At 70.5% G+C, this 56,791-nt stretch carries 52 protein-coding genes (1 of these 52 cut by a window edge); 24 read left to right on the top strand and 28 right to left on the bottom strand.

Features of this window, described 5'->3' with window-relative positions; translation table 11 throughout:
* Positions 1–428 (top strand): malic enzyme-like NAD(P)-binding protein (locus tag ACV530_RS22270; protein WP_494334355.1); only part of this gene is annotated, 428 nt, incomplete at its 5' end.
* A gap of 827 nt (positions 429–1,255) precedes the next feature.
* Here ACV530_RS22270 and ACV530_RS22275 read toward each other — a convergent pair.
* The 9 genes from ACV530_RS22275 to ACV530_RS22315 all read right to left on the bottom strand — a co-directional run bounded on the left by ACV530_RS22275 (position 1,256) and on the right by ACV530_RS22315 (position 10,506).
* Positions 1,256–2,446, bottom strand: a complete 1,191-nt coding sequence (locus tag ACV530_RS22275; protein ID WP_494334356.1) for a glycosyltransferase — start codon at positions 2,444–2,446, stop codon at positions 1,256–1,258.
* Positions 2,443–3,228, bottom strand: a complete 786-nt coding sequence (locus ACV530_RS22280) for a DUF6065 family protein (RefSeq protein WP_494334357.1) — start codon at positions 3,226–3,228, stop codon at positions 2,443–2,445. Before ACV530_RS22280 ends, ACV530_RS22275 begins: the two co-directional genes overlap by 4 nt.
* An 88-nt stretch (positions 3,229–3,316) precedes the next feature.
* A complete protein-coding gene (locus ACV530_RS22285; protein ID WP_494334358.1) occupies positions 3,317–3,751 on the bottom strand; it encodes a hypothetical protein in 435 nt (144 codons plus the stop codon).
* A 302-nt stretch (positions 3,752–4,053) separates the two neighbouring features.
* On the bottom strand, positions 4,054–4,320 hold the full coding sequence (locus ACV530_RS22290; protein ID WP_494334359.1) for a hypothetical protein: 267 nt from the start codon (positions 4,318–4,320) through the stop codon (positions 4,054–4,056).
* Positions 4,317–5,426, bottom strand: a complete 1,110-nt coding sequence (locus ACV530_RS22295) for a glycosyltransferase family 2 protein (protein WP_494334360.1) — start codon at positions 5,424–5,426, stop codon at positions 4,317–4,319. The genes ACV530_RS22290 and ACV530_RS22295 overlap by 4 nt, the downstream gene beginning before the upstream one ends.
* Positions 5,427–5,518: 92 nt before the next feature.
* Positions 5,519–6,874: a hypothetical protein gene (locus ACV530_RS22300; protein ID WP_494334361.1), complete on the bottom strand. Its 1,356-nt coding sequence runs from the start codon at positions 6,872–6,874 to the stop codon at positions 5,519–5,521.
* A gap of 825 nt (positions 6,875–7,699) precedes the next feature.
* A complete protein-coding gene (locus tag ACV530_RS22305; RefSeq protein ID WP_494334362.1) occupies positions 7,700–8,335 on the bottom strand; it encodes a hypothetical protein in 636 nt (211 codons plus the stop codon).
* Entirely contained in the window at positions 8,332–9,786 is a 1,455-nt protein-coding gene (locus tag ACV530_RS22310) for an alkaline phosphatase family protein (RefSeq protein WP_494334363.1), read from the bottom strand. The genes ACV530_RS22305 and ACV530_RS22310 overlap by 4 nt, the downstream gene beginning before the upstream one ends.
* Before the next feature lie 210 nt (positions 9,787–9,996).
* Positions 9,997–10,506, bottom strand: a complete 510-nt coding sequence (locus ACV530_RS22315; RefSeq protein WP_494334364.1) for an SRPBCC family protein — start codon at positions 10,504–10,506, stop codon at positions 9,997–9,999.
* A 165-nt stretch (positions 10,507–10,671) separates the two neighbouring features.
* Between ACV530_RS22315 and ACV530_RS22320 the strand changes: the two genes are divergently transcribed.
* The gene (locus ACV530_RS22320; protein ID WP_494334365.1) at positions 10,672–11,637 is read left to right on the top strand and encodes a DUF1259 domain-containing protein; all 966 of its coding nucleotides are present in this window, start codon (positions 10,672–10,674) and stop codon (positions 11,635–11,637) included.
* Positions 11,638–11,639: 2 nt separating this feature from the next.
* Here the strand turns inward: ACV530_RS22320 and ACV530_RS22325 are convergent, their stop codons facing one another.
* From ACV530_RS22325 to ACV530_RS22335, 3 genes are read right to left on the bottom strand one after another with little or no spacing between them, the layout of a single operon-like run.
* Positions 11,640–13,142 carry a CoA transferase gene (locus tag ACV530_RS22325; RefSeq protein WP_494334366.1) on the bottom strand — a complete coding sequence of 501 codons (1,503 nt, stop codon included), beginning with the start codon at positions 13,140–13,142 and terminating at the stop codon, positions 11,640–11,642.
* Positions 13,139–14,095 (bottom strand): 3-hydroxyacyl-CoA dehydrogenase family protein, encoded by a 957-nt coding sequence (locus ACV530_RS22330; protein ID WP_494334367.1) that lies wholly within the window; start codon positions 14,093–14,095, stop codon positions 13,139–13,141. The genes ACV530_RS22325 and ACV530_RS22330 overlap by 4 nt, the downstream gene beginning before the upstream one ends.
* 10 nt (positions 14,096–14,105) lie before the next feature.
* Positions 14,106–14,843, bottom strand: a complete 738-nt coding sequence (locus ACV530_RS22335) for an acetoacetate decarboxylase (RefSeq protein ID WP_494334368.1) — start codon at positions 14,841–14,843, stop codon at positions 14,106–14,108.
* A 138-nt stretch (positions 14,844–14,981) separates the two neighbouring features.
* Between ACV530_RS22335 and ACV530_RS22340 the strand changes: the two genes are divergently transcribed.
* Positions 14,982–15,878, top strand: coding sequence for a LysR family transcriptional regulator (locus ACV530_RS22340; protein WP_494334369.1), 897 nt, complete (start codon positions 14,982–14,984; stop codon positions 15,876–15,878).
* Here the strand turns inward: ACV530_RS22340 and ACV530_RS22345 are convergent.
* A complete protein-coding gene (locus ACV530_RS22345) occupies positions 15,856–17,202 on the bottom strand; it encodes a tetratricopeptide repeat protein (RefSeq protein ID WP_494334370.1) in 1,347 nt (448 codons plus the stop codon). The two genes, ACV530_RS22340 and ACV530_RS22345, sit on opposite strands and share 23 nt — an antisense overlap.
* Positions 17,203–17,291: 89 nt before the next feature.
* On the opposite strand from ACV530_RS22345, the gene ACV530_RS22350 reads away from it, so the two are divergent.
* Both ACV530_RS22350 and pth read left to right on the top strand, forming a co-directional pair.
* Entirely contained in the window at positions 17,292–17,921 is a 630-nt protein-coding gene (locus tag ACV530_RS22350; RefSeq protein ID WP_494334371.1) for a CGNR zinc finger domain-containing protein, read from the top strand.
* The gene (pth, locus tag ACV530_RS22355; RefSeq protein WP_494334372.1) at positions 17,908–18,492 is read left to right on the top strand and encodes an aminoacyl-tRNA hydrolase; all 585 of its coding nucleotides are present in this window, start codon (positions 17,908–17,910) and stop codon (positions 18,490–18,492) included. Before ACV530_RS22350 ends, pth begins: the two co-directional genes overlap by 14 nt.
* Before the next feature lies 1 nt (position 18,493).
* Here the strand turns inward: pth and ACV530_RS22360 are convergent, their stop codons facing one another.
* Positions 18,494–18,943, bottom strand: a complete 450-nt coding sequence (locus tag ACV530_RS22360; RefSeq protein WP_494334373.1) for an SRPBCC family protein — start codon at positions 18,941–18,943, stop codon at positions 18,494–18,496.
* A gap of 75 nt (positions 18,944–19,018) precedes the next feature.
* Here ACV530_RS22360 and ACV530_RS22365 point away from each other — a divergent pair, with 75 nt between their 5' ends.
* The 4 genes from ACV530_RS22365 to ACV530_RS22380 all read left to right on the top strand — a co-directional run bounded on the left by ACV530_RS22365 (position 19,019) and on the right by ACV530_RS22380 (position 23,624).
* Positions 19,019–20,083, top strand: a complete 1,065-nt coding sequence (locus ACV530_RS22365; RefSeq protein ID WP_494334464.1) for a M20 family metallopeptidase — start codon at positions 19,019–19,021, stop codon at positions 20,081–20,083.
* Positions 20,083–20,937, top strand: coding sequence for a helix-turn-helix domain-containing protein (locus tag ACV530_RS22370; RefSeq protein ID WP_494334374.1), 855 nt, complete (start codon positions 20,083–20,085; stop codon positions 20,935–20,937). The genes ACV530_RS22365 and ACV530_RS22370 overlap by 1 nt, the downstream gene beginning before the upstream one ends.
* 43 nt (positions 20,938–20,980) lie before the next feature.
* Complete coding sequence (locus ACV530_RS22375; RefSeq protein WP_494334375.1) at positions 20,981–21,772, top strand: SDR family NAD(P)-dependent oxidoreductase; 792 nt, start codon at positions 20,981–20,983, stop codon at positions 21,770–21,772.
* Between the two features lie 88 nt (positions 21,773–21,860).
* Positions 21,861–23,624, top strand: a complete 1,764-nt coding sequence (locus ACV530_RS22380; protein WP_494334376.1) for a hydroxysqualene dehydroxylase — start codon at positions 21,861–21,863, stop codon at positions 23,622–23,624.
* Here the strand turns inward: ACV530_RS22380 and ACV530_RS22385 are convergent.
* Positions 23,621–24,724 carry an alpha-hydroxy acid oxidase gene (locus tag ACV530_RS22385; RefSeq protein ID WP_494334377.1) on the bottom strand — a complete coding sequence of 368 codons (1,104 nt, stop codon included), beginning with the start codon at positions 24,722–24,724 and terminating at the stop codon, positions 23,621–23,623. The genes ACV530_RS22380 and ACV530_RS22385 overlap by 4 nt on opposite strands.
* A gap of 295 nt (positions 24,725–25,019) precedes the next feature.
* Here ACV530_RS22385 and ACV530_RS22390 point away from each other — a divergent pair, with 295 nt between their 5' ends.
* Both ACV530_RS22390 and ACV530_RS22395 read left to right on the top strand, forming a co-directional pair.
* Positions 25,020–26,450, top strand: coding sequence for a family 2B encapsulin nanocompartment shell protein (locus ACV530_RS22390; protein WP_494334378.1), 1,431 nt, complete (start codon positions 25,020–25,022; stop codon positions 26,448–26,450).
* A 40-nt stretch (positions 26,451–26,490) separates the two neighbouring features.
* Entirely contained in the window at positions 26,491–27,348 is an 858-nt protein-coding gene (locus ACV530_RS22395) for a geranyl diphosphate 2-C-methyltransferase (RefSeq protein ID WP_494334379.1), read from the top strand.
* Here the strand turns inward: ACV530_RS22395 and ACV530_RS22400 are convergent.
* Complete coding sequence (locus ACV530_RS22400; protein WP_494334380.1) at positions 27,326–27,961, bottom strand: 2'-5' RNA ligase family protein; 636 nt, start codon at positions 27,959–27,961, stop codon at positions 27,326–27,328. The two genes, ACV530_RS22395 and ACV530_RS22400, sit on opposite strands and share 23 nt — an antisense overlap.
* On the opposite strand from ACV530_RS22400, the gene ACV530_RS22405 reads away from it, so the two are divergent.
* The 7 genes from ACV530_RS22405 to glsA all read left to right on the top strand — a co-directional run bounded on the left by ACV530_RS22405 (position 27,960) and on the right by glsA (position 35,091).
* Entirely contained in the window at positions 27,960–28,850 is an 891-nt protein-coding gene (locus tag ACV530_RS22405) for an aminoglycoside phosphotransferase family protein (RefSeq protein ID WP_494334381.1), read from the top strand. The two genes, ACV530_RS22400 and ACV530_RS22405, sit on opposite strands and share 2 nt — an antisense overlap.
* 88 nt (positions 28,851–28,938) lie before the next feature.
* Positions 28,939–29,379: a hypothetical protein gene (locus tag ACV530_RS22410; RefSeq protein ID WP_494334382.1), complete on the top strand. Its 441-nt coding sequence runs from the start codon at positions 28,939–28,941 to the stop codon at positions 29,377–29,379.
* A complete protein-coding gene (locus tag ACV530_RS22415) occupies positions 29,376–30,020 on the top strand; it encodes a hypothetical protein (RefSeq protein WP_494334383.1) in 645 nt (214 codons plus the stop codon). Before ACV530_RS22410 ends, ACV530_RS22415 begins: the two co-directional genes overlap by 4 nt.
* Complete coding sequence (locus ACV530_RS22420; RefSeq protein ID WP_494334384.1) at positions 30,020–31,738, top strand: putative T7SS-secreted protein; 1,719 nt, start codon at positions 30,020–30,022, stop codon at positions 31,736–31,738. The genes ACV530_RS22415 and ACV530_RS22420 overlap by 1 nt, the downstream gene beginning before the upstream one ends.
* Positions 31,739–32,035 (top strand): YrhB domain-containing protein, encoded by a 297-nt coding sequence (locus ACV530_RS22425; protein WP_494334385.1) that lies wholly within the window; start codon positions 31,739–31,741, stop codon positions 32,033–32,035.
* A gap of 2 nt (positions 32,036–32,037) precedes the next feature.
* Entirely contained in the window at positions 32,038–33,318 is a 1,281-nt protein-coding gene (locus tag ACV530_RS22430; protein WP_494334386.1) for a YrhB domain-containing protein, read from the top strand.
* A gap of 195 nt (positions 33,319–33,513) precedes the next feature.
* On the top strand, positions 33,514–35,091 hold the full coding sequence (glsA, locus tag ACV530_RS22435; protein WP_494334387.1) for a glutaminase A: 1,578 nt from the start codon (positions 33,514–33,516) through the stop codon (positions 35,089–35,091).
* Here the strand turns inward: glsA and ACV530_RS22440 are convergent.
* Genes ACV530_RS22440 through ACV530_RS22455 form a run of 4 tightly spaced genes read right to left on the bottom strand, consistent with a single transcriptional unit; the run spans position 35,086 to position 39,875 of the window.
* Entirely contained in the window at positions 35,086–36,204 is a 1,119-nt protein-coding gene (locus tag ACV530_RS22440) for an XdhC family protein (protein WP_494334388.1), read from the bottom strand. The genes glsA and ACV530_RS22440 overlap by 6 nt on opposite strands.
* 4 nt (positions 36,205–36,208) lie before the next feature.
* Complete coding sequence (locus ACV530_RS22445) at positions 36,209–38,350, bottom strand: xanthine dehydrogenase family protein molybdopterin-binding subunit (RefSeq protein WP_494334389.1); 2,142 nt, start codon at positions 38,348–38,350, stop codon at positions 36,209–36,211.
* Positions 38,347–39,339 carry an FAD binding domain-containing protein gene (locus tag ACV530_RS22450; protein ID WP_494334390.1) on the bottom strand — a complete coding sequence of 331 codons (993 nt, stop codon included), beginning with the start codon at positions 39,337–39,339 and terminating at the stop codon, positions 38,347–38,349. Before ACV530_RS22450 ends, ACV530_RS22445 begins: the two co-directional genes overlap by 4 nt.
* Positions 39,336–39,875 (bottom strand): (2Fe-2S)-binding protein, encoded by a 540-nt coding sequence (locus ACV530_RS22455; protein ID WP_494334391.1) that lies wholly within the window; start codon positions 39,873–39,875, stop codon positions 39,336–39,338. Before ACV530_RS22455 ends, ACV530_RS22450 begins: the two co-directional genes overlap by 4 nt.
* A gap of 157 nt (positions 39,876–40,032) precedes the next feature.
* Here ACV530_RS22455 and ACV530_RS22460 point away from each other — a divergent pair, with 157 nt between their 5' ends.
* Together ACV530_RS22460 and ACV530_RS22465 are read left to right on the top strand one after the other, a co-directional pair.
* On the top strand, positions 40,033–40,650 hold the full coding sequence (locus ACV530_RS22460) for a TetR/AcrR family transcriptional regulator (RefSeq protein ID WP_494334392.1): 618 nt from the start codon (positions 40,033–40,035) through the stop codon (positions 40,648–40,650).
* Positions 40,651–40,767: 117 nt separating this feature from the next.
* Positions 40,768–41,286 (top strand): secondary thiamine-phosphate synthase enzyme YjbQ, encoded by a 519-nt coding sequence (locus ACV530_RS22465; RefSeq protein ID WP_494334393.1) that lies wholly within the window; start codon positions 40,768–40,770, stop codon positions 41,284–41,286.
* Positions 41,287–41,298: 12 nt separating this feature from the next.
* Here the strand turns inward: ACV530_RS22465 and ACV530_RS22470 are convergent, their stop codons facing one another.
* The 8 genes from ACV530_RS22470 to ACV530_RS22505 form a co-directional block, all read right to left on the bottom strand.
* A complete protein-coding gene (locus tag ACV530_RS22470; RefSeq protein ID WP_494334394.1) occupies positions 41,299–42,483 on the bottom strand; it encodes an acyl-CoA dehydrogenase family protein in 1,185 nt (394 codons plus the stop codon).
* Positions 42,484–42,525: 42 nt separating this feature from the next.
* The gene (locus ACV530_RS22475) at positions 42,526–43,455 is read right to left on the bottom strand and encodes a 3-hydroxyacyl-CoA dehydrogenase NAD-binding domain-containing protein (RefSeq protein ID WP_494334395.1); all 930 of its coding nucleotides are present in this window, start codon (positions 43,453–43,455) and stop codon (positions 42,526–42,528) included.
* On the bottom strand, positions 43,452–44,207 hold the full coding sequence (locus tag ACV530_RS22480; RefSeq protein ID WP_494334396.1) for an acetoacetate decarboxylase: 756 nt from the start codon (positions 44,205–44,207) through the stop codon (positions 43,452–43,454). Before ACV530_RS22480 ends, ACV530_RS22475 begins: the two co-directional genes overlap by 4 nt.
* The gene (locus ACV530_RS22485) at positions 44,204–44,968 is read right to left on the bottom strand and encodes a crotonase/enoyl-CoA hydratase family protein (RefSeq protein WP_494334397.1); all 765 of its coding nucleotides are present in this window, start codon (positions 44,966–44,968) and stop codon (positions 44,204–44,206) included. The genes ACV530_RS22480 and ACV530_RS22485 overlap by 4 nt, the downstream gene beginning before the upstream one ends.
* Positions 44,965–46,158 (bottom strand): CaiB/BaiF CoA transferase family protein, encoded by a 1,194-nt coding sequence (locus tag ACV530_RS22490; protein WP_494334398.1) that lies wholly within the window; start codon positions 46,156–46,158, stop codon positions 44,965–44,967. Before ACV530_RS22490 ends, ACV530_RS22485 begins: the two co-directional genes overlap by 4 nt.
* A gap of 149 nt (positions 46,159–46,307) precedes the next feature.
* Positions 46,308–47,204, bottom strand: coding sequence for a LysR family transcriptional regulator (locus tag ACV530_RS22495; protein WP_494334399.1), 897 nt, complete (start codon positions 47,202–47,204; stop codon positions 46,308–46,310).
* A 22-nt stretch (positions 47,205–47,226) separates the two neighbouring features.
* Positions 47,227–48,366, bottom strand: coding sequence for an ABC transporter substrate-binding protein (locus tag ACV530_RS22500; protein ID WP_494334400.1), 1,140 nt, complete (start codon positions 48,364–48,366; stop codon positions 47,227–47,229).
* Between the two features lie 106 nt (positions 48,367–48,472).
* Positions 48,473–48,676, bottom strand: a complete 204-nt coding sequence (locus tag ACV530_RS22505; RefSeq protein WP_494334401.1) for a cold-shock protein — start codon at positions 48,674–48,676, stop codon at positions 48,473–48,475.
* A 144-nt stretch (positions 48,677–48,820) separates the two neighbouring features.
* On the opposite strand from ACV530_RS22505, the gene ACV530_RS22510 reads away from it, so the two are divergent.
* From ACV530_RS22510 to ACV530_RS22525, 4 genes are all read left to right on the top strand, one after another.
* Positions 48,821–50,212 (top strand): pyridoxal phosphate-dependent aminotransferase, encoded by a 1,392-nt coding sequence (locus ACV530_RS22510; protein WP_494334402.1) that lies wholly within the window; start codon positions 48,821–48,823, stop codon positions 50,210–50,212.
* Between the two features lie 19 nt (positions 50,213–50,231).
* Positions 50,232–54,359, top strand: a complete 4,128-nt coding sequence (locus ACV530_RS22515; protein ID WP_494334403.1) for a hypothetical protein — start codon at positions 50,232–50,234, stop codon at positions 54,357–54,359.
* A 78-nt stretch (positions 54,360–54,437) separates the two neighbouring features.
* Positions 54,438–55,937, top strand: coding sequence for an MFS transporter (locus tag ACV530_RS22520; protein ID WP_494334404.1), 1,500 nt, complete (start codon positions 54,438–54,440; stop codon positions 55,935–55,937).
* 117 nt (positions 55,938–56,054) lie between these two features.
* On the top strand, positions 56,055–56,791 hold the 5' portion of the coding sequence (locus ACV530_RS22525; protein WP_494334405.1) for a cytochrome P450 family protein. Its footprint extends 475 nt past the window's final position; the window shows 737 of its 1,212 coding nt (coding positions 1–737); its start codon is at positions 56,055–56,057; its stop codon lies beyond the right edge, outside the window.

Here is a 56,791-nt window from a genome sequence, read left to right on the forward strand (position 1 = left end):
CGCTGAAGGAGGCCGTGCGCGGCGCGGACGTCTTCATCGGCGTCTCGGCCCCGAACGTGCTGGGCGCCGAGGACGTGGCCGCGATGGCCGACGGTGCGATCGTCTTCGCGCTGGCCAACCCGGACCCCGAGGTGGACCCGGCGATCGCCCGCCAGACGGCCGCGGTGGTGGCCACGGGCCGCTCCGACTTCCCGAACCAGATCAACAACGTGCTGGTCTTCCCGGGCGTCTTCCGCGGCCTGCTGGACGCCCAGTCCCGTACCGTGAACACCGAGATGATGCTGGCCGCGGCCAGCGCCCTCGCCGACGTGGTCACCGACGACGAGCTCAACGCGAACTACATCATCCCCAGCGTCTTCAACGCGAAGGCCACGGAAGCCGTGGCCTCGGCGGTGAAGCGGGCCGCGCTGGCACTGCGCGAGGCGTAACGCCCGCTGTCCGCCCGCCCATTGGGCGGGCGGACACCGCCCCAGACGGCCGCAAGCGCCTTCTTCACCGCTCGATGAGCCTGTCCGCCACCAGCCCGGCGAACACCGCTTCGCCAATCCGACTGTCCAGCGGGCGTGCGCGCAGGTGCTTGGTGGGGCGGCATGGCGCTCGGGCGGATGCGGGTCTCGTCTCGCGCCTCCGGCGCACAGCGGCGGGCTACGGGCGAGGAGGGGGGCCTGGCCGGTGCACGTTGCCGAGTGCCGGCAGTTGTGGGGTGCGCTGTGCGGGGTGGGCCTGGCCTCGCAGGTCTCATGCGCCACAGCCCGGATGCTGAACGGCGAGTCGGGTACCGGTTTCCGCACGTCTGGGGGCACTTCTCGGGGGGAAACCGGTACCCGACTCGTCAGTCACCCTCACGCTCGCACATGAGGCGGCAACGGTGGGCGGTTTGCGGTGCGAGTGAGGCGGGCGTGATGTGACGGGGCATCAGCGGTGAGTTGGTTACGTTCCATACCGGACATACGTAGCGCGGGAACGTAACCAACTCACCGCTGACGTACCTCAGGCTTCCCGGCCCGCCCCCGCACCCGGCGACGAGGGCCCGGCCCGGACCCCATCCGCCCCGTAACCAGCCGCTTTTCACATGCACAACGACGAAACGGGCAGACGGCCAAACACCCGCCACGTAAACCGCCCACCGCTGCCGCCCCACCCACCGGCGGACGCCTGGCGAACGACGCACCGCTACCAAGCGCCCGTGCCCGCTTGCCGCTTGCCGCTTGCGAGGGCGCGATAGCTGCTCACCGAACAGCCGGGGGCAAGGCCCTCATCCGGCGACGGCCGCACGGCCATACGCCCCCGCCTGCTGTCCGTGCACACACCATGCCCCCTGGAATGCTCGGGGGTTCCGGCACAGCCGTTCCGTGACCCCCGGTGCGCAGAGGGAGGCGGCATCGAGGACGAGGACGTGGTCGAGTCCTCTGGCGGCGGCGTCCGTTGTGATCTGCCGGAGGGCCGCCTCCCGGTCGGGCGGGGCGGCACTCGCCGGATCGGGTACGAGCCATTCCGCGAGCCAGTCGATGTCGAGGGCGTCGAGGGTCAGTCGAGCTCGCTCCCAGGTCTCCGGAGAACCGTCGCCGAGCAGGCAGACCACGGCGTCGAAGCCGGCGAGGGGGCTGTCGAGCTGTCTCCGGGCGCGGTCGAGTACGTCCTGAGCCTGTTGTTCGCCCACCAGGTCGCGGAGGTGCTCCGTCAAGCCGTCCTCGGCGAGGCCGAGTTCGCGGTGGCCGATGAGGTAGTTGCGCACCCGGTCGAGCAGGTCGACGGGGAAGGACGGACCCTGCGGCCGGGTGAAGCGGTGCAGCCAGCGGACGCCCGGGTGGCAGAGCACGCGCCCGCCGCCGCGTCGGAACTTCTCGTGGAGATACCCCTCCTCGCCACCGTGGGCGCGGAAGCGCGGGTTGATGCCGGGCCAGGCGTCGGTGCGGCAGGCGAAGAGGCCGAGGCCCTGCATGTCCACCTCGAACGGCTCCCCGTGAGGGTCGGCACCCCGGGGGTCGGACCGCCACACACCGAACATCGCTTCACCCCACTCGGGGGCCAGGTGAGTGGAGGGCGGTTCACGGCCGTCGTCCAACGGATCGGCGATCATGGGCCCTTGGAGCAGGTCTCGGCATCCCGGCCGCTGCTCGAGGTGGTCGAGCACGGCACGCACGGCCCCCGGGGCGAGCAGGACGTGGGAGTCCAGGCACAGAGTGACGGGCGATTCCGCCGCCCGGAAGACGAGGTCACGGACAGCGGTGCTCGCGTACTGGCCGAAGGGCAGATAGCGGCAGCCCGGGATGCGGTCCGCGAGAGAGCGCAGCGAGGACGCGACCGGGCCGGAGGGGTTGTTGTCGACGACGACGAACTCCGCGTCGGACAGCTCGGCGGCATGGGTGAGCCGGAGTGCCTGGAGCGTGAAGTACACGCCGTCGTAGTCGTCGTAGGTCGCCATGCCGACCGTGAGCCGACTCATCGCGGGTTCCCTTCGATGTCGGTGAACTCCTCGAATCCGCGCAGGCGCAGGGTCCGCTGGTGTTCGGGGAAGGGTTGTGGGTCGGCCGGGTGCGTGCCCTTCATGTAGTGCTGCTGCCAGCCGTCCGCCGCGGAGGGGTCGCCCGCCATGACCGCCTGGGCGTACTCGATGCGGCTCCGGCTCCAGGTCCGGTGGTCGTCGGCGTCCGGCATGCGGTCGAGCGGGGCGCACCGGGGGCGGAAACGCTCCAGCTCCCCACGCCGCTGGGGAACCAGCATGAGGACGGGCTCGCCCGCCGCGAAGGCGATGTCGGTACCGGCCCTGGTTATCTTCCAGTTCATGCTGAACGTGGCCACGGCCCAGTCGGCCTCTACAAGCCCTTCGAGCGCATGTGCCCCGTCCTTGGGGAGGTTGGCGGGGCCGCGTACGAGGAGGTTCCAGCCGGGCGGTGTCCGGATCAGATAGGGGATGTGGAAGGTGAGGATGCCGTAGCCGAAGTGGCTCATGGCCTGGCCGGCGGTGTCACCGTCCTCGTAGCGAACGTGCAGGTCCTCCAGTGCGTCCCCACCGTTCCAGCGCACAGTGAACGTACGGTCGTTGAGGACCCACCAGCCGTTCTGACCGGCGATGCGCAGGGGAAGGCACCGGTAGGTGTGGCGGAGGGCCTCGCGGTCCAGCCAGTCCCGCCGTGCGGGTGCGGGCGCGATGGGCATGTCCGGGGTGTCGGGCAGGCGATATGCCATCAAGGCGGGTTCGGGGTCGTGGTGCTCTGCAGAGCTCAACTGGCCGTCTCCAGTAGGTGGATGTCCTGACGGGCGGGGTGGTCCGCCGGTGTGCCGGCAGCACGGTGCGCCGGCACACCGGCGGCGTTCAGACGAGACTCCCCGTGCCGTTGGCGAAGGCGGGGGAACCCAGGGCGAAGGTGACGTGCGTGGGGCTGGGTGTGACACCCGCGGGGATACGGACGCCGACGTAGAGGACGATCCGCTGGCCGGGGTCGAAGTCCACCGGGACCTGGATGGTCGAGGTGGTCCCGTCCGGTGAGAGGGTGCCCCCGTGGGGGGTCTCATCGCCGGTGGCCTCGCGCCACATCCCCAGGAACTCGTTGACGAGCCGTGTCCCCGCCGGAGCGGTGATCGTCACGGTCTGCGTGCCGATCCGGCCGCTACTGGTGTTCTGCACCAGGACCGACACGTACACGAGCTCCGGATCGGCGGCGTCCTGCCTGGGGGGCCGTCCCGTGACGTCGGCGGTGAGAGGCGGCGGAGGCGGTGTCGTGGTGACGGGAGGGAGTGTCGTCGTCACCGGAGGGCGCGTGGTAGTGACTGGCGGCCGCGTCGTCGTCACCGGGGGCCGCGTCGTGGTGACGGGCGGCCGCGTCGTCGTCACCGGAGGACGCGTCGTCGTGACGGGCCGCCGCGTCGTCGTCGGAGGCCTGGGTATGGGGAGCGGGAGCGGAATCCACGGCCCCGGCCGGAAGAACCTGGCCTCCGGATTGATCGCCTGGTGCTCGCCCTCGTCGCCTTCACCAGGCGGCTGGGCCGCGCCGCTCGTTTCTTCGGTCACTGTTCGTCATCTCCTTCTCGTGGTGACGGTGTCGGTCAGGGTCAGGGCACCGCGATCCAGGCGGTGCCGTCCCGTCCGCTCCGGTCGTGGGCGCCCGTCCGCCGGGGCGTGTGCCAGGTGACGGCGGTCTCGGTGAACCGGCGTCTGGGCGGCAGGAGTTTGCAGAGCGAGGTGCCTGCCATGATCAGAGTGGTCGCGGCCACCACGGTGGCCAGCGCCTGGAAACCGGAGCCGGGCCTGCGGGCCGAGAGAGCCGAGGCGCCTCCGGCTCCGAGCGCGCCGAGCGGCGGGAGGAGTCCGTACGTCATGTCGCACGCCAGCGTTCCTCGCGGCGGCGGGCCATGTCCCACAACGACCGTAGGTAGACGGCGTGTTGGAACATGTCGTACGCGAGCTCGACGGCGAGTGTGCCCGCCAGCAGCTGGGACTTCCAGCCCGCTCCCCGCGCGGTGACGACCTTCTCGGCGACGAACACCAGCCCCACGGCCATCCAGAACGGGGTGAACTCCGGCCGGCCCCGGGCCAGCATCCAGCCGGTGAAGACGAGGTAGAGGGCGAGGAAGACGACGGACAGGCCCATGAAGCCCTGGCGGACGATGTACGGGGCGGTGACCCGGGTCCAGCCGTAGTCACGGAGGTTCTCCAGGGCGCCGCGCTGCCAGCGCAGCCGCTGGTGCCAGAGTTTGGGCAGGCTCGTCATCACCTCGGTCTCGACCGCGCAGCCCGGCGGGGAGACGGTGCGGTAGCCGAGCGTCCGTACCGCTTTGGTGATCTCGTCGTCCTCGGTAAGGGAGGCGAGGGAGTAGTAGGAGGAGCCGCCGCCGAGGCGGCCGGTGCGGCGGGCGGTCCTGACCTCGCGCAGCGTACGGACGCGGAAGAGGGTGGCGGTCCCGGTGAGGACGTCGGCGCGGTAGTCGCGGCGAGCGATCTCGCGGGCGTAGCGGTGGAATTCGATGCGCTGGAGGGCGCCGAGGAGGCCGCCGCCGCCTTCGCCGTAGAAGATGCCGCCGACGGCGCCGACGGAGCGGCCCATGGCCGCGATGGCGCTGGTGAGGAACGAGGGTGCGAGGACGGTGTCGGCGTCCTGGACGAGCACGAAGTCCGCGCTCTCGAGTTCGTGGAGGACGCGGTCCAGCGCCTGGTTGAGGGCGCCGGCCTTCTTGTTCCGGTTGTGCTGCGACTCGACGACGGTCGCGCCGTTGGCCCGGGCGACGGCCACGGTGTCGTCGGTGCAGTTGTCGGCCACGACGACGATGCGGTACGGCGGCCGTTCCTGGCGGTACAGGGCCGCGATGGCCGCGGCGATGCGCTGCTCTTCGTTGTGGGCGGGGATCAGCGCCACGATGCGGGGTTCGTTCTGCCCTTCGCGGAAGGGAGGTCGGGACGTTCTGCGGGTGATGCGCGGCCTTCGCATGAGGGTGCACTCCTGGAACCGTTGTCGCGGCGTTGCCGTTCATGGCGGGGGTGCGGCGCGCGGGGCACCGCACCCCCTGTCACCTCCGTCGGTCAGCTCGCGGGCGTGACGACGATCGTGTCGTGGGCCGTGGCGAAGACCGGTTCCCCGAGCTGGATGCCGACCTGTAACTGGCCCTGGGCCGTGCCCTCGACGGCCATGGCCGGGTAGAGGGAGACCCAGGCGTCCTTGCCGGGTCCGCTCGGCTCCAGGTTCAGCGCGACGGCCGGGCAGGTCAGGGTGCGGCGGTCGGCGGACAACACACCCTGGGCGACGACCTCGTGGCTCTCGTCCGCCCAGTGCGTGAAGGCCACGTGGTCCTCGGTGAAGTGCGTGCCCTCGGGGGCGGTGAAGACGACCTTGACCGTGCCGATGACGCGTTGGCCGGTGTTGCGGACGACGAACGGCGGGTAGACCCAGCGGTCCTGCCCGGCGGTCGCCGTGAGCTCCTGCGTCTTGACGACGGCGCGCAGCCCGGGGTCGATGGTGCGGGGCGCGGTGTAGCGGTAGTAGACACTGCCGAGCTGGAAGGCGTCCTCCGGCTTGGCCGGGTCCCAGCTCAGGCTGCTGACCGAACCGTCGGGGTTCTGGGACTGCGGCCAGACCAGGAAGCGGTAGTAGCCCGGCTTGTCACCCAGCTGCCGCAGGTCGAGGTCGGGCAGGGTCACCTTACGGCCCGTGCCACTGTCCTTGTGGCCCTCGACCTTCTGCAGCTGCGGGGTCGGGGTGTAGTGGGACGGTGTGCCGTCCTCGTGCACGAGCTGGTAGTACACGTGGTCGCTGTTGTTGCTCGCCACGCCCTGCTCGCCCTGGCGCAGGTTGACCAGGTCGATGATGAACTTGTCCCCGGGAATCCGGCCATTGTCCGACACGTAGCCGAATCCGGCCTGGCTGTTCGGGAATCCGCCCCAGGCGCCGCCATAAGGCAAGCGGACAAAGGGGCGGCCCACCATCTCGGGGTTGCTCCTGTCCCAGGCCGATGCGAGAACCTCGATCTCCGGACTGACCGTGCGGACATCGCCGTTGTCGAGGATGGCGTCCACGCGGATCTGGTACTTGCGGCTGTAGGCGGGGCGGGGGTCGGCGTCGACGTTGAGGTCTCCGCGGAGGGCGAAGGTGATCAGGTCGGAGTCGTCGAGGAAGGTGAGGTCGATGACCTCGTACTGCTGGTCCCCGTAGCCGCTTTTGCCGCCGCGCGGGAACTCGCTGGTGCTGCCGTCGAGTTGGCCGTTGCCGTAGAAGGAGTATTTGAGCTGCTTGATCTTCACGCCCATCGGGACGCGGATCCGGCCGTCGTAGCGGAACTCACTGTCCCAGACGGCGAATCGGTTGGCGTAGCCGAGGGTCCGGATGCCGGTCCATTCCGGGTCCAGGATCAGGAGTTCAGGGGACGTGGCAGGCGTGCTCATACAATTCCTCTTCTCTGCACTGAGAGTTGCCGGACGGGTTCGGCGCACGTTCGACGTTCCGCGCTTCCGGACTGCCGCACCGGGGAGACGAGCGGCAAGTCAATACGGCCCCGGATGGGGCGTCAATTGCACGGAATTTGTTATCGGACAGGACGGAGCGGAAGCCGGGCACCCACTTCCCAGCAGCCCAGCCGCCCCTCACATCTCACCAGTGATCGCGTTCACCACTGGCATCGAACTGACAATCGCCGTGGGGCATCTGGGGCGACAGAGGCACGTGAATCACCCAGGGCGGCCGGGCAGCAGAAGTATTGCCCCACCCCGGAGCGCGTCCGGTTCTTTTCAGTCGGCGGCGCCGCGCGAGACCGGCAGATACGTTTCGCGCCGTTTACCGTTCACTGGCCGGATGCGTACCCTTGACACTGCCCGGCTGCCGCTGCCCGGCGACAAGTTCCCTGGAAACATGGACCGCTCCAGCACATCGCACCCTCCGCAAGCGGCATTCGCGTACCTGCCGGATTGCCGAGAAGTGCGTTCATCCTCCGTGCCCGCCCACACCTCGGGTCCTGATCCCGCCGTGAGGGCCGCCACACCGCGGATTCCCTTCCGGGCGAGTTGTCCGGTATCGCCGCCACCGCATGTGTTTTCATGCCGAATTGCTGTACAGGCTTTACCGCACGGAGGTCGGCCGGAATCTCCTGCCGGCCCGGCGGCACAGAAATCGTTGAGCAAACGTTTATCACCGTCGTCCGACTTCCCGAAAAGCAAAAGGCGAAGCCGCTGTCGCAACAGCAGGCTTCGCCGGGGAACGATACGGGCGAGGGGTCAGTCGAGTTCGATGTTGAAGTCCCAGACGGCGACGGGCTTCTGACCGTGCTGCCAGGTCAGCTGGGCGGCGCCCGCTTCGAAGGTGCCGGTGAGGGTGAGGGTAGCCGGGTGCCCGGGGCTCGCGGTCACGGTCGACTCGCCGGCGGGCTTCAGCGCGATGTCCTTGCCCTGTTCGTCGCGGGAGCTGAAGTCCTCGGCGTGCAGGGTGAGCGGTGCGGTGGCCTGGTCGAGGGTGATGGTGAAGGTGCCGGTGGTGCGCTCGGGGGGCTTGCTGCCGGGGGTGGGGGTGGGCAGGTCCTCGGTGGGGCCGGACGCCCGGATCAGGGCGGTGGCCTCGGGGAGTTGGGCGCGTACGGCCGAGCCCACGGCGACCAGTTGCAGGTGCTTCCCGTCGGCGGTGGGGGTGGCCTGGCCGGCGGGGGCCGAGGGGATCGGGACGGCGCCCAGGCTCTGGACGGTCTTTTGGGCCGCGTCGTCGGCGGACCGGGCGGACGACGACGATGCGTGGCTGCCTCCGCAGCCCGCGAGGACGGCGGCCGCCAGGGCGAGGGAGCAGGCGGTGAGGGAGCGGCGGCGGAGGCCGGGCAGGCCGAAGCCCGCCCGGCTCGGCGCCGTGTGGCGCGGGGTGTTCATCGGTGCTGCGCGCTCCCGTTGACGACGGGGTGCTGCGGTTCGCCGGCCCGCGCGGTGGCGGGGTAGACGACGCTGCCCGAGTCGGCGGGCGGCAGGGCGCGGCCAGAGGGGTTGTTGTAGACGTCGGCGCCGAAGGGGCGCAGGCCGTCGGCAGCGGCGTACCCGAGGTGCCCGTGCCCGTCGGTGCCGCCGCGGTTGACGCCGAACAGGTCCTCCATGCTGCGCAGCCAGCTGTAGTGATTGTACGGCTGGTCGCTGATGGAACCCGGCTTGATGAAGCGGGAGATGACCACCGAGCCGGTGATGCCGCCGCCGGGCGTGGTGTCCTGGCCGAACGCCTGGAAGCCGGGCTGGGTGGTGTTGGGGCCGGGCAGCTCGTTGCAGCAGGCCACCACCGACTGGGCGGTGTCGGTCGGGGTGTTGAGGCTCTTGTCCTTGTTGCCGGTGTAGTCGGCGATCGAGTTGCCGTACATCTTGTACGGCGGGAAGGCCTCGTCGAACAGGATCTGGATCATGCCGTCGTGCTGGAACGCGGGCGAGGCCATGATCTGCGGGACGACCTTCTCGAGGAACTTGTCAGTGGCGTACAGGCCGCCCTGGTGGTCCTTCGGGTCGCCGGAGAGGTTGTCGCCCTTGCAGGTCGCGTCATGGGCGTCGGAGCAGTTGTTCGGGGTGATCCAGTTGAAGCGCGGAGTCGTCGACTCCTTCTTCAGGTCCTGGGCCAGCCCGGTCAGCGCCTTGTGCCCGGCCTGCTTCGGCCTGCCGTTCAGCGGGACGACCCGGGCGCAGTCCTTCGGGTTGTCGATGACGGAGTGGAACCAGGCGGCCGGGTTGTGCTTGGCCACGTACTGGTCCTTGGCCGTGGCACCGCCCGGGTCCGGCACGCCGTTGCCGGCCGGGTTGCCGGGTATGCCGCAGTTGTAGACGTTCTCCCGCTTGTCGTCGTTGCCCATGTCCTGGGCGTAGACCTTCCACGGGACGTGCTTGGCGTCGAGCTGGTTGAACAGCGTCTTGACCCGCGACGGGTACACACAGCCGGACGAGGCCAGCGTCTGGCCGTCGGCGGCCGGGGTGCCGGGCTTGACGTCCTTGTACTGCGGGCAGTCGTCCTGGTTGTCCGGGGCGGGCGACTGGCCGGAGACCAGGCTGATGTAGTTGTCCAGGCTGTAGTGACCGGTGCCGTAGTACTGCCGCAGAAGCTCGCCGTAGCGCGGCAGGGTCTTCCACAGGTAGCTGTTCTGGTTCAGCCCGGTGAAGGTGGCCTCGTACGACTTGTTCTCGAGGATGATCGTCCACACATGGCCCGGCTTCTTCGGGACCCCATGGGTGCCGTTCGCGGAGGCCGGCGGCGCTCCGACCCCGGCGAACACCAACGCCGCTCCGGCGGCGGCCGCCGCGGTCGCTCTGAACGCTCCGGGTGTCCGCCAGCGGCGGCGTGGGGAACCTGACATAGTGCTTTCTCCGTCTCTTCCGGCGGGAGAGTGACGCACTCCCCGCTGTCGGCCGGACTCTCCTACGCCGAGCCGCGCGCCGAGAAGAGCGCGGGTGACGCACGGATGGCCGCAACGTGAACGTTGCATGACAAGGCCAGGGGTGTCCACCAACCCCGGGGAATATCCGCCCGTGCGCCCCGCCCGGTCCGGAAGAGCTTCCGGAAGAGCTCAGGATTCCGCGGCGAGCCCGGCGATACCCTCGAGGGTCGACCGGATGCCCTGTTCCAGCATGCCCAGCCGGAAGGACGTGAGTTCCTCCTCGCGCTCGGGCTCGGCCTCGATCGCCCGGCTCAGGTACGAGCCGCCCGGCCCGAGGGCGACCGACTGGCGCAGCCGGGTGCCGTCGCCCTCCGGCTCCAGCTCGAACCGCCACCGGGCGACGGGACGCTCGAAGTCGCCCTGCGCCCCGCGAACCTCCCAGCCGAACGCCCGCTCCGGCCGGCAGTCGTAGATCCGCGAGGTGGTCTCCCAACTGCCCAGCAGCTCGTTCCGGTTGCGGCCGACGAAGGTCGCACCGACGGCGGGCCCGGTGGCACCGTCCAGCCACTCGGCCTCGTACAGTTCCCCGCCGAACCTCGTCGGCGTGGTGATGTCGCTGACCAGGGCCCAGACCCGGTCCGGCGGCGCGGCCACGTACACGTCCATCTCGGCCTTCGGGCCGTCCGTCAACCGCACCATCGCCGTCCTCCTTCAACGCCGTTCCGATACCCGCCGGTAACTAAAGCCCCGCCCACGGCTCGGCGTCAATAGCGGAAAGTCCGGCGCGCGGCCCCGTACCGGTGCACCACCCGAAAGCCCTACGCGCGGGTGCGCGGCCCTGCCACCGCGATTACGTTGACAGCTATGCGCGCCCGAACACGGCTCTCCGTCCTGCTGGCCTTCTCCGCCACTTCCTCGCTCGTCCTGTTCGGATGCAGCGCCGACAACAACGGGCCCGTCGCCGTGGCGACGCAGCCCAGCGGCGGTGCCGCCGCCCCCATGTCCACCACGGAGAAGGACTGGAAGCCGGTCTCCGACGCGCTGAACCGCACCGGGACGCTGATGGACAAGACCTTCTACCGGGTACCGCTGCCGCGCAAGGACCTGAAGATCACCACCCATGGAGTGGCGGTCAAGCCGGGCCTGGTGGGCGGTTACGCGGTGTTCGCCAAGTACGGCGACGGCACGATGCTGATGGGCGACCTGCTGGTCACCGAGGACGAACTGCCCAAGGTCACCGACGCCCTGCAGAAGGCGGGCATCCAGCAGACCGCTGTGCACAAGCATCTCCCGGAGCAGTCCCCCGCCATGGTGTGGACGCACATCCACGGCATGGGCGATCCCTCGACCCTCGCCAGGGGTGTCAGGACGGCACTCGACGCCACCGCCATCCCGGCCGCCTCGCCCCCGCCGTCGAGCCCGCCGCCCGTCGACCTGGACACCGCCGCCATCGACTCCGCCCTCGGGCGCAAGGGAACCAACGACGGCGGGATCTACAAGTTCTCGATGGGACGCAAGGATCCCGTCACCGACGGCCGTCACCTGCTGCCCGCCGGACTGGGCGTCTCCACGGCCGTCAACTTCCAGCCCACGGGTGGCCGGAAGGCGGCAGTCAACGGTGACTTCGTGATGTCCTCGGACGAGGTCCAGAACGTCATCCGTGCTCTGCGCAAGGGGAACATCGACATCGTCGAGCTGCACCACCACCTGCTGGACGACCAACCCCGGCTGTTCTTCATGCACTTCTGGGCCACCGGGGACGGCACCGCGCTCGCCAAGGCACTGCGCCCGGCCGTCGATGCCGCCCACCCTGCCCCGCCCAAGCCCTAGGCTCAGCGCACCCCGAGCCACTCGGGCCGGCCCGAGCCGCGCGGCACGAGGACCGTACGGAACGCGCCGGGCGTCTCGGACATGACGACCTGGTCGGTGACGCCCTGGTACCGGCCGCACGGGGTGTCGGCGGTGAAGGTGTCCGGGTCGAGGTAGGCGTGCCGTTCGCCGGTGCCGGCGAGTTCGCGGGCGTAGTCCTTGTCGAGGATGCCGAGGCTCAGGATCCACAGGGCGACCCGGGTGAGGGAGACGTGCACGCGGTAGCTGCCGCCCTCGGTGGCGCGCCGCATGAGGGCGGCGATGATGCCGGTGGTGGCGAGCCAGGGCACGAGGTAGTCGTTGACGACCTTGATCGGGGGCAACGCCGGGTTGTCGTCGGTGCCTTCGAGGTTCATCATGCCCGCCACGCAGCCGGCGGTCTGGTCGAAGCCGACGCGGTTCGCCCACGGGCCGTGCTGTCCGTGCAGGCTGACGGTGGTGTGGATGATGCCGGGCCGGATCGCGGCGGCCTCCTGCGCGGTCAGGCCCATGCGCTCCAGGTAGCCGGCACGGTGGTTGGCGTAGAACACGTCGGCGCCGCGCAGCAGTTCACGGAGGACCGCTGCGGCCTGCGGGTCGCGGGCGTAGTCGAGCGTAGTCGAGCGCACGCCGACCTGGGCGGTGTAGTAGAGGATGTCGTTCTCGAACTGGCCCGGCCGCCAGATGTTGAGGGCGTCGGCGCCGTGCTGGGCCATGGTCCGGCCGATGGCGGCACCGGCGATGACGTGGCCGAGGCCCAGGGCGCGTACGCCGTCGAGCGGTTGGGTGGCGCCGGGCGGGAGCGGCTCGGGGTCGCTGTCGCCGATCTTCTCGATCTCGATCAGGGGCATGTCGGCCAGGACGTCGCGGTACTGGCGGGTGCCGAGGAACTCGCGCGTGCCGCGCAGCATCGGCATGACGACACCGGCGTCCGCGCCGGCCTGCTCCAGTTCCGCGCCGGACCAGCCGGCGACGGCGTTGGCGACGGCCAGGGCGTCGTCAGGGGTGCCGAGCAGCTTCAGGGTGCGGGACTTCAGCGCCGGGTAGACGTTCAGCGGCATCACCCAACGCCCGTCGCCCGCACGGTAGAAGGAGAGGGAGAAGGGGTCGTCCGGGGCGACGATCGGATAGCCGTTGAGCTTCTCCCACTTGGCGTCGTAGAAGGGGCACAGCCGGTGCGGGGCCTTGCGCAGGTCCATGCCGATGTCCTGGCCGGGCCCGCCGCGGTGCTGCCACAGCTTCGCCAGGGCCACGGACTTGGCGGTCAGGCCGAGGGCGGGTGCGGAGGCCAGGCGCAGGGCGGAGGGGACGACGGGGTCGGCGCCGGTGAAGGTGACGGTGCCGCCGGCGTCCTGTGCGCTCATGCCGACGCCGCCGAGGACGTCGTCGAGTGCGGCGTGGATGTCGAAGCGGTCGCCGGCCTCGTCGGTGACCGGCTTGGCGAGCGCGGTCTCGATCTTCTCGGTGAGCGGTGAGGTGGGTGTCATGACGCTGCCTGTTCGTGAGAGGTGTCGGCGAGGGCGCGCATGAGGGCGATCTGCGCGCGGTCGCGGCGGGCGGCGAGTTCGCCGACCGGTTCGCCGGCGAACGCTTCCCGTGCCTGCGCGGTCAGCCGGGCGACGGTGGGCTCGTCGAAGGAGGGGGTGCCGAGCCCCGGCCAGGTCGCTTCCATCGCACGGCCGAGGTGCTGGAGGAAGTGGGGCAGGCCGCCGGGTCCGCCGCCGAGGTGGAAGGTACGGAAGGGGCCCGCGACGGCCCAGCGCAGGCCGATGGAGTCGGTGACGATGTCGTCGAGTTCGGCCTCGGTCACCACGCCCTCGGCCACCAGGTGCACGCACTCGCGGAAGAGCGCGGATTGCAGGCGGTTGGCGACGAACCCGGGGATCTCCTTGCGCAGGATCTGCGGCTTCTTGCCGAGGGATGCGTAGAAGTCGCGGGCCTGGCGCAGGGTCTGTGCGGAGGTCTTCTCGCCGGGGACGATCTCCACCAGCGGCACGAGGTGCGGCGGGTTGAAGGGGTGGCCCACGACGAGGCGTTCGGGCCGGCGCATCGCCTCGGCGATCGCGGTGGCGGGGATGCCGGAGGTCGAGGTGGCCAGCAGCGCGTGGGCGGGGGCGGCGTCCTCGACGGCGCGCCAGATCTCCTGCTTCACCGCCAGCCGTTCGGGGCCGTTCTCCTGCACGACGTCGGCGTCCGCGACCGCCTTGGCGAGATCCGGCTCGAAGCGGAGCCGGTCCGCCAGGTGTGCGGTGGGCAGCCCGAGTTCGGCGAGGGCCGGGGTGATCTCGTCCAGTCCGGCCAGGACCTGGTCCCGTACGTCGGGGCGCGGGTCGCTGACGACGACGTCCAGGCCGTGGGCGAGGAACAGTCCGGTCCAGGAGATCCCGATCACGCCGCCGCCGATGACGGCCGCGCGCCGGTGGGGAGTTGAAGCACTCATGATGCGCCTCTCAGTCGGCGAGGTAGTCGTGGACGACCTCGGCGGGGCTCAGGGTGAGGTCGGTGAGGATGTGGCTGGCGGAGACGACCTCGAGGACCGGCAGGTCCGCGAGCGGTGCCAGCGCGTGGGCGAAGAGCTCCAGGCGGGCCGGGCCGCGGAAGGCGCTCTTGACCGTGATGTCGGTGATCTGGGTGCGGACCAGCTCGCAGATGCGCGGGCGGCCGTCGTAACCGGGCACCGCCTTGACCATGAACGTGGGCGCGCAGATCTCGGCGCGGGCCTCGTCGAGGTCCATCGGGTGGTGCTTGTAGCCCATGGTGGCGGTGGCCACGCGCAGCGAGCCGTAGTCGAGGGTGCCGACCAGGGTGTCGGAGTCGACGTAGAGGCGGGGCTTGCCGGCCTTCTTCGGGTAGGCGCTCAGCTCCCGGCCGCTGGAGATCGCCGGGACGCTGTCGAGATACATCGCCAGGTTGTACTCGCCGCGCTCGCCCGCGTACTCGACGGGGACGACCTGGCCCGCCTCCGTGTAGTCGCCCAGCCCCGTCACATCGGGCATCCGCATGATCTCGAACCGCACCAGCGGCTCGGGCACCGACAGGGGCTCGGGAACGACCCGCCGCAGGGCCGCGGGGTCGGTGCGGTACGTGATGTTGAGGTACTCGCGGTCGGTGAACCGGTACCGGGTGGGGGCGAAAGCGGGTGCGTCCAGCGGCGTGGTGAACAGCCGGGCGACGTCGTGCATGTCCATGAGTGGCTTCCTCGTAAGACGTCTGTGTCCGTCAGGACGGGGAGCGGATCTCTCCGCTCGGCGCCTGGATCCACTTCACGCCACGGTCACCATGTCTGTCCAATATATGATGACCTAGGATTCGATATCCTTTGCCCTATGGAGTTCACGAAACGCCTGCTCGAGCAGTTCCTGGTCCTGGCCGAGGAGAAGCACTTCGGCCGGGCCGCGGAGCGCCTCTCGATGAGCCAGCCCCCGCTCAGCCAGTCGATGCAGCGCCTGGAGCGCGGCCTCGGGGTGACGCTCCTGAACCGCGGACCGGGCGGCGTACGCCTGACCCCCGCGGGCGCCGCCTTCGCCGTGGAGGCGCGACGGCTGCTCGACGCGCATTCCGCCGCGGTCGAACGCGTACGGCGCGTGGCGCAGGGCCTGGAGGGCGACGTACGCGTGGGGTACGTGAGCATCCTGAGCCACCGTCATCTGCCCCGGCTGCTGCGCGCGGCCGCCAGTGAACTCCCCGGCCTGCGAGTCCACTTGCACCAGGACTCCTCGGCCACGCTCGTCGATATGATCCGCTCCGGTGCCCTGGACATCGCGTTCATCCGGGATCCCTCACCGGTGACGGAGGACCTGGCCGTCCACGACTTCGCCGTCGAGCGCATCGTCGCGGCCCTCCCCCGCGAGCACCGCCTGGCAAAAGCCGACGCCATCGCCCTCGCCGACCTCCGCGACGACGACTTCGCGCTCCCCAGCACCGCTGCCCTTCCGGGGCTGGCCGCGCAGGGCCAACTCGCCTGCCGGGAGGCGGGGTTCACGCCGCGCTGCCGGGCCGAGGCCGACGACCTCAGCGGCCTGCTCGGCTACATCGCCGCCGGGCTGTGTGTCGGCCTCCTGCCGGAGGACCTGCGGCACTTCCCCATCCCGGACATCGCCTTCGTGCCGCTCCGCGACGCGTCACCGCATCTGCGGACGACCGTCGCCGCCGTGCACCACCCCGACGCGGACGCGGCCGTGCACCGCCTCCTGGACGTGATCACCCGGCACGTGGACTGGTGAGACGGGCCCAGGCGCCCTGGTCGTACGGGCAGCGGGGGCGCAGATTGAGGCGTTCGCTCAGCAGCGTACGAGCCAGGTCGTGGTGCCCGGCGCGCAGGGCCGCCTCGACGAGCGTCCTCTGCAGGGCGTCGCGCTGCGCGTGGCTGCCGCCGAAGACGTGGAAGCGGCGCCGCAGGGGCAGCAACAGGCCGATGGCATCGGCGTAGCGCCGCCGCCCGTACGCCACGAGCGCCCGGCACACCGGCAGCCCGATCTCGGCGGTCATCGCGACGTTGGAGAGGCCGGGACCGGCCTCCCGGAGCCACAACTCCCTGTCACGTACGACCCGTTCTGCGTCGGCGATGCGACCGGCCCCGACGTACGCCATCACGGCGTGGGCGTCGTTGAAGGCGTAGTGGGCGCCGTCGTCCCGCCGTGCCCAGGCGTCGGCCAGTGCGGGCCAGCGGTCGCCGGTGTCGGTGCCCGCCAGGTACAGCCGCCACAGCAGCGAGGCGGCGTCCAGGAGTTCCATCGCCGCCCCGGCCGAGCCGTCGTGGTGGACGGCGGCGTCGTAGACGGCCAGGACCTCGTCCGTGCGGCCCGTTTCCAGGACGTACAGGGCGTAGTGCCACCAGTTGTGCACGTTCAGGTAGTTGCCGGTGGACCAGTCGTCCCTGCGGGCGTCGAGGTAGCGGATGCCGTCCTCGTGGCGGCCCTGCATCTCGTAGGCGTGCACGACGGCATGGATGCCCCACACGTCGCGCGCGTTGCGCTCCACGGCCTCCAGGCCCACGCGCTCGGCCCGGGTGTGGTGCCCGGCCTCCTCCAGGCCGAACGCGTACATGCCCTGGAGCAGGCCATAGTGCGGATCGTCCTCATCCCAGGCGGACAGCGCGCCGCCGATGCGGTCGCGCAGGAGCACGGCGTCGCCGGTGAAGAAGTCGATCTGGTGGCCGACCGCGAGGGCGAGGGCGTCCTTCGGGTGCCGCACGACGAGTTCGGCGAGGACGCGGCCCGCCTGGTGCATGTCGCCGTCCAGCCAGCACGAGGCCGCCTCGACGTGCATGCGCTCGCGCGTGCTCAGGCCGTCCACGGGCACGTCCTTGCGGTACGCCTCGAAGGCCGCGGCCGCCTCGGCGGCGTCCTTCTCCTCCGTGCCCAGCAGCCCGAGGTACGCCCGGAAGACATGGCCCATGGCGGACCGGGGCGAGGCGTCGAGCACCGCCCCGACTTCGGTGGACACTTCTTCGCGGAAGAAGAGCAGATGGTCGAGCGCCTTCTCGTAGTGCCGCGCGGCATCGGCATCGGTGTGCGTCAGCGCGTGGGCGTGCCGGTCCGTAACCACTCTGTCCTCCTGCCGGGTTGTGCGGAGCCGGGGAGATCCTTGCCCCGTAGCGGAGGGATGAACACCGGGTAACTCGTTATATTGGTTACATGGACTCCGCCCCGCCCCGAGGACTCGTCCTCCACTCCCACACCGGCGTTGCCTACCGCTTCGACCCCGGCGCCCTGTGCCTGGAGCTGATCCCCACCGGCGGCCCCGGCCCCTACCGCAAGTGGGAGGTCCTGCACCGGCCCGCCGACCTGGCCTCCTGGGCGGCGAGTTCACGGCTGACGCCGACACCGGACCTGGACATCTCCGACACCGAGGTGGCCGACGCGCGCCGGCTGCGCGACGCGATGTTCCGGGCGGCCGTCGCCCGTATCCGCGAAGAGCCGCCCGCACACGGTGATGTGGAGACCATCAACCGGGCCGCCGCCCACCCGCCCCTGGCACCCGCCATCGGGCCGGACGGACACCGGCATTGGGCCGAAGCCGCCACCGGCACGCACCTCCTCGCCACTGTCGCGCACGATGCCGTCGACCTCTTCACCGGCCCCTTCGCCCACCGCATCCGGGAGTGCGCCGCCGACGACTGCCACCTGATCTACGTCGACACCTCCCGCCCGGGCCGTCGCCGCTGGTGCTCCATGGAGCACTGCGGCAACCGGCACAAAGTACGATCGCTGCGCAGCCGCCGCTCGGAAGAAGGACTCGAAGAAGGACTCCATGACAGCCGATGAACGCTGGGTGATAGCCGGACTCGGCAATCCGGGGCCGTGGTTCAAGGGCACCCGGCACAACGCCGGTTTCCTGGCGGTCGACCGTCTTGCCGAGCGGCATGGCGCGGCGTTCCGCCGGCACAGGGCCCGGTGCCGCGTGACGGAGATCGACATCGCCGGCAGGCGCGTGATCCTGGCGAAGCCGCAGTGGTTCATCAACAAGTCCGGCGATCCCGTCGCCTCCGTCCTGCGGGCTTACGACGTTCCGGTGGAGCGGCTCCTCGTGGTGTACGACGACATGGCGTTCCGGTTCGGTGCGGTACGGCTGAAGCGCGGAGGCGGTGCGGGCGGGCACAACGGGATGCGTTCGGTGAGCGAGGCCCTGGGGACGGTGGATTCCGCCCGGCTCCGCTTCGGCATCGGACGTCCGCCGCAGGGGCGGAAGCCGGGGCAGTTCGTCCTGAAGAAGTTCTCGGAGTCCGAGCGGGCGGCCCTGCCGGAGCTCCTGGACCGCTGCGCGGACACCGTCGAGGCGCTTGTCGTGCACGGCCTGGACAGGGCGCAGACTGAACTGCACACAGCGCAGGCGTAGTTCATCGGCCCCTGCCGGTCAGCGCCGCGTCCGCAGCCTCGAGGATCTTGCCGAAGACGTGGGTGATGACGGGCTTGCCCACCACGCGGGTGAGGACCGGGCCGAAGGGGCCGGGCACTTGGAAGGCGGTCGTCCAGACGACGAGCGTGCCCTCGGGGACTTCGGTGAAGGTCATCCGTCCGAGCTCGTGCCGGGCCGGCGGGAAGCTGCGGTCGACGGTGTAGTCGAAGCCGTACGGCGCGTTGTAGGCGGTGATCCGTTCGCGGAACCAGCCGATCAGCCAGGTGTGCAGCCGCACGGCACCCACTCCGTAGGGCGCACCCGCGCCGGGCCGGGCCAGGCGGGCCTTGAGGACGTATAGGGTGCGCGTGTAATTGGTGCTCGTGGCGCACCAGTCGAATACGTCGGTGATCGGCGCTGCGATGACGCGTTGCACTGTCAGGGTCTCCATGCCTGGTAGACAGGGCACAGCCCCGACATGTGACACGGCTACCCTTGCGTCGTGGATGTTGTGGATGTTGACGCGATGCTCGAGGACCTCAGGACGCTCGTCGAGGTCGAGTCCCCCTCTCATGACCTCAACGCCTTGGCGGCATCGGCCGAAGCCGTCGCCGCCGTCATCGAGAGCCGCCTCGGCGGGCGGGCCGTCCTCGTCGAGAGCGAGGCCGGGCCGCACGTCCACTGGTCGGGCGGCGGTGATCCGGCCGTACTGGTCCTCGGCCACCACGACACGGTGTTCCCGCTCGGCACGCTTGAACGCCGCCCGTTCACGGTCGGGAACGGGCATGCGACCGGCCCCGGGGTCTTCGACATGCTGGGCGGTCTGGTGCAGGCCGTTCACGGTCTGGCGGCGCTCGACGACCGGTCCGGCGTCGAGATCCTGGTGACCGCCGACGAAGAGGTCGGCTCCGCCTCCTCCCGTGCGCTCCTCGAGGAACGGGCCCTCGCCTGCGGCGCCGTCCTCGTGCTCGAGGGCGCCGCCGACGGCGGAGGCCTCAAGACCGGCCGCAAGGGCTGCGGCACGTTCGAGGTCTCGATCACGGGCCGGGCGTCGCACGCGGGCCTCGAGCCGGCGGCCGGGGTCAACGCCCTGGTCGAGGCCTCGCACCAGGTGCTGGACATCGCGGCACTGAGCCGCCCCGGCATCGGCACGACGGTCACCCCGACCGTCGCGTCCGCGGGAACCCAGAGCAACGTCGTACCCGCGGAGGCGACCGTCGTCGTCGACGTCCGGGTCGAGTCGGCCGCCGAGAAGGACCGCGTCGAGTCCGCGTTCGCGGCCCTGGCACCGTATCTCGAGGGTGCGCGGATCGCGGTCGAGGGGTCCGTCGGCCGGCCCCCGATGCCCGAGTCGGCGGCGGCCGAACTCTTCGCCATCGCACAGCAATTGCTTCCCGGCATCGAGGGCAAGGCGGTCGGCGGCGGAAGCGACGGCAACTTCACGGCCGCGCTGGGGGTTCCGACGCTCGACGGCCTCGGAGCGGTCGGGGGCGGCGCCCACGCCGACCACGAGTACGTGGTGATCGGGGCCATGGCCGAGCGGGCGATCCTTGTGGCCGGGCTGGTGAACGCGATACGGGCGACCCGGTGATGCCGCCCACTCCCCCCGCCTGGGATGTCGCGCGACCGTCGCGGTCCAGCCGGGTGGCCGGTGTCGGCATGGCCGGGTTCCGCAACCGGAGCTCCGGCCCGTTCGACCTGCCGGTGATCCCGCACCCGGCCGTCACCCTGATCGTCGAGTTCGGTGACGGCCCGTTCGTCGTGGACGACCCCAACGGGCGGCAACAGCGCGGAAGTCTCGTCGCCGGGCTCGCACCCGGCGCAGTCCGCATGCGGGGCGAGAACGTCACATGCGTGGAGGTACGCCTGTCCCCGGTGGTCACGCAGGCCGTGCTGGGAGTCCGCCCGGGGGAGCTGGACCGCGCGGCGGTCTCCCTCGACGACCTGTGGGGCCGGGACGTGTCACGACTCCGGGAGCAGTTGGCCGAAGCCCCGTCGTGGGAGGACCGTTTCGCGCTGACGGACGCCTTGCTCGCCCGACAGTGCGGGCCGGGACCGGCGGTGGACCCGGAGGTGGCCCGGGCCTGGTACCGGATCGTCGTCAGCCGGGGCGGGGTCCGGATCGAGGACCTGGCGGCCGAGGTCGGCTGGAGCCGCGGCCATCTGTGGTCCCGGTTCCGGTCGCAGATCGGCCTGTCCCCCAAACGCGCCGCGACGATGGTCCGCTTCGGCCAAGCGGCCCACCGCCTGGCCGCGGGGGACAGCGCGGCCCGGGTCGCGGCGGAGTTCGGTTACTTCGACCAGGCCCATCTCCACCGGGAAGTCGTGGCGTTCAGCGGCATGACTCCGGCGACGCTGGCCGGTGACCCGGGGCTGGAAGCGGACGGCATCGCGTGGGCGGGCCACGCGACGTTTGTACAAGACCCGCGTCCGTACAACACGTGAGGATCGCTCCCAAGGGCCTGACACGTCGACGGGAGTACGCGACATGCAACTGCGCGGCGCGAAAGTATTGTTGACAGGAGCCACCGGCGGGATCGGGCAGGCGCTGGCGGTGCACCTGGCGGCCTGCGGCGGCGAGGTGGTGCTCACCGGGCGCCGTACGGACGTGCTCGAGCCGCTGGCCGCGAGGCTGGGGGGCCGGGCCGTCCCCGCCGACCTGGCCGACCGGGACGCGGTCGAGGGCCTTCTCGAGGCGACCGGCGAGATCGACGTGCTCGTGGCCAATGCCGCGCTGCCGTCGACGGGCCTGCTGGCCGACTCCTCCGTCGACGAGATCGATCACATGCTGGACGTGAACCTCCGCGCGCCCATCGTGATGGCGAAGCTGGCCGGGGAACGCATGGCCACGCGGCGCCGCGGCCACCTGGTCTTCATCTCCTCCCTGAACGGAAAGACGGCGTCCGCGCGGTCATCGCTCTACAGCGCCACCAAGTTCGGGATACGCGGCTTCGCCCTCGCGCTCCGCGAGGACATGCGTCCTTACAACGTCGGTGTCTCGACGGTGTTCCCCGGGATCATCAGGGACGCGGGCATGTTCGCCGACTCCGGCGCGACCCTGCCCCGAGGCGTCGGCACCCGCTCGCCGGAGGACGTGGCGCGCGCGACCGTACGGGCCATCGAGAAGAACCTGGCCGAGGTGGACGTGGCCCCTCCGCTCATGAGCCTGCTCGCCCTGCTGGGCGGTGCCGCCCCCGGCCTGTCCGCCGCCGCCCAACGCCGCGCCGGCAGCGCCGAGATCGCCGAACAGGTCGCCAGGGGTCAGCGGCACAAGCGCTGAACGCACTCTTCCGGGGCACGTGTGCCGCCCCTATGCTCCACCGCACCACGCACAACACGGATCCATTCCCAAGGGAGTTGATGGAGCGGTGGAGCGTACGGGCAGCAGCCGAAGAGGGTTCCTCGGCGGTGCGACGGTGGTGGCCGCCACGGCGGCGCTGGGCGGGACGGCGCGGGCCTCGTCCCGTTCCTCCGGAGGGCGGTCCGTGGTCGTGCTCGGCGGCGGTGTCGCCGGGCTGACCGCGGCGCACGAACTCGCCGAGCGCGGCTTCAAGGTGACGGTGTACGAGCGCAAGGACATCCTGGGCGGCAAGGCGCGCAGCATGGACGTACCCGGCACCGGGAGAGGCGGCCGCAGACCACTGCCCGGTGAGCACGGCTTCCGCTTCATACCGGGCATCTATCACAACCTGCCGGATACGCTGCGCCGTATCCCGTTCCCCGGCAACAGCAACGGCTGCTGGGACAACCTGGTCGCACCGAGCGAGATGATGTTCGCCCGTACCGGGCTCGAGGACATCCGCCTGCCCCTCCCCGGCGGCGGCCCCAGGCCGTCCCTGCCCACCCCGGACGAGATACGGCGGATGCTCACGGCCTTCTTCGAGACGTCGCTCCGCCTGCCCGCGTACGAAGTCGCGTATTTCGCGGAGCGGTTCCTGGTCTGGCTCACCAGCTGTGAGAAGCGCCGGACGATGGACTGGGAGAACGTGCCGTGGTTCGAGTTCACCCGGGCCAAAAGCATGTCGCCCGACTACCAGCGGCTGCTGTGCACCGGCATCACCCGTAACATCGTGGCGACCAAGGCCGAGGTGGCGAGCACCCGGACGGTGGCGGCCCTCCTCGAGGCATTCTTCTTCAACGCGCTGGGCCTGGGCGCCGACGGCCCCCTCGACCGGATCCTCAACGGGCCCACCAACGAAAAGTGGATCGACCCGTGGACGAAGCATCTCCGGTCCCTGGGCGTGGAGTTCCACACCGGATGGGCGGCGAAGGATCTGCGGCTCGAGGGCGGACGGATCACCGGTGCGGTCCTCGAGGAGGCGAACGGCGCCCGGCAGACCGTCGAGGCCGACTGGTTCGTGTCCGCGATGCCCGTCGAGCACGCCCGTACCACCTGGAACGCGGACGTACGGGCGGCGGATCCGCAGCTGGCCCGGTGCGACAACCTGCGCACGGACTGGATGACGGGCATCCAGTTCTACCTCACCGAGCCCACACCGATCATCCATGGCCACATCAACCACATCGATTCGCCATGGTCGATCACCTCCATCGCCCAGGCCCAGTTCTGGAAGAGCCATGACTTCCGGCGTGACTTCGGTGACGGCGCGGTCGCCGACTGCCTCTCCTGCGACGTCTCCGAGTGGGACAAGCCGGGCATCCTCTACGGCAAGACGGCCAAGCAGTGCACCCGCGAGGAGGTCGCCAAGGAGGTGTGGGCCCAGCTGAAGGCGGCCCTCAACGACACGGGCCGTACGGTCCTCAAGGACGCGACCCTGCACTCCTGGTTCCTGGACCCCGCCGTCCGGCTCGGCGGCTCCCAACCCACCAACGACGAACAGCTGCTCATCCACCCCGTGGGCACCTGGCCCAACCGTCCGACGTCCCGTACCTCCATCCCCAACTTCTTCCTCTCCGGCGACTACGTCACCGTCGACATCGACCTGGCGACGATGGAGGGCGCCAACGCCTCCGCCCGGCAGGCGGTCAACGCCCTGCTGGACGAGGCGGGTTCGAAGGCGGAACGGTGCACGGTGACACCGCTGCACCGGCCCAAGGAGCTGGAGGGGTTCAAGCGCCGGGACGAGATCCGGTGGCGGCTGGGCCTGCCCAACGCCTTCGACGTGATCTAGCCCGCGGGGCGCAGCAGGCTCGCGTCCACGGAGGCGAGGTCCGTACGGCCGCAGAGCGCCATCGCGGTCTCCAGCTCCGCGCCCAGGATCGACAGCACGTCCCGCGCGCCTTCGGCGCCCGCCACGGCCATGCCCCACAGCACGGGCCGTCCCACCAGCACCGCGCGGGCGCCGAGGGCGAGGGCGATCAGTACGTCCGTACCACGGCGGATGCCTCCGTCGACGAGCACCTCGCAGCGTCCCGCGACGGCGGAGACCACTTCGGGGAGCGCTTCGAGCGCGGTGACCGCGCCGTCCAGCTGGCGGCCGCCATGGTTGGACACCACGATCGCGTCCACTCCCAATTCGGCGGCGCGGGCGGCGTCTTCGGCGGTGAGCACGCCCTTGAGGACGATCGGGAGCCGGGTCAACGAGCGCAGCCAGGCCAGGTCGCCCCAGGTGAGGGCGGGGTCGATGCGCCGGGATATCCGCGCGGACAGTTCGGCCGGAGAATCGCCGGCCGAAGGCCTGTCGGCGGGAGCGGCGGGGAAGTTCGGATACGCCATGTCCAAAGGCGCGGTGAAGACGTTGCGCCGGTCCCGCAGCCGGTTTCCCCGGACCGGGGCGTCCACGGTGACGACGAGCGCCCGGTAGCCCGCCGCCTCCGCCCTCTTGACCAGGTCCTCGCTGACCGCACGGTCCCGGAAGACGTACAGCTGCATCCACAGCGGGCCTTGCGCCACCTGCGCGACATCTTCGAGCCGCGTCGTGGCGAACGTACTGACCATCATCAGCGCGCCCGCCTCTCCCGCACCACGGGCACAGGCGAGTTCGGCCTCGGGCGTGACCAGCCGGTGGTGGCCGGTGGGGGCGACCGCGATGGGCATGGCGACGGGGGAACCGAGCAGCGTGGTGCGCATGTCGCAGCGGGACACGTCGACCAGGACGCGCGGGCGCAGCCGGTAGCGGCGGTAACCGGCCACGTTCTCGCGCAGGGTCGTCTCGTCGCCGCTGCCGCCGTCGACGTAGTCCCACGCGGAGGGTTCGACGAGCGGCCGGGCCGCGGCGTGGTAGTCGTCCACCGTGACCAATTTGCCTGGGTCGTTCTTGTCCGCTGTCACGACGACACCTCACCAGGCACGCCTACAGGAGACAAGCAGGGTTCCGGACAGGGCAGCGTACGGGTGCCGAAGCGGAAGCCGTAGTTTTCGCGCCGTCTCGGTGCGCGAGCGGGCGAGGCCCGGACCTGCGGCGGATAACTCCCCGTGAGAGCGGAACAGTTGAAGCCGACGAGTCATGTTGGCGTGATTACGATGTGCGCTCGCGTCATCACCCTCGACCAACATCGTTACGCGCTGATTCACTTGCGCGGCGGATCTCCGAAGCCGTGCATGTGCCCTGACGGAAAGGATCAGCATGACGACCGCAGTGCCCCCGCAGGATCCGGAGCAGAGCGAAGAGAGCGCCGGGCGGGCGCAGTTGAGCCTCGGGGTCGAGGCCGCCCGGAATCTGGCGACCACGACCAAGTCCGTTCCGCAGATGCAGGGCATCAGTTCGCGGTGGCTGCTGCGGATGCTGCCGTGGGTGGAGGTCAAGGGCGGTACGTACCGGGTCAACCGGCGCCTGGTGTACGAGGTCGGTGACGGCCGGGTGACGTTCGTCCAGGAAGGGGCCGTGGTCCGGGTCGTCCCGGAGGAGCTGGGTGAACTGCCGCTGCTGCGCGGCTTCGACGACGCCGAGGTGTTGCGGGCGCTGGCCGGACGGTTCCAGCAGCGGGAGTACGAGCCGGGGCAGGTGATCACGGAGGAGGGCCAGGCGGCCGACCACGTCTACCTGGTCGCGCACGGCAAGGTGGAGCGGGTCGCCACCGGCAAGTACGGCGAGGAGGCCCGGCGCGGCGTGGTGGCCGACGGCGGACACTTCGGCGGGCAGGTGGTGGCCGAGGAGCCGGGCACGTGGGAGTTCACGGCGCGGGCGGTGACGACGTGTACGGTGCTGGCGCTGCCCCGGGCCGCGTACGAGGAGGTGTCGCGGCAGAACGAGCGGCTGCGGGCCCATGTCGCACGGCGTCAGGCCGAAGGGGACCGCCCGCAGAACAGGAGGGGCGAGGCGGACATCGCCCTCTCCGCCGGCCACGCGGGCGAGCCCGTCCTGCCGGGCACGTTCGTCGACTACGAACTCAGGCCGCGCGAGTACGAGTTGAACGTCGCCCAGACCGTCCTTCGGGTGCACAGCCGGGTCGCGGACCTCTACAACGACCCGATGAACCAGATCGAGCAGCAGCTCCGCCTGACCATCGAGGCGCTGCGTGAGCGCCAGGAGTTCGAGCTGGTCAACAACCCCGGGTTCGGGCTGCTCCACAACGCCGATTACGGCCAGCGCATCTCCACCCACTCCGGTCCGCCCACCCCGGACGACATGGACGAGCTGCTGAGCATGCGGCGCCAGACCAAGGCGTTCTTCGCGCACCCGAAGGCGATCGCCGCCTTCGGCCGCGAGTGCAACAAGCGCGGCATCTACTTCGGCGATGTCGATGTGAACGGCCACCGCCTTCCCGCCTGGCGCGGAGTGCCGATCTTCTCCTGCGGCAAGCTCGGCGTCTCGGAGCGCGGCACGACCTCGATCCTGGCGATGCGCCTGGGCGAGGACAACCAGGGCGTGGTCGGACTGCGGCAGACCGGCATCCCGGACGAGTACGAACCGGGCCTCAACGTCCGCTTCATGGGCATCAACGAGCAGGCGATCATCTCCTACCTGGTCAGCACCTACCACTCGGCGGCCGTCCTCGTGCCCGACGCGCTGGGCGTCCTCGAGAACGTCGAGGTCTTCCGCACGCCTGCTGCCTGACCCCGTCTCACGCCCACCCGACAGCACAAGGAGTCACCGCATGACCGCGCCTGCCATGACCGCCCCTGTCCTGCGCACCGCTTACCAGAAGTCCGTGGCGGAGTACTGGAACAACGAGAAGGACCCGGTCAACCTGCGCCTGGGCGACGTCGACGGCCTCTACCACCACCACTACGGCCTCGGCGACTACGCCCCCACCGTCCTCGAAGGCCCCGCCGACACCCGCGACGCGCGCATCATAGAGGAGCTGCACCGCCTCGAGACCGCGCAGGCCGACGTCCTCCTCGACCACCTCGGCCCCATCACCCCCGAGCACCGCCTCCTCGACGCAGGCTGCGGGCGCGGCGGCAGCAGCATCATGGCCAACGCGCGTTTCGGCTGCCAGGTCGACGGCGTGTCCATTTCCGAGCAGCAGGTCGAGTTCGCCAACGGCCAGGCCCGCAAGCGCGGTGTGGACGACAAGGTCCGCTACCACTTCCGCAACATGCTCGACACCGGCCTGCCCACCGCCGCCTTCCAGGGCGCATGGAACAACGAATCCACCATGTACGTCGACCTGTTCGACCTCTTCGCCGAACACGCCCGCCAACTCGCCTTCGGCGGACGCTACGTCGTCATCACCGGCTGCTCCAACGACGTCACCGGCGGCCGCTCCAAAGCCGTCAGCCGCATCGACGAGCACTACACCTGCAACATCCACCCCCGCAGCACCTACTTCAAAGCCATGGCCGCCAACAACCTCGTCCCCATGAACGTCGTCGACCTCACGGCCGCGACCATCCCCTACTGGGAACTCCGAGCCCAGTCCTCCCTCGCCACCGGCGTCGAAGACCCCTTCCTCACCGCCTACCGCGAGGGCAGCTTCCACTACCTCCTCATCGCCGCCGACCGCATCTGACCTCGCCCGTGCCCAGGGCGATCGTGGCCCGGGGCCGCATGGGTTCGTCGCCGCGCCGGGAGAGCAGGACCACCTCCTCGACCGTCGCCGACAGTGCGCCGAGCCGGGCGGCGCACTCGGCGGCGAGTTGCTGCGGGTCCTGCGTGCGGCCGAGGGACAGATGCGGAGTGAAGCGTCCGCCGCGCCCGCCGCAGAGCGGGAACCTCAGCTCCAGCGCCCGTTGGAGACGGGCCCACGGCGCCACGCCCGCCGCTGCCGGGTCGAGCCACACCGTGGCGTAATTCCGGTGCCGGAAGTACCGCACGCCTGCCAGGCGCGCGGTGAACGCCGTGCTCTCCGCCGCCCCGGCGGAGAGCAGCGGCACCGCCCGCGCGAACTCCTCCTCCGGCACGAAGCCGAACAGCAGGTTCACGTGCGGTGGCCACCGCCGCACCTGCGGGTCGTGCTCCCAGCGGATGTCCTGGATCGCCGGCCAGAGCTCCTGTGGCGGCAGCCACGCCACCGCCGTCCGGGCGGTCGGCGCCACCTCGAGCGCGTCGACCGGCTCGGCACCGCCGTACACCGGGTTGCCGTCGTCCATACCTCCATGATCCTGCACAGGAAGTCCGCTCATGCCCCCTTTCCTCACCAGCGACACCGTCCGCCGTTTCCTCTCCCTGACGTGCCCCGAGGCGGCCGCGCAGGAGATCCGGGCCGTGGACGAGGGCGGTGAGCACGCCACGTGGTGGGTGGGCTCGCGGTACGTCCTCCGCCTGGCCCTGGACCCGGACGGCACCGTCCGCCAGCGCCGCGAGATCGCCGTCCGCGACGCCCTGCGCCCCTGCGTCCACGTCCCCGTCCCGGCCAGCCGTGTGCTCGGTGAGTGGGCGCCCGGGCTGACGTGCACCCTGGACACCAGGCTCGAGGGGCTCTCCGCCGAGGTCCGCCCCGTCGCCGGCCACGGTGAGCACGATCTCGCCCGCATGCTCGTCGGCCTGCGCCAATTCCCGCTCGCGCAAGCGAAGTTGCTCGGGGTGCCCGACGAACCGGCCCGCGACCTCGCGGCTCTCGCACGCGAGGCCACTGCGGCGGGCCGAGGCCTGGCCGACGACGGCCACGCGGATGCGGAGCGGTTGGCGCTGCTGACCGATGTTCCCGCCCGTGCGGCGGAGGCGCGGCTGCTGCACTGCGATCTCAAGGGTGAGCACCTGCTCGTCACCCCCGAAGGGGGTATCGGCGGTGTCATCGACTGGACGGACGCCGCGGTCGGCGACCCCGCCGAGGACATCGCCGGTACCGTCATCTCCCTCGGCGCCCCGGCCGCCCTGCGCGTCGCCGCCCTCGCCGGGTACGACCGCGCCCACCTCGTGCGCGGCCTGTTCCTCGCCCGCGCCGACACTCTCGTCCGCCTGGCGGACCGTCTCCACGGCACCGACCCGGACAGTCCTCTGCCCCTGCTCCACGCCCAGAAGCGGCGCGCCTGGATGCCGACGCCCCTCGACCCGGTTTCTCTCGCCGACTGACGCGTATGCGAGGGTGATCCGCGTGAAAGACAACGGGGGCAGTACCGAGGCGCCGGAACAGCGCTCACGAATCACCGACTATGCGGACATGTCGGAGCTTCCGCAGAGTGAGCAGAGTGACAGGACAGAAGTCGAGGCCCGGCGGCGGGAGTTCATCGCGACGCTGGAGGCCTTCCGGGACACGGCCGTGCTCGTCCCGTACCGGGACGACGGATGGCTGACCGTCGACTTCGGCGGGGTGCGCTGGATTCTGGCCTTCTCCGACGAGGCGGCGCTCGCCCGCTACGCGCTGGCCCGGGACGAGGGCCGCGAGGAGTGGACGTACGAGACGGTGCTCGGGGCGCGGCTGCTGGACGCGGCCGTCCCGGCGGCCGGGGTGCCGTGCGGGGTGGCCCTGGACGCGGCCGACGGCGCGGAACACGCGGTGCTGCTCCCGCCGGTGGCCGGGATCGTGCCGGACACGTACGCGGTGAACAGGGGTTACTCGGGCGACGCGGCTGTCGCCGACGGGGAGGGGACGCGACGGTGAGCGAGGGCGGAAAAGACCTGGAGACGGGCGGCCTCGCCGACATCGCCAAGGGGCTGACCATGGCGCTGGCCGACCTGAAGGACCTCGGCATGGTCGGCATGGCCGGTGCGGGCCGCGGCTTCAGCCAACTGGAGCTGTCGGGACTCGAGCTGGGGCACGAGAACCTGACCGACACGTTCCACTCGTTCTGCGAGCGGTGGGAGTGGGGCGTGCGTTCGCTGGTCAACGAAGGCAACGCGCTGGCGAAGAAGACGCACATGTCGGCCGGTACGTACTACGAGACCGACCACTACCTGGAGGGGACGTTCAAGGTCGCCGTGAACTCGGCCATCGGCAACCCGCACGCGTCCGAGGATCAGGTCGAGCAGCAGGGCTGGCGCGACATCGCCTCCCAGTCCCTGCACCCGGACTACAGCAAGAAGTCCTTCGAGCAGGCATACGACAACAGTGTCCAGGGCTGGAAGGACGCCGGCCGGGACGTGATGACCTCGCACACCATGGGCCCGATGGGCCTCAACCCGGAGAACCTGCACAAGGCGTTCGGGGTGTCGGACGCTCAGTACAACAAGATGCTCGACGACAACTTCGGCCCCTCCCCCGAGGAGCGGGCCCGCACGCAGCAGGGCGGGGGTGAGGGCTGATGGGCATCCTCGGGGACCTCAAGGACGGCCTGAACTCGGGCCTGAGCAAGGCCGAACACGGCCTCCACGCAGGCGAGAAGCTGGTCGGCAAGGGCATCGACTGGGGCGCCCACAAGGTCGGCGACGGCCTCGACGCGGTCGGGCTGCACGACGCGGCCCACGCGGTGGACCACTGGGGCGACGAGGTCGCCTCCGACCTCGGGGCCACTCCCGGCGAGCAGCAGCTCGGCGAGTCCGACCACGCCGAGGACCTCATCCACGGCAACCCGAAGAAGATCCAGGAGACCGCCAAGCACCTGAAGACCTTCTTCACCGCCTTCGACAAGGTCGGCACCGGCATGAAGAAGGTGGACTCCGCGGGCTGGAAGGGCGAGGGCGGCGACGCCTTCCGCACGAAGTTCGAGGCGCACCCGGCGAAGTGGATGCACGCGGCCGACGCCTGCGAATCGGCCGGAGGTGCGCTGGAGAATTTCGCGCACACCGTGAAGTGGGCGCAGGACGAGGCCCATACGGCCATCGAGTTGTACAAGAAGGGCAAGAAGGCGTCCGAGGACGCCGTCACGGCGTACAACAAGCGCATCGCCGACTACAACTCCAAGGTCAAGGCGGACCAGGACCCCGGCCCCGTGCCCGAGCCGTTCCACGACCCCGGCAAGGAGGACCGGGAGGCGGCTCGGGAGAAGCTGGCGGCCGCCCGCAAGCAGCGCAACACCGTGGCCTCGGAGACCGCCGCCAAGGTCAAGGCGGCCCTGGCCCACGCACCGGCCGAACCGCCGCCCCTCGACCGGCTCGGTGCCGATGCCGTCGACGGCTACCAGGCGGTCAACCTGGAGCTCACCCATGTCGCCGGCGGTGTCGTCAAGGGCACGGCCGGACTGCTCAATTTCGTCCGCGGGCTCGACCCGATGGACCCGTACAACCTGACCCACCCGGCCGCGTACCTCCAGGGTGTCTCGACGACACTGTCCGGCCTGGTCTCCACCGCGGCCCACCCGGAGCGGGTGGTCAAGGCCGTCGTGGACGGCTTCGAGAAGGACCCGTCGGAGTTCACCGGACGCCTCATCCCCGAACTCATCGGCACCAAGGGCGCCGGCCTCGCCCGGGGCGCCCTCGCCCGGGGGATCGAGGAAGGGGCGGCGGAGAGCGCGGCCGCCAACATGGCGTCCAAAGGCCTGAAGTACGGGGACGAAGCCGCCGGGGCCGGGGCGAAAGACTGGAATGGGCTTGCGCGCAGCACGGACCACGTGTCGGAGAAGGCCATTCACCACGACTCCGTCGACCCGAAAGTGGCCCAGGAGTTCCTCGACGACCAGTACCCCTGGATGAGGGACATGAACAACCATTGGCAGGACGGGTACACGCAGAACTGCGGGTACACCACGGTGACCGTCGATCGCCGCCTCGATGGCATCGAGGCCAGCGCGGCGCGCCGGGAAGGCCCTGGTCACCTGCCGGTGGATCAGCTCGGGGTCAAGGACCCGGCGACCGCCTGGCGCAAGGCGGACAGCTACGATGACATCATTCGCGACCTGCAGGCGCGGGGCGAGGGCTCGAGAAGCGCCGTCTTCATCGGGCGAGGCGATTCCGGGCATTTCTTCAACGCGGTGAATACCGAACATGGAGTCGTGTTCCTCGACGGCCAGAGCGGAAAACTGGGCCTGCTGGAGAAAAACGTGAAGGAAATCATGCACGTCCCGTACCGCGATGGAGTTCCGTAAATGCTGAGCAGAACCGAAGCGGTGGACGCTGCCGCCGCCCTTCTCCGGAAGGTGTATCCCGAGAAGGCGGACTCCTTGGTCATGCTTCCGGAGAAGTGCGAGGAGCACCCCTACGGCTGGGTGGTCGCCTTCGACTTCAAGGAGCACATCGAGACCGGGGACTGGCTCCAGTCGCCGGTCACCAGCGTTGTCATCGTTCCGCACAGCGGCGAGAAGCCCCACTTCCCGCCCAGCGTCTTTCCGGTGGCCGACTACATGAACCGACGCGCTTCGGGCGAGTGGCCCCCCAAGGAGTAACCGTGACAAGTCCGGATCAACGCGCAGCGGCCTGGCTGCACGGCACCTACGGCGGCCTCGTCGAGCTCGCCGCACCCCACCCCGTGCACGAGACGGCCGCCGCCTGGCTGTTCGCCTGCCGCACCCTGAACCAGCCGGGTTACCCGGCGACGCCGATGCTCGCGGCCTCCGTCGTCGTGCCGAAGGACGGCGGTTCCCCGTTCCATCCGGCGCCGAGCGCCCCGCTCGCGGATCTGGAGCCGGTCCCGCCGCAGGAGGCGGCCGCCAGGGTCGAGGACCAGACCCGGCGCATCAACGCCCGGGGCTGCGCGGTCGCCCTGCACTCGGCGATCGGCGGCGCGCCGTCCGTTCCCCTGCCGTGGCGGCCGTCCGACGAGGCACCCGGCTGGTGGGCGCGGCTCAACCGCCGCTATTTCCCCGGCTTCGAGCCGGTCCGGGCGGGCGACTGGGACGACGTGATCAGGGCGGTCGCCGAGCCGGGCCCGGACACCCGGGGTCTGGTCTGGGTGCGGCGCGGGATCGGCGGCGAGGAGGCCACCGGCAACCTGCTGTACGCACACAACAACAAGGGCCGGGTGGTCCTGCTGGACGGTCTGACGTCGTCGCTGGCGCGGCTCGACACGTCGCTGGTGCGCGAGTTGGTGCTCGTACGCGCGTTGCCCGGAGCTCCGTCGCGGCACCCGTGGGAGCGGGCGGCGCAGGACTTCGCGTCCGCGGTCGCCAAGGCCCGGCTCTGGCTCGACGACGCCTACCACGGCCGGGTCGAACTGGCCGCGCCGACGGCGCGGGACGAGACCCGGCGGGGCTGGGTCTTCTCCTGCAACACCAAGCGGTTCCTGCACGACGGTCATTGGCAGGACGCCCTGCTCGACGCCACGCTCGTCGTCCCCAAGGACGGGAGCGCGCCGTTCGGCCTGCCGAACGCGGACCCCTGGGGCTGGCTCGCCCGTTGGGACGCGGGCGAATCGGGCCTCCCCGGCCCGCCGCCGCCCGGCCGGGCCCCCTGGTTCGAGCCGACCCTCGCGGAGCTGGGCCCGGTCCTGTCCGTCTCCGAACACGAGGACTGGCAGGGGGCGTTGGACGCCCTCTCCGCCCTGCCCACCGGAGCCCGCGCCCTGGCCTGGGTCCGCCGTACGGACGGCCGCGGCCGGGAGGCGGTGGGGTGGCTGGTGAACGCCCTCAAGACGGAGCAGGGCGTCGTCCTGATGGACGGGGCGTCGGACGCGCCGGTGTCGCTCGACATGACGGGAGTCGAGCGGCTGCACGTGATCCGGTACCGGTGAGCGGCTGAGCCCAACACTCATATGGCGCACGGGAATCAGTACGCGCTGGCGCCTGCATCCGCACCACCGGCCCGAGTACACAGACCCGCTATCAGGCTGGTTATCGTCGCCGGTGGCCGGAAATCATCGGTGCGGTGGGGGGTTCTGGGGTCTGCGCGCTCCTGAAGATCGACTGAAGATCGACGGAGGGGTGCCATGCCTGCCGACCGGAGCAGCGGAATCCGTACGGACGCCCTCGGCTGCTTCGCCCAGGAGGCGTCCGGCCGGTTCTCTCCCGACCGGCTGCTGAAGGTGCTGCGCGAGGCGGGCATTCTGCCCGACGACCCCAGGGTCACCGAAACGGTCGCCCAACTGGACAGCATCCGGCCCGCGTTGTCGGATGCCGAGCCGTCGCTGCTGAGCGCGGAGGAGTTCACCGCCGCGACCCGGCACAACCGGGGCATCATCGAGCGGGCCGTCTGCGGGGAGCTCGCCGTTCCCGACTTCCCCGCGCTGGTGGGCGACCTCCGGCGCATCTACCAGGAGGTCCGCGCCGACCGGAGCGGCGCCGTCGCCACGTACATCCCCCAGCTCGCGCGGGTGGACGCGGACCAATTCGCCATCTCGGTGTGCACGGTGGACGGACAGCGCTTCTCCATCGGCGACGCCGAGGTGAACTTCTGCCTGCAGTCGGTGTCCAAAACCGTCAGCTACTGCCTCACCCTCGAAGAGCACGGGACCGACACCGTCCACCGCCATGTGGGAAGGGAGCCCAGCGGCCAGGGCTTCAACGAGCTGACCTTCAACAAGGCGGGCCTGCCGCACAACCCGATGATAAACGCGGGCGCCATCATGAGCTGCGCGCTCATCCAGCGCGGCCTGGCCGCCGCGGACCGCTTCGACTATGTGGCCGAGACCTGGAAGCGGCTCGCCGGCGGGCGCGGTGTCGGTTTCAACAATTCCGTGTACCTGTCCGAGCGCAACACCGCGGACCGGAATTTCGCACTCGGCTATTCGATGCGGGAACGCGGCGCGTTTCCCCCTGGCACGGATCTGCTGGCCACCCTGGAGTTCTACATCCAGTGCTGTTCCATCGAGGTCGACGCACGGCAACTGGCCATCGCGGCGGCCTCCCTGGCCAACGCCGGAGTGTGCCCCCTGACGGAGGACCCGGTGTTCTCCGCCCAAACGGTGCGCCATTGCCTGTCGTTGATGTCCTCGTGCGGGATGTACGACTTCTCCGGGGAGTTCGCCTTCACCATCGGGCTGCCCGCCAAGAGCGGCGTCTCGGGCGCTCTGATGCTGGTCGTACCCCAGCTGATGGGCATCGCCATCTGGTCGCCCCGCCTGGACAGTCACGGGAATTCGGTACGCGGGATCGAGGTCTGCCGGCGGCTGGTCGACTGTTACAACGTACATACCTACGACCTGCTCACGGGCCCCGGCGCCGAGACGGGCAAGCGCGACCCCCGTCTCAAGCGCCATCAAAGTGCCACCGAAGGCATCGTGGGCCTGTGCTTCGCCGCCAGCAGGGGCGACCTCAACGAAGTCCGCCGGCTGGCCGCCTGCAACGTCCCGCTCGACGCCGCCGATTACGACGGACGCACCGCCCTGCACCTGGCCGCGGCCGAGGGGCACCGGGGCACCGTGGAGTTCCTCCTGTCCAGGGGAATCGACCCGCGGCCGGTGGACCGCTGGGGCGGTACGCCCCTGGACGACGCCAACAGATCCGGACACCAGGAACTGGCCCGGCTCCTGGCCGAGGCGGCCGAGGCCGCCGAGGCCGTGTCATGAGACAGCGCGGTGGATCGGCGTGCCGGTCCCCGTGAGCGGGAGGCCGGTGGCGCCGTGGCGGACGGCGACGATCTCCGCGGCGATGGACAGGGCCGTCTCCTGCGGGGTGCGGCCGCCGAGGTCCAGGCCGATGGGGGCGCGCAGCCGGGCCAGTTCGCGGTCGGTGACGCCGGCTTCGCGCAGCCGCCGGACGCGGTCGTCGTGGGTGCGGCGCGAGCCCATCGCGCCGACGAACGCGGCCGGGAGGCGCAGGGCGACCCGCAGCAGCGGTACGTCGAACTTGGCGTCGTGGGTGAGGACGCACAGCACGGTCCGGGCGTCGGTGGTGGTGCGGTTCAGGTAGCGGTGGGGCCAGTCGACCACGACGTCGTCCGCCTCGGGGAAGCGGGCCGCCGTGGCGAACACGGGGCGTGCGTCGCACACGGTGACGTGATAGCCGAGGAACTTGCCGATCCGGACCAGCGCCGCCGTGAAGTCGACCGCCCCGAAGACGATCAGGCGCGGCGGCTCGAGGCCCGACTCGACCAGGAGTGTCACGCCGCCGGGGCAGTGCGCTCCGTCCTCCGACAGTTCGACGGTGCCGGTGCGGCCCGCGTCGAGCAGCGCATGCGCCTGGGCGGCGGCCGTGCGGTCCAGCTCCGGCACGCCGCCGAGGCCGCCGTCGTACGAGCCGTCGGGGCGGACGAGCAGGAGCCCGCCCCGGAGTCCGTCCGGGCCGCGGACGACCCGGGCCAGGGCCACCGCCTCGCCCCGGGCGGCGGCCGTCAGCGCGCGGGCGAGGACGTCGCGGCCCGGGGCGGCGGCGGGGAACGGGGCGGCCACGACCTCGAGGGTGCCGCCGCAGGTGAGGCCCACGGCGAAGGCGTCGTCGTCGCTGTAGCCGAACCGTTCCCGCAGCACCGTCCCCTCTTGGAGCGCCTGGACGCACAGGTCGTACACCGCCGCTTCGACGCAGCCGCCGGAGACGGAGCCGACGGCCCGGCCGTGGCTGTCCACGGCCAGGGCCGCGCCGGGGCCGCGCGGGGCGCTGCCGCTGACGGCCACGACGGTGGCGACGGCGAAGTCCCGGCCTTCGGCGGCCCATTGGGCCAGTTCATCAGCTATGTCCAGCACGTTCCTACTCCGGCATCAAGACGCGGTCGGGGCGGATCGGGAGGTCGCGGTGGCGTACGCCGGTCGCGTGCCAGACGGCGTTGGCGACCGCCGCCGCGGATCCCACGACGCCGATCTCGCCAATGCCCTTGATCCCGACCGGGTCGTCGGGGTCCGGGTCGTCCAGCCAGTCCGCCTCGACGGCGGGTACGTCCGCGTGGGCCGCGAAGTGGTAGCCCGCGAGGTCGGCGTTGACCAGGCCGCCCGAGGCGGCGTCGCGGACGCCCTCCTCGTGCAGGGCCATGGACAGGCCCCAGATCATGCCGCCGGTCAACTGGCCGCGGGCGGTCAGCGGGTTGATGATCCGGCCCGCGGCGAAGATGCCGAGCATGCGCCGTACGCGGATCTCGCCCGTGCCCACATCGACGGCCACCTCGGCGAACTGGGCGCCGTACGCGTGCCGTTCGGCCGCGGCGAGGGCGCCCACCGCCTGCTCCGTGTCGGAGCGCACGGTGAGGCCGTCCGGCGGCACGGCGGCGCCGAGGGCGAGGCGCTCGCGCAGTTCGCGGGCCGCGAGCGTGACCGCCCAGCCCCAGGACCGGGTGCCCATGGAGCCTCCGGCCAGCCACGCGTTGCCGAAGTCGCTGTCGGCGATGAGCACGCTCACACGCTCGAGCTCCACGTCCAGCGCTTCCGCGGCCAGTTGGGTCAGGGCGGTACGTGCCCCCGTCCCGATGTCCGCCGCGGTGATGCGCACGGTGAAGGTGCCGCCCGCGTTCGCGGTCACGGCGGCGGTCACCGGGAAGACGCCGGTGAAGAAGGAGGCTGCCGCCGTTCCGGTGCCGACGAGCCAGCGCCCGTCGCGGCGCACGCCGGGCCGCGGATCGCGCTCGGCCCACCCGAAGCGGCGGGCCCCTTCGGCGAAGCAGTCGAGCAGGCGGTGCCCGGCGAAGGGGAGCCCGGAGACGGGGCCGACGTCGGGTTCGTTGCGGGCGCGCAGGGCGATCGGGTCCAGGCCGCAGCGCTCGGCGAGTTCGTCGAGCGCGCACTCCATGGCGAACGATCCGGGCGCCTCGCCCGGCGCGCGCATGTAGGTCGGGGTGGGCACGTCGAGAGGGACCACGTTGTTGACGGTGCGGTGGCCGTTCGCGTCGTACATGGTGCGCCCGTACGCGGCGCTCGGTTCGATGAACTCGCGGATCGTGGAGGTGGCGCTGAGCGCCGTGTGCTCCAGGGCCCGCAGCCGGCCGTCGGTGCCGGCGCCCAGCCGGACGTGCTGGGCGGTGCGGCTGCGGTGGCCGATGAGCGAGAACGTCTGGGGCCGGGTGAGCGCGACGCGGACGGGCCGCCCGAGCAGGGTCGTCGCCATGACGGCGAGGATGAGGTGCGGGCGGGCCTGGGCCTTGCTGCCGAAGCCGCCGCCGACGTGCTCGGAGCGCAGGTGCACCGAGGCGGGGTCGAGGCCGAAGAGCTGGGCGAGGTCCTGCGCCGTCGCGTACGCGCCCTGGGTGGTGTCGACGACCTCGAGCCGCCCGTCGCCCCAGTACGCCATGGCCGCGTGCGGCTCCATCGGGCTGTGGTACTGCTCCGGGGTGCTGTAGTGGGCGTCCAGCACCACGTCGGAGGCGGCGAGTTCGGCCTCCACGTCGCCCTTGTCCGTGCGCGCCGGCCCCATGGCCGTCGCCTCGGGCGTGTACGCGCCGGGGTGCCCGGGGCGGAAGTCCACGTCGTGCGGTTCGGCGTCGTACGTGACGACGAGCGCCTCCGCGGCCTCCCTGGCCTGCTCGAGGGTCTCGGCCACGACGAAGGCGACCGGCCAGCCCGTGTGCGGCACGCGGTCGTGCTGGAGGACCTGTGTGGTGGCGTCGGGCCCGAAGGTGCCGACGAAGTCCTCCTTCAGGCGCGGCGCGTTGCCGTGGTGCAGGACCGCGAGCACGCCGGGCATCTTCAGGACGGGGGCGTCGTCCACGGAGCGGACGCGTCCGCGGGCCACGGTGGACACCACGACCCAGCCGTGGGCGAGGTCGGCGGCCGGGAAGTCGGCCGCGTAGCGGGCCGCGCCGGTGACCTTGTCGCGGCCTTCCAGGCGGACGAGCGACGTGCCGACGGATCCGGTGGTTGCCGTGGTCGTTGCCGTGGTCGTTGCCGTGGTCGTTGCCGTGGTCATCGGGCGGCCTCCTCGGCGAGTTCGGTCAGGACACCGACGACCAGCTCGCGCATCAGCGGCAGCTTGTGGCCGTTGTGCTCCAGGGGCCGGGCGGCGGCCAGTTCGGCGTCGGCGGCGGCCGCGAAGGCCGCGGCGTCGGCCGGGCCCCCGGTCAGGGCGCGCTCGGCCTGCCGGGCCCGCCACGGCCGGGAGGCGACCGCGCCGAAGGCGAGGCGTACCTCGTGCACGGTGCCGTCGCGGACCTCGAGGGTGGCGGCGAGCGAGCCGATCGCGAAGGCGTACGACGCGCGCTCGCGCACCTTGCGGTAGCGGGAGGCGGCGGCGACCGGTACCGGCGGCAGGACGACGCCGGTGATCAGCGCGCCGGGCGGCAGCGCGGTCTCCAGCTCGGGAGTGCTGCCCACGGGCCGGTAGAACCCGTCGAGCGGCAACTCGCCGGGCCCGTCCGCGGTTTCGTACGTGACGACCGCGTCGAAGGCGGCCAGGGCCACCGCCATGTCGGAGGGGTGCACGGCCACGCAGTGCGGGGAGGCGCCGAGGACGGCGTGGTTGCGGTGCTCGCCCGTGAGCGCGGCGCAGCCGCTGCCCGGGACGCGCTTGTTGCAGGGTGCGGCCGCATCGGTGAAGTAGCCGCACCGGGTGCGCTGGAGCAGGTTCCCGCCGACGGTGGCCATGTTGCGCAGCTGCCCCGAGGCACCGGCGAGGACGGCCTGCGCCAACGCCGGGTACTGACGGCGTACTTGCGAGTGTGCGGCCAGGTCGCTGTTGGTGACCGTCGCGCCGATGCGCAGGCCTCCGCCGGCGGTGGGCTCGATGCGGTCGAGGGGCAGGTCGCGCAGGTCGACGAGAAGGGCGGGCCGCTCGATCCCGGTCTTCATCAGGTCGACGAGGTTGGTGCCGCCGCCGAGCGGGCGGGCTTCGGGTTCGGCCGCGAGCAGGGCGAGCGCGCCGGCCACGTCGGTGGCGCGCTCGTAGCGGAACTCCCTCACGCCGGCACCGCCTTGGACGCGGCCTGCGCGACGGCCCGTACGATCGCCGGGTACGCGGAGCAGCGGCACAGGTTGCCGCTCATCCGCTCCCGGATCTCGTCGTCGGTGAGGGCGGGCGGGCCCGCCTCGGGGCGTACGTCGGCGGTGACGGCGCTCGGCCAGCCGGCGGCGTGCTCCTCGAGGACCGCGAGGGCGGAGCAGATCTGCCCCGGGGTGCAGTAGCCGCACTGGTAGCCGTCGAGTTCGAGGAACGCCTGCTGTACCGGGTGCAGTTCCTCGCCGTCGGCGACGCCCTCGATGGTGGTGATCTCGCGCCCCTCGGCCGCGACCGCGAGCTGCAGGCAGGCCACGGCGCGGCGGCCGTCGAGCAGTACGGTACAGGCGCCGCACTGTCCTTGGTCGCAGCCCTTCTTGGTGCCGGTCAGGTCGAGGCGCTCGCGCAGCGCGTCGAGCAGGGTGGTGCGGTGGTCGGTGGTGAAGGTGTGCGGTTTTCCGTTGACGTGCAAGGTGATGACGCTGGACGTCGATGCGGTCATGAACGGCCCTTTTCGGCGTGAGGGGTTCGCACTGCGGCAGCGACTGCTACTAGAGTGAGCTGCAAGCGGACAGTTGTCCGGTCCCTGAAGTTAGCGGACTGCTGTCCGCTCAGCAAGAGTTGCCGGACCGGGACCGAACCGAGGGCGAGGGACGCAGGTGCAGACGAAGGTGCCGCAGCCGAACGACGAGCCCCTGCCCCGGCGTTCGGACGCCCGGCGCAACCGCGAGCGGATCCTGGAAGTCGCCCTGGCGGAGCTGACGCAGTCACCCGCGGTCGCGCTCAGCGCGATCGCGCGGAAGGCGGGTGTCGGCCAGGCGACCTTCTACCGGAACTTCCCTGACAGGAAGTCACTCATTCTCGAGGTCTACCGCTTCGAGGTTCAACAGGTTTTCGAGACGGCCCGTCACCTGCTCGCGACCCGGCCGCCCGAACAGGCCCTGCGGGAGTGGCTGGACCGCCTCGCCCAGTACGCGTCGGCCAAGGCGGGGCTGGCCGACGCGATGAGCGAGGCCACCCGGGCACCCGCTTCGCCGGCGCACTGGGGCCACGCCCCGATCACGGACGCCATCGGACTCCTTCTGGAAGCCAACGAGAAGGCCGGCACCATACGCTCCGGGGTGACCCCCGACGACTTCCTCCTCGCCATCGCCGGCCTGTGGCACATCGGCACGCACGACGACGCGCACGAGCGCGCCGGGCGCCTCTTCGACCTCGTCACGGACGGGCTGCGCGCCGGGGCTCCCGAGGTCCGCCCCGACACGGACGCACGGTGACCTCCGAGCGGCGTACGGGCCAAGTCCTTCGGCTGGAACTGCCGTTGGCGAGGCACGGCCGACAGGGGCATGGTGCGGTTGTCGGCCGGAAGAAACGCCGCCGTTCGTGGAGGTGCCATGACCACCGTCTCGCGTTCCGTCATCGACATCGTCTCCCGCCGGGTCATGCCGCCCGGCAGCCGCCTCGTGCTCGTGGCCCGGCTCCGGGTGACCACCAGCCGCCCCGAGGAGACCGTGGACCTGACCGGGCAGCTGCACCGGCTGGTGGCCGGGACCGGCGTCACGGAAGGGACCGCGCACCTGTACTGCGGGCACACCACCTGCGGTCTCCTCGTCAACGAGCCCGAAGGCGGCCTGGAGGACGACACCAGCCGGGCTCTCGAACGCCTCCTGCCGCACAGCGGCCACCACCCGTACTCCCACGACAAGCACCGCTCTCCCGAAGACCGGTTCCATCACGGCGAGCGGGACAACGGCCACTCCCACCTGCGCGCCATGATCGCCACCCACCCCGAACTGCACATCCCCATCACCGACAGCGCGCTCTGCCTGGGCCGGTGGCAGGCGGTTATGCTGGCCGAGCACGACGGTCCCCGCACCCGTGAACTGCTCGTCCGCGTCCACGACGACTTGTGAGCGCTCCGGGCGTCACACGAAGGCGCTGTGCCCGGTGATGGACTTGCCGACGATGAGGGTGTTCATCTCGCGGCTTCCCTCGAAGGAGTAGACGGCCTCGGCATCGGCGAAGAACTTGGCTATCTCGTAGTCGAGAACGATGCCGTTGCCGCCGAAGAGTTCGCGCGCCCAGGCAACGCATTCGCGCATCCGGGTGGTGGTGAACGCCTTGGCCAGGGCGGCCTGTTCGGCGCTGCCGCGGCCGGTGGCGACGAGCTGGCTGAGCCGGACGACCATGCCGAACATGGCGGTGATGTTGCCGAGCATCTTCACCAGCAGGTCCTGGATCAGCTGGAAGGAGCCGATGGGCCTGCCGAACTGTTCACGGGTGACGGCGTATTCGCGGGCGAGCTCGTAGGAGCGTACGGCCACTGCCAGCGCCTGCCAGGCCACCCCGCCCCGTGTGCGCGCCAGGACGGCGGCGGTGTCGCGGAAGCTGTTGACGCGCTGCAGGCGGTTGACCTCGGGGACCCGTACGTTCTCGAGGGTGATGTCGGCGTTCTGCACGGTCCGCAGCGCGATCTTGCCCTCGATCCTGGTGGCGGTGAAACCGGGGGTGCCCTTCTCCACCACGAAGCCCTTGACCTGGTCGTCGGCCGTATCGCGGGCCCAGACCACGACGAGGTCGGCGAAGGTGCCGTTGCCGATCCACCGCTTGGCGCCGTTGAGGACCCAGGTGTCGCCCTCGCGCCGGGCGGTGGTGCGCATGCCGCCCGCGACGTCGGAGCCGCCCTCGGGCTCGGTCAGGGCGAAGGCGCCGATCTTCTTCATCGCGGCCATGTCGGGCAGCCAGCGGTCACGCTGTTCCCGGCTGCCGCCGCCGTGGATGCTGCCCATCGCCAGTCCGGTGTGGACTCCGGAGAACACCGCCAACGACGGGTCGACACGGTTGAGTTCCAGGGTGAGGAAGCCGGAGAACAGTTCGCTGCGGCTGCGGCCGTCGCCGTATTCGGGGTAGGTGTATCCGGCCAGGTTCAGCTTGGCCATCTTCTCGATCACTTCGAAGGGGAATTCCGCCCGGTCCCAGGCGGCGTTGGCCAGTGGCTTGATCTCGCTTTCCAAGTAGTCGCGGATGGTGGCCAGTTCGGCCCGTTCGGCGTCGCTGAGCAGTTCGGCGAAGCCGAAGAAGTCGGGGGTGGGGTTGGCGGGCTTGGGCATGGTGGTGACTCCTTTGCTGCGTGAGGTTCAGTCGCGTGAGGTTCAGTCGCGTTCGGTGCGGCGCAACGCCGCGTCCAGCGCGAGCTGTTTGCGGTCGCGGAGCGTGGCGCGCTGCCGGTACGCCTCGGGTCCGCTCCCGTACGCGGCCTCGGTCTGGCCGACGAGCGTGGCGATGGCGTCGGCGTCCAGCTCGGGGTGGCCGAGGCGCTGCCAGCCCTCGGCGAGGCCGGGGCCCAGGTGCCGCATCATGTGCCGGATGCCGCCGGGGCCGCCGCCGAGGTGGAAGCTCTCGAAGGGGCCGACGGCGGCGTAACGGCCGCCCAGCGACGAGAGCATGAGTGTGTCGAGTTCCCCGGCGTCGACCACGCCGGCGAGGACGAGGTGGATCGCCTCCTGGAGCACCGCGCCCTGCAGCCGGTTGGCCGCGAACCCGGGGAGCTCCTTGTGCAGCCGTACCGGCGTCTTGCCCAGCGCCCGGTAGAAGGCGATGGCCGTCTCCACGGTCCGCTCCGCGGTGCGCTCGCCCGGCACGATCTCCACGAGCGGGACGATGTGCGGCGGGTTGAAGGGGTGCGCGACCAGCAGCCGCGCGGCGGCCTCGTCCGGCAGCCGCTCGGCGATCCGGGTGGCGACGATGCCGGAGCTGGAGGTGGCGAGCACCGCGTCGGCCGGGGCGTGGCGGGCGATGTCGGCGAAGAGCCGCTGCTTGAACTCGAGCTTCTCCGGCCCGTTCTCCTGCACGAGCCGTGCGTCCGCCACGGCCTCGGCCAGGTCGTGGGTGGTACGGATCCGGCGGCGCAACTCCCCCGCGTCGCTGCCGGGCAGCCCGGCGGCGAGCATCGGCAGCGCCTCGTCGACGACCGCGTCCAGATCCTCGCGCGGATCGGTGACGGTCACGTCGTTTCCGTACGCGGCGAACAGCGCGGCCCAGGCGAGGCCGATGGTGCCGGCACCGACGACAGCGGTGTTCATGATGCTTCCTCCTCGGTCAGGTAGTTGTGCACGGGAACGACCCGGTCCAGCGTGAGATCCGTGACGATGTGGCTCGCCGAGACGATCTCGCGCACCGGCAGATCCGCCAGCGGTGCGAGGACATGCGCGAAGAGCTGCAGCCGCGCCGGGCCGGTCCATGCCTCCTTGACCACGAGATCGGTGATCCGCGTGCGGACGAGCTCGCAGACCCGCGGGGTGCCGTCGTAGTCAGGAACGACCTTGAGCATGTACGTGGGCACGGCGATCTGCTCGCGGGCCGGTTCGGCGTCCAGCGGCTGGTGCTTGTAGCCCATCGTGGCGGTGGCCACGCGTACGCTCCCGTAATCCAGCGTCCCCACCAGCGCGGCGTGGTCGGTGTACAGGGCGGGCGTGCCCATCGCCTTCGGGTAGGCGCTCGCTTCGCGGCCCGCGGCGGTGGCGGCGAAGCTGTCCAGGTACATCGCGTGCAGGTATTCGCCGCGCTCGTCCCCGTACCGCACCGGGATCGCCTGCCCGGCCTCGACGTACGGGCCGTAGGCCGTGACGTCGCCCATCTTCATGACCTCGAACCGCACCAACGGCTCGCCGGGATCGAGCCGCAGCGGCTCGGGCACCACGGCCCGCAGCGCCTCGGGGTCGGTGCGGTAGACGATGCTGAGATACTCGCGGTCCGTGAAGCGGGCGGCGACAGGGGCGTACGCGGGCGCTGTGACGGGTGTGTTGAGGGTCCGCAGGACCTGGGCGCGGTTCATCGCCCGCTCCACCGCGGGGCGCGCTTCTCGGCGAAGGCGCGTACCCCTTCGGCGAAGTCGGCCGAGCGCAGCAGCGGGCCGATCTCGGCGGCCTGCGCGGCGAACGCCTCCGACTCCGGTGCGCCGTCGGCTCGTTGGACGGTTCTCTTCACCGCGGCCAGGGCCAGCGGCGCGTTGGCCGCGATCTCCTCGGCGAGCTCCAGGGCGGCCGGCAGTGCCCGGCCGTCGGGGACGACGCGGTTCACGACGCCGAGTTCGCGGACGCGTTCGGCGGTGACCGTACGGCCGGTCAGCAGCAGTTCCATCGCCAGGTGGTAGGGGATGCGCCTGGGGAGCCGTACGACCCCGCCCCCGCCGGCGATCAGCCCGCGCTTGACCTCGGGGAGGGCGAAGCGGGCGCCCTCGGCGGCGACCACCAGGTCGCAGGCCAGGGCGAGTTCGAAGCCGCCGCCCAGGGCGTGGCCCTCGACGGCCGCGATCAGCGGCTTGGCGGTACGGGCCTCGGTGAGCCCGGCGAAGCCCTTGCCGGGCACGGTCACCTGCTCGCCGCGGGCGGCGGCCTTGAGGTCCATGCCCGCGCAGAAGGTGCCGTTCGCGCCGGTGATGACGCCGACCCGCAGGCCGGGTTCGGACTCCAGCCGGTCGACGGCGGCGGCGATGCCTTCCGCCACCTCGGCGTTCACGGCATTGCGGGCCTGCGGCCGGTCGATCGTGACGACGAGGGCGCTGCCGGCGACCTGCGTGCGTACGGTGCTGTTCATCGCCGCACCTCATCACCGCGGGCGAGTTCGCCGAGCACCTCGTCGGTGTGCTGGCCGGGCAGCGGCGCGTGCCGGCGCACCGAGGCCGGGGTGGCGGAGAACGCCAGCGGTATGCCGACCACGCGGTAGGCGCCCTCGCTGGGATGTTCGGCGATGTCCAGCAGATGGCCTCCCTGGACGTACGGATCCTCGGCGGCCTCGTCGAGCCGCAGCACGGGACCGAAGGGAATGCTGTGCTTGGCGCACACCTCCGCCCATTGCGCGGTGGTCAGTTCGGGCGTGACGGTCTCCAGCAGCTCGGCCAGGTCCTCGCCGTCGCGCGCGGAGTCGATGAACTCGCCGTTGACGCGCGGGTCCTCGGCCAGGTCGGGGCGTCCGGCCGCGGCGAACAGGTCGCGGAAGTTCTGCGGGCTGTACGGGATGACCATCGCCAGGCCGTCCTTGGTCGGGCGGGCCCGGTGCCCCTTGTTCATGGACAGCGGGAAGCCGGTCGGGCCCATCGGCGGCTCGAAGATGCGGCCCTGCAGGTGCTCGACGAGGTTGAACGCCAGCATCGTGTCCACCATGGGTACTTCGACGTGCTGTCCGCGGCCGGTGGCGCGCTGGTGGACAAGGGCGGCCAGCGCCGCGTACACGATCGTCAGCGCGGCGACCTTGTCGCCGAAGATGCTCGGCAGCACGACGGGCGCCCCCACGTCGCCCGCGCGCTGCGCCAGGTCCAGCAGCCCGGAGGCGGCCTGCACCGTCTCGTCGTACGCGGCCAGCCGGGCCCGGTCGGAGTCCGGGCGGAAGCCCTGCGCGTGGACGTGGACGAGACGGGGGTTGGCGGCGGCGAGGCTGTCGTGGTCCATGCCCAGGCGGCGCAGGGCATCGATGCGCATGTTGGTGATCAGGATGTCGGCGGTGCCGATGAGTTCAAGGGCCTTGGCGTGCTCGCTCTCGTCCTTGAGGTTGAGCGTCACGCTGCGCTTGTTGCGGTTGACGTTGAGGTTCAGGGGCGTCATGCCGGGCGTACGGTGCAGCGCGCCGACCCGTACGGTGTCGTTCGGCGACTCGATCTTGATGACGTCGGCGCCGAGGTCGCCGAGGATCTGCGCGGCGTACGGGCCCATCACCACCGTGGCCATGTCGATGACGCGCACTCCGGCCAACGGGCCGTCACATACGCCTGTTTCTGCTGCGGATTCCATCACCACTCCCTCTTTCGGGGAATTCCCGGGGATTCCCGGGTCGCATGGAAAACGCTAGTCCGGCGCGATGACGGAACCCAAGCGATCAGTGACACCGATGCACGAACAATGGCGTGACCGCAGCGGTCACGCCATTGTTCGGCGAGTGTTCAGGGAGCGGAGAACACGGCCCCCGCCTCTCGCACCAGGCCGTGCAGGTCGCCGTCCGGCTCGGCCCGGTCCCGGCGCCAGACCAGCCCGGTCGCCAGGGAGGGCGAGAATTCCCGGAACGGCAGCACGACGCTCCCGTCCTCCCTTTCCCTGCGATCCCCCGCGCTGAGCAAGGTGATTGCGAATACCGAACCGTTCGCCACGATCTCGCGCACGCTCGCGTAATCCCCGATATTGAGATTGACCTCCTTGTGGATTCCCGCGGCTTTCAGGCGCACCTTGAGCTGGTCGAAATACGTGGGGAGCGAGCCGGGCGCGGAGGTCGCATAGGTGTAGTCGGTGAGTTCGCTCAACGACACCGAGTCCCGCCCGGCGAACGCGGCGGCCGGCAGCAGCGCGCCCAGTGGCTCGTGCAGCAGCTCCAGCACTTCGATTCCGTCGGCGTGCACGGGCAGGTGCACCAGTGCCATGGCCAGGTCGCCGCGCTGCACGGCGTTCAGGAGGTTCCCGCTGTTCCCGGGCCAGCGCTTGACGTCGTACTCCTCGGCGCAGCGCGCCTCGACCTGTGCGAGCCGCTCCCGCAGCCGCGGGTGCAGGGCCGGCACCACGCCCACGTACGCCGCCCGCCGCCCGGGCCCCAGGGCCCGGCGCAGCTGCCAGGGAATGTCGTCGAACCGGCCGAGGACGTCCTTCGCGATGGGCAGCAGCGCCGTGCCGGCGCGGGTCAGTGCCACGTGGTGGGAATCCCGGTCGAAGAGCCGCTGGTCGAGTTCTCGTTCCAGATCCCGTATCCGCTGGCTCAACGGCGAGGTGGCCATGTGCAGTTGGCGCGCGGCGCGGGAGAAGCTGAGGTTCTCGGCGACCGTCACGAAGTAGCGCAGATGAAAGATCTCCACTACCGAACCCTAATAGGGAGCCTCAGTGGCCCTGGGTCCCGTTCTGGTCGACGGGGTACAGGCCGAGCCTGCCCTCGGGGCCGGCCGGGTCGGTGCCCTTGACGTCGCCGACGTAGAGGCTGACGCGGGCCTTGTAGCGGTCGAGGGCGGCGCGGTCGCTCATGAACGTGCCGAGGCCGAGCGGGTTCATGTTGTCGTAGTCGAAGATGCCCTTGCGGCCGGCCGGGGCGGGGACGTCCGTACGGGCGCTCCAGCCGTAGGCGTTCTGCTGGTACTGCTTCGACAGGATCCAGCTCATGTACAGCTTGGCGGCGGCCTTGTGCGGGGCGTCCTTGAGGATGGCGCCGGTCTGCGGCCACGCGACCCAGGGCGACTTCTCGGGGATGCTCGTCTTCGACAGTCCGCCGGAGCTGCCCGAGCTGGCGAAGTTCGCCACGTAGCCGTCCTTGCCGACCTGGGCGGCGGCGTCGGCGGTGCCGCGGACGAACTTGGGGTTCTGGGCGCGCAGCTTCTTCAGGTAGTCGAAGCCGTACTTGTCGGTGAGCTGCTTGAAGTAGTAGAGGACGGCGTCGTCGTCGTTGGGGTAGGTGAAGACGAGCTTGTTCTTGTACTCGGGCTTGAGGAAGTCCTTGGCCTCGACGGGGGCGTTGCCGCCGAGCGTCGTCGCGGTGACGTTGGCGAAGCCGATGAAGTACAGGCCGGTGTAGTAGCCGTCCTTGTCCTTGATCTTGTCGTAGACCTTGTTCCAGCCGGCCGGCTTGTACTTCTCCAGGGCCCCTTCCTTCTTCCAGCGCGGGAAGTCGTCGAGGGTCTGGAGGTGGACGACGTCGGCCACGACCTTGTGCTCGGCTATCTGGTTGTCGAGGCGCGCGTCGTGGTTCTTGCTGAAGTCGACGACGGTGTCGACCTTCATCTTGGGGAACTGCTTGACGAACGCGTTCTTGAGGTAGTCGGCCTGGCCCGGCTTGTCGCCGCCGGCGTAGACGACCAGACGGCCGCCCTCGGCCACGGCCTGCTTGTACAGCTTCTGCATCTGCGCGTCCTCACTCGCGGTCTGCGACGCGGGGCGGGCGGAGGGGGCGGCGGCAGCGATGGTGGCACCGCTCGTGGCGAGCACGCCGACCGCGACGGCCACGGCCCATGCCTTGCGGGTGGACTTCACGGCAACTCCTTCTTGAAGTTTCAAGTAGTTCGTTGCCCACACCCTACGTTCTTGAATGTTCAATAGAAATAAGGTGGCGCAGGTCACACGGCAGTACCGCCAGGCGTCACGCCGCAGGGCGGACGTTCTTGGCCTGCGGCCCGGTGGGGCCCGACCCCACGTCGAACGCGACCCGCTGGTTCTCCTCCAGCCGCTGGGGATCCGCCTCGATCTCGCTGTAGTGCACCCAGATGTCGTCGCCTCCGTCATCCGGGGTGATCCAGCCGGATCCCTTCTCCGCGTCGAAGCTCTTGACCTTGCCAAGGGACATGTCTGCCTCCGGGTTTCAAGAGATGGGTGGCGCCGGGGACGGCGGCGAACCGATTCAGGAAGAACAGGTGGCTGCTTCCTCAGCGGATCCTTGCCCCCGGGCGAGCACGGCGAGGCGGCGCCACGGTGGCGTTCACCTATCCAGGTGAGCCCCGTTTCCGCCGGGGACACCGCGGATACCAGGGACAGGGGCACACACGGGAAGGACAACGCCATCGCCACGGATGACCGGACCGCCGCCGCCCTGTACGGCATCGCGGACCCCGAAGAACGCCTCGCCGCCCATGCGGCGTCCTTGACGACGCCGGTCGTGAATCTCGCCGTGGCGGAGAATGTCCTCCTCTACGAGTCCTTGAAGGCACACGTCTTCAGGGGCACGGAGATCGGCCCCGATGACATCCGCTACAAGAGGTCGTACGGAACGGACGAATTGCGCGGGCATGTGGCCCGTCTGCTCTCGACGACGATGTCGGCGAAAATCAAACCGCAGGACGTCTACGCCACCGCCGGAGTCTCCGGCGCCCTGGAGTGCCTGGCCTTCGCCCTCACAGAGCCCGGCGACGGGGTGCTGTTCCCCGCGCCGTCCTGGCAGGGATTCAAGTGGTGCTTCGGTCAACGGCCGGGGCTCGACTGCGTATTGGCCCCCTTGCGCACCGAAGGCGAGGACACCTTCAAACTGACGCTCCAGGGCCTCAAGGACGCGTACCGACGCGCCCCGCACACCACACTGCTCGTCCTGACGAACCCGAACAATCCCCTGGGCGTCAACTACGATCCGGCGTTGCTGGAGAGCATCTACACCTGGGCGCTGTCCGACACGAAGATGCACATCATCTCGGACGAGATGTACGCGCACAGCCAGATCGCCCGCGCGAAGCCCGTCTTCCGCAGTGCGCTCTCCCTCGAGAGCTGCCGCGGCCACGAGGAGCGCGTTCACGTCGTGTGGGGACTCGGCAAGGATTTCGGGCTCTCCGGTTTTCGTGTGGGCTTCGTCGTCTCCCGTTCGTCCGTGGTCCGTGAGGCAATGCACGGTGGCAGCGGGCGCAAGGAGATGTCGTGGTTCAGCCCGCTGGACTCGCTCAAGAACGTGGTCGTGGGGAGGCTGTTCCGCAAAGGGGAGGTGCCCGAAGGCCCTTGGTATCCGGACACGTTGATGCGCGAGATGTATCCGGATCGACTGACCGAGAGCTATGAACGGACGAAGAAGGCGCTGGTCGCGGCCCGTATTCCGTATTTCAATGGCAATGGGGAGAACGCAGCTCAGTTCTTCTTCCTCAACCTCCGGGCGTATCTCGACAAAGTCCCGTCCCCGGCCGATGGCGGCGCGGAATCGGCGGCGGTGTTCCCCGAGATCGACCCCCGGGAGGAGCGTTTGCGCGCGTACCTGGAGCGCGAGGCGCAGGTACAACTGCTGCCCGGGCAGACGCTGTTCTGCCCCGCGCCCGGATATTTCCGGCTGTGCTTCACCGCGTACGGCCACGACAAGGTCGTGCAGGCGGTCGGCCGGATCGGCACGGCACTCGACAAGCTCGGCTGACGACCATGGAGGTGCCCCGGTGACCACGGATACGGACGAGGAAACCGGCAGGACCAGTCCCCTGCGCTCCGGCCGGGTGGTGATGCGCGGGGCCCGCGCCTGGGTGCCCAAGGAGATCTCCCACGGCGGCGTCACCGGCCTCGCCGCCGGCGAGGAGCGCTGGAACATCGCGGTACGGCACGGCCAGGTCGTCGAGTGGGACACCGAGGAGCCCATCACCGGCTTCCCGCCCGCACACCAGGGGAAGGTCGTCGCGGTGGCGGCGGGCGGACCGAACCTGGCCGCCGCGCTGACCAGTGAGGGGAAAGTGATCCCCTGGGGGAAGGCGGGGCTGCCCGAGATGACGGAGCGGTGCAAGCCCCAGGCCGTCAAGGACGGGCAGGCCTCGCTCATCGCGGCCGGGCCGGACCACCTGGTCGCCATCGTGGCGGGCAGCGTGCACTGGTGGGGCGACTGGGGCGGCGGCAAGGAGAAGGCCCATGTGCTCTTCACCGCCACCAAGGACGAGTTCGCGGTCGACGTCGCCACGGGCCAGGAGCACGCCCTCATCCGCACCAGCAAGAACCGTCTGGTGCCCTGGCTGAAGGACCCCAACGACTCCTTCATGCAACCGCCGAAGGAAGTGCTGGCGGCCAAGGTGACCGCCGTCTCGGCCTTCCTGCGGCTCGCCATGGCGCTGACCGAGGACGGTCACGCGTACTCGTGGGGCGCGGGCATCTCGACGCACAAGGGGCAGTTGAGGATCAGCGAGCCCAAGGTCTCGGCCATCGCGGCCGGGCACTATGCCTTCCTCGGCACCTCGGCCGGCTTCGCGGCTGGTGACGTGCCCGGCACATCCGGCCCCCACGACATCAACAAGGTCTTCCCCGGTGAATCCCTCGTCAAGGGCAAGCCGTACGTCCTGAAGCGGATCGACTTCGACGCGCCCGTGCTGCGGCTCTTCGGCGCGGGTACCGCGCCCGCGGTGCTGGCGCTCGCGCCCGCGACGGACGCGGAGGTCACGCTCCAGGAAGCGTACGCCTTCCCGGGCAAGGTCCGACACGGCAGCAGTCTCGGCTTCCAGTGGCGGGTGGACAACGACGGTCCGGCCAAGGCCACCGGGATCAAGGTGACGGTGCAGCTGCCCTCCGGGGTGACGCTGCACCCCAAGCACGACGACGCGGTGAAGAAGGGCGCCATCGTCGATCTCAAAGGCGGTAAGTACCAGTTCAGCACGAGTGACTTGGCGCCCTGGGAGGACGGCTGGACCGTCCCGCTGGTGACCAAGGTGGCCAAGGACGCGAAGGGCAAGCTCACCGCCACCGCCACGGTCACGGCCGCCAACATCTCCGACCCCGCATCGCCCCTGGGGGCATGGAGCGAGGTCACGGACGACGGGGACAACTGGGACTCCGACGACGATTCCGATCTGTGGAAGGACATCGGCAAGGCGCTGTCGGGCGTGCTCTTCGCGCTGTTCGGCCTCCTCAGGCTGCCCGGCGGCGGCAACTCCTCGTCGCAGTCGAACCGGGGCAAGAAGCGCAGGAAGAAGAAGAACAAGAACAAGCAGACCACGATCCAGCTCTCCGCCAAGGCCGGGACCGCCAAACCGGCCGCCGGTTCCTCCGTCGTCCTGACCTGGACCCTCAAGAACACCGGCAGCAAGAACGAGGCCAAGTCCCCCAACGTCACCGTCACCGTCCCCACCGGGCTGACGGTCTCCAAAGCCAAGGCCGGCAAGGGCACGGCCAAGGTGCTCGGCAAGCGCGGCATCCTCTTCCAGCCCGGCTCGCTGGGCACCAAGAAGGACGCCAAGGTCGAGATCACCGCCAAGGTGGCCGACGACCCGCCCGCGACCGTGATCGTCACCGGCACCGCGAACGCCGGCAACGCCCTCCCGGCCACGCACCGGCTCACCGTCAAGCCACAGGCCAAGGTGCAGTTGAAGCTGCCCAAGGGAACGGCGAAGCCCGAGAGGGCACAGCTCGGCAAGGAGCTCACCGTCACATGGACGCTCACCAACGACGGCCCCTCCACCGCCCGGAAGGCGAAACTCACGGTGACCGTGCCGAAGGGGCTCGGCGAGGTGACGCTGACTGCGGACGGCAAGAAGCTCACCGCCGGCAAGAAGGGCAAGAATCAACTCACCGCCGACCTCGCCGACTTGAAGAAGGGCGCCAAGACCACCCTGGCGGTCAAGGGCAAGGTCGCCAAGGACGCCACCGCGGACCTCACCACGACCGTCGAGATCACCGCGGACGGCGCGGAGCGCGCCGTCCGCAACAGCGTCACCGCGAAGCTCGGCACCGCGTTGGAGGTGAAGGGAAGGATCCTCGGCAAGGTGGCCGCCAACGCCTCCGCCACGTACGAGTGGACCGTCACCAACACAACGAGCGTCGATGCCAAGGATGTTCAGCTCTCGGCGGACGGACCACCCGCGAATCTCAGCCTGTCGCTCATCGCTTCCGCACCGCCCGCCACCGAAGCGGAGGGCAAGGTGGTGTGGAAGCTGGGCACTGTGAAGGGCAAGGCGACCTCAAAAGCCATCGCCGTCTACAGCGTGGGCCTGCACGAGGGGGGCAAGAAACTCGGGCCCACCGGCGCCACGGCCAAGGCGGCCAACGCTGATGCCGCCTCCGTCAAGGACAAGCCGCAGGCCGACATCGCCGAGAGCCCCTCGCTGATCCTCAGGCCCGACCAGTATCCGGAGCCCGTGGTCATCGGGCAGCAGGCCGAGTTCTCCTGGACCCTGTGGAACACGGGATCCGACGCGACCGACGTCACTGTCGTCGTAGAGACACCCCCGGAACTGACCGGCGCCGTGGTGAAAACCTCGTCGGGCGACAAGGTCGAGGGAAACAAGGTGACCATCCGCAAGGTGGACGGTCGCGGCACGGCCTACCCGAGGGTCGCCATTCTCACCGGCACGCTCGACGCGCCCTTCCCCGGCGGGTACTCCGCCCGCGCCGAGGTGCAGTACCAGGGCAAGGCCGCGTCCTCGGTCTCCTGTACGCGCACGGCGGTGTCCGGAGGCAGCCTGACCGTGGCCGCCGCGAAGGACAATCCCTCCACCGTGGACGCGGGGGCACTGGCCACTCTGAGCTGGTCCGTCTCCCCGGGGGCCCGGGGGCCGCTCACGGACACCGCGCTGCGCATCGACGTACCCGACAAGGTCGAGGTCATCGGCCTCCAGGCGGACGGGAACGCGGTGCCGGTGCGCGACGGCAGAACGCAGGTGGCCCGTTTCGATTCGCAGCCCACGACTCCCGTCACCGTCTCCCTCACCTGGGGGCCCCTCGACGACGTACCTGCCGGACCGATCGTCTTCACTGCCGCACCCTCGTGGGACAGGGCACCCGAGAAAGTGCCGTCCGTACAGACGAAAGTGGGCATCACCCGCAAGACGGCCTTCGATCTGAAGCAGGCAATCGACCCTCAGCCGGCCGTCGCCGGGCGCGATGTCCAGCTGGTGTGGGACGCCACCAACAACGGGCCTTCGAGTTGTTCGAACCTGACGCTCTCGGTGCCCGTGCTCGACGGCTGCACCTTGCTGAGCGCCACCCTCAACGGACTGCCGACGGACTTCCACACCACCGACCGGGCCCCGAGGACCTGGGTGATCAACGCCGGTTCGCTCGGCGCCTGCCACTACTCCGAGGTGGAAGCGAAACTGGACGTCGCCCCCGACGCCGCCGCCGGCGCACGGCCGGTGAGCGCCACCCTCGCCGGGAAGAACCCCACCGCCGAGAAGAAGGCGTCCGGCACGCTCGGCATCACGCGCGAGGCCACGGTCGTCGCCACCCCGATCAGCGCGCCCACCAGCTGCACGGCGGGCGATCAAGTCACCTATGACTGGCGCCTGGAGAACGACGGTCCCTCCGCCGCCTCGACGGTCTTCACCGTGACCGTACGCGGCGAGAAGACCAAGGTCACCGTGAAGAATGCGGCGGGCGGCAAGATCGTCGCGAAACCCGCGGCCACCGAGATCACATGGACGTCGGAGAAGCCGCTGCCGCCCGGCGAGACCCACCCCTTCTTGTTCATCGCGCAGACCGACCGCACCGCCGGACAGATCACCATCACGACGGCGCTCACCGTGAACGACGAGCCGATCAAGCTGCCCGACGCCTTCCACACCGAGGTCAAGGCACCTCCCAAGGGGGCATGACCGGACAGGTGGGCTCACTTCTCGCCAACCGTCGCCGAGTGCGCCTCTCTCCCCGCATTCCGGGGAAAGATCCTTTCCATGTCCGACCCCCGTGCCGACGACCTGGCCTTAACCGCCCCTGCCGACCTTGAGCCGCCGCCCTACCGATGGCGCTGGGCAGCGCTGTGGGTGCTCCTCGCCGGGGAGACGATGGACATGCTCGACGCGCTGGTGGCCTCCATCGCGGCGCCGTCGATCCGTGCCGAGCTGGGCGGCGGGGCCAGCGTCACCCAGTGGCTGGGAGCCGCCTACGCGCTCGCCATGGCGGTCGGGCTGATCACGGGCGGGCGGCTCGGGGACGTCATGGGGCGCCGACGGGCGTTCCTGGCCGGTGCGTTGGGGTTCACCGGCGCCTCGCTGCTGTGCGCGGTGGCCATGTCGCCGGAGGTCCTGATCGGGGCGCGGGGGCTGCAGGGGCTGTTCGGGGCGGTGATGATCCCGCAGGGGCTCGGCCTCATCAAGGAGATGTTCCGCGGCCGGGAGCTCGGCAGGGCCATGGGGATGTACGGGCCGGCGATGGGGCTGTCCTATGTGGGCGGCCCGATTCTGGCCGGCTGGCTGGTGAGCGCCGATTTCTTCGGGGCCGGCTGGCGCATGGTCTTCCTCGTCAACCTGCCGCTCGGGCTGCTCGCGTTCCTCGGCGGGTGGCGGTTCCTGCCCGCGTCGGGCGGGGCGGCCGGAACCAGGCTGGATCTGGTGGGTGCCGCGCTGGCCTCGGCGGCCGCGCTGCCGGTCGTCTTCCCGCTGGTGCAGGGACGTGAACTGGGCTGGCCGGTATGGGCGTTTGTGTCGATGGCGGCCGGTGTGGCCCTGTTCGGGGTGTTCGGCTGGTACGAGGAGCGTATGTCACGCCGTGGCGGTGACCCGTTGGTGGTGCCGGGGCTGTTCCGCAAGAGGGCCTTCTCGGGCGGGTTGGTGACCGGTGCCGCGCTATTCGCCGCGGTGGCGGGTTTCTCGCTGGTGCTCAGCCTCTACTTCCAGTCGGGGCTGGGGGCTTCGCCGCTGAAGGCGGGACTGGGCGTCCTGCCCTGGTCCGCCGGTACCGTCATCGGCTTCGCGGTGGTGCAGGTGCTGGACTCCTCGGGGGCGCTGAGCAGGTTCGGGCGCCCGCTGGTGCAGACCGGCGTCGTGGTCATGGCGCTCGGCGTCGGCGCGTTCGTCTGCACGCTGTGGTGGGCCGGTACGCGGGTCACGGTGTGGCAGTGCGCTCCGGCGCTGGTGGTCGTCGGGCTGGGGATGGGGCTGGTGATGGGCCCGTTCTTCCAGACGGTGCTGGCCTCCGTGGAGCCGCACGAGACGGGTTCGGCCGCCGGGACGCTGACCGCGGTGCAGCAGTTCGGCAGCGCACTGGGCAGCGCGGTGCTGGGCACGGTCTTCTTCTCGGCGGCCGGCAACGGCGGTACCGGTGCCATGGAGATCGCTCTGGGCGCGGAGGCCGGGCTGCTCGCGGTCACGCTCCTGGCTTCCTTCCTGCTGCCCGCCCCACCGGGCCGCCGCACCACGGCCGGCCGGCTGTCCGGAAATGATGTTGGTGATTGACAGGCGGAAGGGAAACGTTCAGTCTCATCCAGCCTCATCAGCCGAACAACCCGCCATAGCCCGATCATTGGCGATAAATCCGCAAAGCACCGAACCGCGCATAACGGAGCACACCGCATGAACAGTCCCGAGGAACTCGTCCCGGTCCCGGCCGTCGAGCCGGGCACCGCCGGCCCGCCGTGCGGCTATGCCCGGCTTCGCGCCGAACAGCCGGTGGTCAAGGCCCAGTTACCCAACGGGGAGACGGGCTGGCTGATCAGCCGCTACGAGGACGCACGGGCCGCCTTCGCCGACCCCCGGCTCGTCCGCCCCCTGCTCTCCGCCTGGCCGCCCCGCGAGGACGCCGACGCCCCGCCGCCCTGCCTGCCGACGTTCCTGGAGATGACCGGCGAGCACCATGAGCGGGTACGGCGCACCGTACTGCCGTTCTTCGGCAGGCGCCGCCTGGAGTTCATGGAGCCCCGGATCCGGACCATGGCCGGTGAACTGATCGACGCCATGGTGGAGTCCGCCGACGGTGGTACGGCCGATCTGGTCGCCTCCTACGCCGAACCGCTGCCGCTGCGCGTACTGTGCGAGACGACCGGGCTGCCGCACGAGGACCGCGAGATCTACCTGCCGCACACCCTCACCCTGCTCAGCGCCGCCGGGCTGTCGATGGACGAGGTGCTGGCGGCCCTGTACGCGCTCCAGGACTACGCCGACGAGCTCATCTCCCGCAAGGAGAAGGAGGGCGAGGGCGAGGACTACATCCACCTCCTGCTGGCGGAGAGCCGCCGCCCGGGCAGCGAACTGATCCGGGACGACGTGGTGAGCTTCGTCGTCACCATGCTGATGGCCGGCTACAAGACCAA

This window comes from Streptomyces sp. SX-6 (assembly GCF_059089585.1).

Bases quoted from the DNA above. Each gene is read 5' to 3' on its own strand.
- ACV530_RS22275 (WP_494334356.1), bottom strand. From the start codon at position 2,446: ATGAGTCGGCTCACGGTCGGCATGGCGACCTACGACGACTACGACGGC.
- ACV530_RS22290 (WP_494334359.1), bottom strand. From the start codon at position 4,320: ATGACGTACGGACTCCTCCCGCCGCTCGGCGCGCTCGGAGCCGGAGGC.
- ACV530_RS22295 (WP_494334360.1), bottom strand. From the start codon at position 5,426: ATGCGAAGGCCGCGCATCACCCGCAGAACGTCCCGACCTCCCTTCCGC.
- ACV530_RS22300 (WP_494334361.1), bottom strand. From the start codon at position 6,874: ATGAGCACGCCTGCCACGTCCCCTGAACTCCTGATCCTGGACCCGGAA.
- ACV530_RS22305 (WP_494334362.1), bottom strand. From the start codon at position 8,335: ATGAACACCCCGCGCCACACGGCGCCGAGCCGGGCGGGCTTCGGCCTG.
- ACV530_RS22310 (WP_494334363.1), bottom strand. From the start codon at position 9,786: ATGTCAGGTTCCCCACGCCGCCGCTGGCGGACACCCGGAGCGTTCAGA.
- ACV530_RS22315 (WP_494334364.1), bottom strand. From the start codon at position 10,506: ATGGTGCGGTTGACGGACGGCCCGAAGGCCGAGATGGACGTGTACGTG.
- ACV530_RS22320 (WP_494334365.1), top strand. From the start codon at position 10,672: ATGCGCGCCCGAACACGGCTCTCCGTCCTGCTGGCCTTCTCCGCCACT.
- ACV530_RS22325 (WP_494334366.1), bottom strand. From the start codon at position 13,142: ATGACACCCACCTCACCGCTCACCGAGAAGATCGAGACCGCGCTCGCC.
- ACV530_RS22330 (WP_494334367.1), bottom strand. From the start codon at position 14,095: ATGAGTGCTTCAACTCCCCACCGGCGCGCGGCCGTCATCGGCGGCGGC.
- ACV530_RS22335 (WP_494334368.1), bottom strand. From the start codon at position 14,843: ATGGACATGCACGACGTCGCCCGGCTGTTCACCACGCCGCTGGACGCA.
- ACV530_RS22340 (WP_494334369.1), top strand. From the start codon at position 14,982: ATGGAGTTCACGAAACGCCTGCTCGAGCAGTTCCTGGTCCTGGCCGAG.
- ACV530_RS22350 (WP_494334371.1), top strand. From the start codon at position 17,292: ATGGACTCCGCCCCGCCCCGAGGACTCGTCCTCCACTCCCACACCGGC.
- pth (WP_494334372.1), top strand. From the start codon at position 17,908: ATGACAGCCGATGAACGCTGGGTGATAGCCGGACTCGGCAATCCGGGG.
- ACV530_RS22360 (WP_494334373.1), bottom strand. From the start codon at position 18,943: ATGGAGACCCTGACAGTGCAACGCGTCATCGCAGCGCCGATCACCGAC.
- ACV530_RS22365 (WP_494334464.1), top strand. From the start codon at position 19,019: ATGCTCGAGGACCTCAGGACGCTCGTCGAGGTCGAGTCCCCCTCTCAT.
- ACV530_RS22370 (WP_494334374.1), top strand. From the start codon at position 20,083: ATGCCGCCCACTCCCCCCGCCTGGGATGTCGCGCGACCGTCGCGGTCC.
- ACV530_RS22375 (WP_494334375.1), top strand. From the start codon at position 20,981: ATGCAACTGCGCGGCGCGAAAGTATTGTTGACAGGAGCCACCGGCGGG.
- ACV530_RS22390 (WP_494334378.1), top strand. From the start codon at position 25,020: ATGACGACCGCAGTGCCCCCGCAGGATCCGGAGCAGAGCGAAGAGAGC.
- ACV530_RS22395 (WP_494334379.1), top strand. From the start codon at position 26,491: ATGACCGCGCCTGCCATGACCGCCCCTGTCCTGCGCACCGCTTACCAG.
- ACV530_RS22405 (WP_494334381.1), top strand. From the start codon at position 27,960: ATGCCCCCTTTCCTCACCAGCGACACCGTCCGCCGTTTCCTCTCCCTG.
- ACV530_RS22400 (WP_494334380.1), bottom strand. From the start codon at position 27,961: ATGAGCGGACTTCCTGTGCAGGATCATGGAGGTATGGACGACGGCAAC.
- ACV530_RS22410 (WP_494334382.1), top strand. From the start codon at position 28,939: ATGTCGGAGCTTCCGCAGAGTGAGCAGAGTGACAGGACAGAAGTCGAG.
- ACV530_RS22420 (WP_494334384.1), top strand. From the start codon at position 30,020: ATGGGCATCCTCGGGGACCTCAAGGACGGCCTGAACTCGGGCCTGAGC.
- ACV530_RS22425 (WP_494334385.1), top strand. From the start codon at position 31,739: ATGCTGAGCAGAACCGAAGCGGTGGACGCTGCCGCCGCCCTTCTCCGG.
- glsA (WP_494334387.1), top strand. From the start codon at position 33,514: ATGCCTGCCGACCGGAGCAGCGGAATCCGTACGGACGCCCTCGGCTGC.
- ACV530_RS22445 (WP_494334389.1), bottom strand. From the start codon at position 38,350: ATGACCACGGCAACGACCACGGCAACGACCACGGCAACGACCACGGCA.
- ACV530_RS22455 (WP_494334391.1), bottom strand. From the start codon at position 39,875: ATGACCGCATCGACGTCCAGCGTCATCACCTTGCACGTCAACGGAAAA.
- ACV530_RS22465 (WP_494334393.1), top strand. From the start codon at position 40,768: ATGACCACCGTCTCGCGTTCCGTCATCGACATCGTCTCCCGCCGGGTC.
- ACV530_RS22470 (WP_494334394.1), bottom strand. From the start codon at position 42,483: ATGCCCAAGCCCGCCAACCCCACCCCCGACTTCTTCGGCTTCGCCGAA.
- ACV530_RS22475 (WP_494334395.1), bottom strand. From the start codon at position 43,455: ATGAACACCGCTGTCGTCGGTGCCGGCACCATCGGCCTCGCCTGGGCC.
- ACV530_RS22480 (WP_494334396.1), bottom strand. From the start codon at position 44,207: ATGAACCGCGCCCAGGTCCTGCGGACCCTCAACACACCCGTCACAGCG.
- ACV530_RS22485 (WP_494334397.1), bottom strand. From the start codon at position 44,968: ATGAACAGCACCGTACGCACGCAGGTCGCCGGCAGCGCCCTCGTCGTC.
- ACV530_RS22490 (WP_494334398.1), bottom strand. From the start codon at position 46,158: ATGGAATCCGCAGCAGAAACAGGCGTATGTGACGGCCCGTTGGCCGGA.
- ACV530_RS22505 (WP_494334401.1), bottom strand. From the start codon at position 48,676: ATGTCCCTTGGCAAGGTCAAGAGCTTCGACGCGGAGAAGGGATCCGGC.
- ACV530_RS22520 (WP_494334404.1), top strand. From the start codon at position 54,438: ATGTCCGACCCCCGTGCCGACGACCTGGCCTTAACCGCCCCTGCCGAC.